The sequence below is a fragment of the Duganella dendranthematis genome (assembly GCF_012849375.1).
In the GTDB taxonomy this organism is placed as follows: Bacteria; Pseudomonadota; Gammaproteobacteria; order Burkholderiales; family Burkholderiaceae_D; genus Rugamonas; species Rugamonas dendranthematis.
This window is the reverse complement of the sequence record NZ_CP051684.1, coordinates 6,056,269-6,112,654: the sequence shown is the minus strand read 5'-3', so window position 1 is coordinate 6,112,654 and position 56,386 is coordinate 6,056,269. Positions and strand designations below refer to the sequence as shown.

Below are 56,386 nucleotides of genomic sequence, written 5' to 3'. Positions count from 1 at the left end.
GAAACCCTCGCGGCCGCCCAGCGTGCCCAGCTCGACTGGGCGCTTGTCGTACAGGATGGCGCGCTGGTGGCCGTCTTCGTCTTCGAGGATGCCGGCCATCTGGCCGCGCGCGTTGATGTCGACGGCGATACTGGCTTCCTTGCCGCGGGCACCCAAGGTCAGGTCGTGCATGGTGTCTCCTTATGGTTGATCATTGAGAGAACTGCAAGTCTTGTGCCACGGCGTGTTGCGCCTTGGGGCAGGCTGGAGTGTGCGGAAATGAACGTCGGCGCTGTTCGTTTCCGGACATTCCGTCGCGTGGCGGTGCTACAGCGATGACGACAGCGTTAAATAAAGCAGTAGCCCACGGCTACCAGCGCAAACCAACCCGCTTACCGCCTTCCCGGTCTTTTTCAAGGAGGTTTCGTATTGGCGGCAATTGGGCTGGCTGGTCAGATCCACGCTGGTGTTGCGATTGGCCGCTAACCAGCTACGGAACTGGTCGTTGAGCCAGGGACGCGCTGCTTCGGGGACGATGTGAACTTTTCCGCTCATGTGTTTGTCTCGCTCAATCCAGGCCCGGTCCGCTGGTTCCAGTTCAGCAATCAATGTCGTGAAATCGGTCGGGGCGGGAACGCCGCCTTTGTACTCCGGGGTGCCGAAGATTTCCCAGTGACCGGACTTGACCGGTATTGATATCGTCACGATGTCACGCAATGCAGCCAGGTCATCTGAGGCGCCCGGCGTCGTGTCTTCCATGGAGCAGCCCGCGAAAGCCAGCATTGCGGTAGTGGCAGCAAAAAGCCGGTGGCATGTCGGTCGCATATCGCGTCGTCCTCTTCCGTTCAGTCGCAGGCGGCGCCCATGGCGGCAATTCGCCATTTCCCTTTGACGAGTGCCAGCGTGCGGGTTTGGATGCACGCCTCGTCAGGAGCGTAATGCAATGCGATTTCATCGCCGTTGATGCTGAGGGCAGCGTCCCAGGTTTCGCCTGCCGCCAGCAGCTCGTCGACCAGTGCGGCTGAGGCGGCAACAATGCGCAAGTCTTCATTTTCGTCGCCGCTGCTGAAAGAGGTGTAGCGGACCTTGCGGTTGAGGCGACTGGCAATAAAAGCTTTGCTGGCTGTCGACTTTGGCGCGCACAGCATTGTCTCGATCAGCTTCCAGCCGTCGGCAGCGGCGGGCCCAGCCAGTTGGGCGCGCAGCATAGCCTTGGCGGAGGCAGTGCAGCTCGCACCATTGCGTGGGTCCGGTGACTGGCGATCGACATCGAACGCCGATGCCGACGCGTGGGATAGCAACAATGCCGTCATCAGGCGGATCATCTTAGCGCTGCCAATAGTGCTGTGCTTCGGAAGAATCGATATCAGGCTGCTCAGAAATGAACGGCAACGGTTGATCGTGTTCGCCCACCGTCGCGGCCCAGCCTCCCTGGCACGCCATTTCCGAAATTGTCTTGCCCTGTTGCTTGACCTCCAGACCAGGCCCGCCTTTCATTGGGAAATGCAGCAGGTAGTCCGTATCGGCATTCCTGAACCAAAGAACGGTTTCCGCGTTACTCGCATAATTGACCGCGACGCGGCTGAATTTCGGCTGCCGGGCGTCGCTGCGATATTTCAGCTCGATGTTTTTGGCGGTGCCGAAGCGGTACTCCATGTACGGGACTGCAGCCTTGTCCGGCGTCATGCACACGGAAACGATTTTTTTACCGAGGCTGCAAGAAAAAAACACCTGCTCCTGCGGACGGCACAAAGTTTGTGGCGCCGCGCTGGCGGCTCCGGCCCAGATCGTCAACATCATGAGCAAAGAGGTTTTCATAGAATTATTTGAGCTCTTTTGAGAAGGCAAACTTGGCGGCGACCGCTGCTGCGGGATCATTTGCAAACCGCTTCAGTTCATCGGCCCGTTGCCGGGTGAGCGAGACGATGCAATCGTCATGCGCGACGCCGGCGCAAATGCCGTTGTCGCAATGGGCTTGCTCGTCGGCATCGTCACATTTTTCCAGACGCCAATCCAGCCATTGAAGCTGCGCGCTTTTCAGCGTGGCCTTGTCCACTTTGCCAAGCCCTTTCATCAAAGCCTTGTAGTTGGCGTTGAGGATGCGGTCTTCTTTCACGTACTCGGCAAATTCGCCGCAGCGGGTGAGCGGCGTGCGCTCCAGCGCGCAGGCCTGGTCATCAGAGCGATTCGGCAAAGCCAGTGCGACCACCGGCCACGCCAGGCACAGCATCAGTAATTGCTTGTTCATTCAAATGCGAACGGCCCGCTTATCTTGCCCTTGGCGTCATAAATATAGGTACCACCGCTGCTCAGCGTGATCTCCGACTCTTTTTTGCCCCATTTCGCCTTCTTGAAGGTTAAACAAGCGCGGTCCTGTGGATCATTGCCGAACTTTTCGGAGACGAAGGGCTTGGCACCGGTGAAGTCCATCACGACCAGTTTTTTGGTGCACGTGCCTTGCCCAACCAGCACCACCATACGGGTGGTTTCGGTCTTACCGGCCTGGCCGGCACGGCGTGGCAGCTTTTCGCGCGAACTAGTGGTTTGAGATTCGGACATCAGGAACAGAAGCTCACCTTGCTTGTCGATCTGACCCTTGGTCGACAGCAGCGGCTCGCCGCTCAACGTGATGTTTTCAGCCGGCTCGCCGGGAGTGCCATCAGCACGCATGAATTTCAAATCGCCGAACTTGGTGGGATAAGTGTATTCAGCGGGATCGCGCACATTCAGCACGCGGTTGATGTCGTCGGCATTGCCTTGTGCCGTGGTCGGCGCCGCGAAGCATAGCGAGCAGGCAAGGGGAGCGGTAATCAGGAGATAGTTAAGCAGTTTCATATCAGTGAGTGAATTATTTGATCGCTACCGTCACATCCAGCAACGAGCGCACGGCGGCAGCCTTGCTGGAGTCACACATTTTTTCAGTAATATTGATTTTCTTGTCAACGAAATTTAACAGCCAGCTCCGATGGCCTTTGACGTAATCGTTGCCATTATCCGCAGCATACTCGGCGGCGCGGTCCGCGCCAACCTGCGCCGTCAGCAGAACTTTTGCCGTATCGGACGTAATGGTATTACGGATGAATTTTTTGGCGTCCGACAGGCCCAGATGGTGGGTCAGGTAAATCAACTTGGCCTTGTCGCCGTCAGACAGTCCATCCAGCTTGAAATCGTCATCTTTCAGGCCCTTCAGGTTCTGCAAGCCGTAGTCGACCGCGGTGTTGATGGCGTATTCGGCGACGTAGCGCAGGTCGAGCAATTTCTGCAAGTTGGCGTCACTGGCCGTTGCGCGGCCGGTGATATACGGCTTGGACGACAAAATCCGCACCAGGGCGGTATCTTTGGTCTTGGTAACCAGTTTGCCATCCGCGCGTTTGAATGCCGGGGTCTCGACCTCGACCGGCTGCTTTTTCTTGATGACGGTCGACTTCTGCGTCGTTATCCAGCCTTCCTTCTTGGCACGTTCATTCAAGAAAGTGCCGTCATTCAGCGCCATATCGACCCAGCTGGCGTCCAGGAACTGCGTCATTCCGCGTGCCGACGACTTGGACGAGGCAGATCGCGGATCCCATTCGCCGGTGTTTTCCGTGAGTTTTTTGGTTTTCGGCTTACCGTCCTTGCCTAGCGCAGGTTTTTTGGTCTTCCTGTCGATCACCGGGATGTAGGTCACATTCGTGATGGTTGCGGCTTCCGCATTCATGATGGCCGCGATGGATTGCGGCGTAAAGCCGCTGCGCTTGCCCGCCGCAATAATCACGTCGCGGTATTTCGCATTCGGGCCGAGCCGGAGATTTTCCGTGTTGGGACATTCCAGCGCCACCTTTTGCACCGGGTTGCCGTTCTCGCTGCGCACCTCGGTCACCGTACCGACAGGCTGTGGGGCGGGCTTGTCGGTCTTGGTGGTCTGCATTGGTCCCTCATGGACTTTCATCTCGGCCGGCAGCGCGACTTTTGGACTGGTGATGCGCGCATGGGTTGCCGGCTCCGCCAGCTTGACTTCAGACACCTTCTTCCAGTCGCCGGTGGGTTTCTTCACCTCGACTTTGACTACGTCGTCCCGTTTGGCCGTGATGACCGGCACCTTGCCGGTGGTGTCGGTCTTGTGCTTTTCCACTTCGCCTGCCACGCACACGGACACTTCCATGCCTTCGATGGGTTTGTTGGCGGCGTCCAGAAACTGCAGCGACAGCAGGCTCGACAAGTCGATCTGCAGCGGCTCAAGCGGCGCCAGTTCCACCACTTTCGGCGGGATCTGCAGGACTTGGCCTTCCCGGATCATGTTCTGGTTTTGAATCTTGTTCAGTTTCGCCAGGTCGTGCTTGCTGACGCCGAATGCTGCCGCAATGCGCGTCAGCGTATCGCCCTTCCTGACGGTGTATTCTTCGTTCATTCTTCTGCTTCCCAATCCATCCATGCATCGTCGTCCAGCATTTGTGGTTCTTCACCGGTGGTCAGGTCGGTCGCCCAGTCGCCGCTGCCGACCAGCACGGAATATTCCTGTGGCATTTTCTCGTCCCGCTGACGCGGGCTTCGGCCGTCTCCGGCAGTGACGCCGCTGAAGGCGAGCTTGCCGGTTTTCTTGACCACCGAAATCACATCCACGTCGGCTGCCATGGCGCCGGTAAAGGCGGACACGGCCGCCCAACGGATGCTGTACGGTTCCAGTTTGGGCGTGACCAATTGATGAGGCAGCTCAGTCAATCCGGCGTTGCCGCTGGCGCCGCTTTCAAACGCATGCTGCCCACCCTTGACGGTGAAATTGCCAGGGCAGGCAAAGGTAATGTCGCCGCCGTCCAGCGTGATCGACGACTGACCCGATTGCAGCACAATCTTCTGGTTGGCCTTGACCTCGATGCTGTCGTTGACAGAAATCACTTTGATCGACCTGTCCGCCAGGATCTCCAGCTGGTCGGTATGTGCCTGCAGCGACACCGGGCCGTTGGCGGCAATGGCCTGGATGCCGCCGTTCTGGCTGAAGTAGCCGGCCGCATTGGCCGCCACCGACGACAGCGTGTATGCCGCCGTCATGTGCATATCACCCAGCGAGGTCCAGTGCAGCTGTTCGCCGGCGAACAGCACGGTCGAGGCGGGCGTAGCCCAGTTAATGCTGGCCGGCGCATCCATCAGCACCAGCGGCTCGGCAAATTTTTCCACCGGCTTGTCCGCGTCCAGGGTCCGCGCGCCGCTTTGCGCCTTGCTCGCTTCCTGGCCGTTGACCGCGCCGTCGTGCTTGCCCTTGTCTTTGGGATCGATGCGTGACAGCAGTTCCTGTTGCGCCTTGGCCCCATCCGCACTGATCAACGCGGTCTGTTTGACGGCTGCGTCGCCCAGCACTTTGCCCAGTTCCTGCGCCGCCTGCAAAGATCGCACCGCCTCGGCCGCATCCATCTGCGTCGAGCTGACACCGGCACCTTGGGCGGCGCGCGCGCTGGTACTCAGCAGCACGCCTTCGCCGCCGCGCACCACTGCCCAGGCGTCGGTGCGCAGTTCGAAGCCGGCGCCGCGATACGATCCGCGCTGTGCCGAGGAGGGCGCTTGGGCGATCAGATAACCCAGGTTGAGCTGGGTGGCGGCGCTGCTGGTGGCCAGTCGCGTGCGTACCTGACCGGGCGTATCGTCCAGCTGCCACTGGTTGTAGCCGCCGCCGTCAAAGTTGTGGCTATGGATGCCGGACAGCGTGCCGGCATGGTTGGCGCCGGAGTCTTCGCCGGCGGCATACGGCGGCGTGTCCGAGCCAGTGTACAGCTGCGCCACCACCAGCGGCCTGTCCATATCATTATCGATGAAGTCGACCAACACTTCGGTGCCGATGCGGGGCGTGAATTGCGATCCCCAGTTGGGGCCGGCCAGCGCTTCCGCCACGCGCACCCAGGTGCCGCTGCTGTCGTCGCCGGGGGCGCTGCCGCGTTCATCGGTGTCATGGGCGATGCCGCCCGGATTGGCGCCCTGGCCGCGCTGCCAGGCAAACTGGATGCGTACCTGATGGTCGCGCGTGGTAGTGGCGACCGCATCGGCCACGCCGACCACGATGGCTGTCTGCGGTCCCAGCGCGGTAGCGGCCTGCGGCGCGGCGATGGCGCGCGGCACGATGGCCACTGCTTCGCGCACGCAACCGAAAGTATTGCGATAGGTGCCGGCTTCCAGCGGCGAAGTGATCTGTTTTACCTGGGACGGGAAGTTGTTGCGCGCCTCATGCCGCACCCATAGAACGACGAAGCGGTTGTCGCCGGCGTAGCGTTCGTGCTGCGTCAGCGCGAAGGCGTGGCCCGGCGCCAGTTGGCGGACGGAACCCTCGCCTTCGAAAGTCTTGTTGTCCAGTTCCAGCGCTTGCAGCATCAACTGGCTGTGCAGGTCGGCCTCGCTGCTGGCGATGCGTTCGCCGGCGCCGTCGTACACGGCCAGAGCAGGCAAGGTGCCGGCGTCCAGGGACGATTGCTGCTCGGCGCCTGGCGCCAGCAATTGCGCCGGGTCCCAGCTGCTGATGCTGACCGCGTTCGGTTGCACCTGACGGCGCGCGGCAAACTGGTCGATGGCGTCTTCGCTGTCGGTGGCGCGCACGCCGTGGAAGCGGATGTCGGCATTGCCCGGCATGTCCGGCGCACCGGCTTTGCTGTCGAAGATCACCAGCTTGTGCTTGGCCTGGCCATCGGTGGCTTCGTCGGCAGGCTGGTCGTGCTCAAAGCGCCAGCTCAGGCCTTCCGATGCCAGCAGGCGCTGGAAGAATTCGAGGTCGCTTTCACGGTATTGGGTGCAGATGGCGCGCGTGGACAGCGACTGCGTGACGTCGAATTCAAACCGCAACTGCGGGTAGTCGGCCAGCAGTTCGGTGATGATGTCCTGCGCGTTCTGGTCCTGGAAGATGTAGCTGTCGCGGCGCAGCCGCAGCACCGCCAGTGCCGGCTCCAGCAGCAGGCGATAGCGCGCCGTGCCGCCGTCCGCGCCCAGCCAGGCGGCTTCGGTGCAGATGCCGTGCCAGGCGCGGCGCGTGCCGTCGGCTTGCAGCAGCGTGACGGTCAGTTCCTCGCCGATGAACAGGTTCAGGTCGAGGTCGGTCGAGGTGCTGAGCGCGTCCACTTCAAACGCATACAGTTCGTTGACGCCTTCGCGGCCGGCAAAGCGCTCGGCCATCAGCGATTCCGGCAGCGCCGAGTCCTGCGCGCTGGCCAGCGTGATCAGGCGCGCGAACTGGCTCAAGCCGGTGCCGAACAGCCCCAGTGCCGAGGGAATCAGCGATGCGATATCCATTTACGGCAGCGTGATGGTCAGGTTGGCCTGGCGTGGCGCCAGTTTGACGATATCGTTATAGGCCGCCACCTGCTGCTCGGTGCCGCGGTTGAGCGAGGTGCGCAGGCCGATGTAGCCGAGCACGCAGATCAGGCCGAATACCGAGCACAGCACCCACAGTGGCAGGTCGCTGCGCAGCTTGTGGACGATCTGGTCCGGACGTTCCGCATGCGGCGCAAAGCCGCCGCGCTTGCCTTTCATGTGGGCGATTTCGTCGCCCAGGCGCGCGGTCAGGTAGTTCAGCTTCTCCGAGCCTTCGAGAATGTAGCGACCCTGGAAGCCCAGCAGCAGGCACATGTGGAACACCTCCAGCGCCTGCAGGTGCGCGCTACCGCGTGCGCGCAGCGATTCCAGCCGGTGGAAGAAGTTTTCGCCGGCCAGCTGTTCGCCGAACAGCACCAGTTGCAGCGGGCGGCGTTCCCAGGCGTCGCGGATGGCGAACGGCGAACGCAAAATGATTTCATCAACCGCCGCGCAGAAGGCGTACTTGGCGGCGTCGATGTCGTCCGGTGAGGCGTTGTGCTTGCGGGCGGCGCGGCCGAAGTCGTCCAGGAACTGCGTCATCTTGTTGGCGAATTCGGCGTTTTCGGCCGGGCCGCTGCCGTTCTTCAGCATGAACAGCGCGTAGAAGCCGTCATACATCAGGTCGAGCAGGGTTTGCGGCGCGCTGCTGGCGGCTGGCGCCGGGGCGGCGCCCATCAGGGAAGGTGCGGTTACGGTATTCATGGTTCCTCGGTTCACGAAGTGACGGCGACCAGTTCCAGCTTCAGGTCGTGCATGCCGCCAGGGACATAGATGGAAATCGATTGGGCTTGCAGCATGCGCTCATACATCTGGCCTTTCGGTTCGATGGAGAAGTACATGGCGTCCGGCCGCACCGGCACGGCGGCCGGCACTTGCGGCGCGTGTTGCAGGCGCACGCCCGGCATGGCCGACAGCACGAATTTATCGACGTCGTCCGGCGCGCCGACCTTGAAGCGCAGCGGCACCACCTCCACCAGCTCGGCGGCCGGCATGGCGGCCGAGACGGCGATGTAGAAGGTGGTTTTGTCGTCGATCTTGCCGGAGTCCAGCATGCCGTGGTGGTAGGACGGCTTGACCTCGCGCAGCGCAATGGCGAAGTAGCGCGACGAAATCACGGTGTCCAGCAGCTCGCGGATGATCTGGTGCAGCGTGGCGAAGCCCGGCCCCGGATCGTTGTGCACGTACGGCGGCAGGTCGGCCAGGGTCCAGCTCTTGGAGAAGGTCATCAGTGCACCGGCCAGGCTCAGCAGCTGTTCGTACAGCCGTTCCGGGTGCAGCGCCGGATGCTGGAAGTAATGCGTCAGCGAGGCGAAGGCGGAACTGGCCGTGTGCAGCAGCCAGAACGACGACATGTCGCCCGAGCGGAATTCGATCACGTGTTTGCTCGGTTCGCGGTGATGGCCGTACAACGCGCTGACCTTGGCTTGCAGCGCGTCCAGCAGGCGGCGCAGTTGCAGGAACAGCAGCGGCGCGCTGCGCACCGATAGGCTCGGCGCGACGAAGGACGCATCCAGCTCAAAGCCGCCGGTGGCCGCGCGGCGCAAACGCAGCAGCGGGAAGTGGGTGTAGGAATCGCGCGGTTCAAATTCCGGCACCATCCGCAGCGTCTTCTTCAGGTAACTCAGTTGCGCCGAGGCGGCGTGCGTGTACAGGTCCGGCGTGTCCTGGTTGTTTTGCAGGTAGCGCACGGCGTTGTTGCTGCCGCTATTGCCATCGCTGAAATTGCCGCCGAACGCTTTGAAGGCGGGCAGGGCGGCGTAGTAGGTGATCGTCTGCTGCGACTGCGGTAGCTGGCTCAGGTCAACCGGATCGGGCAGGTCGTCGGCGCCGGGGGCGTCGTAGAACTCGCCGTCCTGGAAGCGCAGCGACAGCTCCAGCAAACGCAGGCCGTTGTTGGCCAGAGCGTCGCGGTCGATCTGAATCTGATTGACGCCCCAGGCGTACGGGTGCAGCGCCTGCACGCTTTGATGCAACCGCTGCTCGTGGTAGCGGTCCTGCTGTTGAAAGTGTTGCGGCCGTAAGAACAGGCCTTCGCCCCAGAGTATTTTGCTGCTCATACCGTTATCCGTTTTGAAAGTAGCAGAACAGTAACATTGCTTTCAAAAAAGGGTCGCACGGCTGAGTTTTAACGGTGCGCAGCGTCTGGGCAATCGCCCTGCAAGCCGCCTGCGCACGGTTGAGTTCAATTGAACGTCGTCAACAATAGATTTCTGATAACGTGGCGCCGAGTTGCAGAATTGTTTTTTAAATATTGGTTTATTTATATTGAATCTGAGGTAAGCATGACAACCGTACTCTCCCTTGGCCGCGCCTCGCAACTGGCTGCCGCCCTCGTTTCCGTCGTGGCGCTGAGCGCTTGTAACACCGCCCCTGTGGCGCCGCCAGTGGCGGCCAAGCCCAGTCTCCAATCCATGCTGGCGCAGGCCGGCACCGCGTCCAGCACCGGCCAGAAGGAACAGGCCGTCAAGCTGTGGAAGCAGGCGGCGGAAGTGTATCCCGCCGACAAGTCGCCGTGGCTGAGCATCGCCCAGACCCGCTATGAAGCCGGACAGTACGGTGACGCCATCATCAACGCCCAGGAAGTGCTGGTGCGTGACCCCAACGACACGCTGGCCAACAGCATCATCGCCATCAGCGGCCTGCGTTTGTCGACCCGTTCGCTGGCCGACCTGAGCCGTCAGAACAACCTGTCCGGCTCGATCCGTACCGAGTCGCAGGATCTGGCCAAGCTGCTGCGCGAAAGCCTGGGCGAAACGGTGCTGGTGCCGCCTGCCGCCACGGTCCAACCGCCACCGCCGCCGGCGCGCGGCAAGGTCGCCGCCAAGAAGGGCGGCAAGGCCAAGCAGGAAGACAGCAGCGCCAATCCATTTGACGCCTTGAAATAACCAAAGAAGGGAACAAGCCATGTCCAAGAGCACCAGCGTGCAGAAAAAACTGCAAAAAATCCGCCCTCCACGGGTGCAAATGACCTATGACGTTGAAATTGGCGACGCCATCGAGAACAAGGAACTGCCGTTCGTGATGGGCGTCGTGGGCGACTTCGGCGGCAATTCGGAAGTCGAGCAAAAGCGTTTGAAAGAACGCAAATTCGTCAACGTCGACCGCGACAATTTTGACGAAGTGCTGAAGGGCGTGGAGCCGCGCGCCAACTTCCGCGTCAAGAACGAACTGGGCGAGGACGGCGGCGAGTTCGCGGTCGACCTGAAATTCAAGTCGATGGAAGACTTCCGTCCGGAATCGGTGGTGCAGCAGGTCGATCCGCTGCGCAAGCTGCTGGAAGCCCGCACCAAGCTGGCCGACCTGCGCAACAAGCTGGCCGGCAACGACAAGCTGGAAGACATCCTCAACGACGTCCTGCACAGCACTGAAAAACTGGTCGAAATCAGCCAGCAAAACGCCGACAAGAAGGAGGGCTGATCATGTCCGCACAACTGACTCCCGGCGGCGCCCCAGCAGCCACCGAAGTGGCGCTGCTGGACCAGATCGTCGAGCAAAGCAAGGTCGCCAAATCCAGCGTGGAACATGCGCGCGCCAAGGATTTGATCGCGGAACTGGTCAGCCAGGTGATGGAAGGCACGGTGGTCGTCTCCGATAACCTGGCCGCCACCATCGACGCCCGCGTGGCGGAACTGGACCGTCTGATTTCGGCGCAGCTGTCGGCCGTGATGCACGCGCCGGAATTCCAGAAACTGGAAAGCAGCTGGACCGGCCTGCACTACCTGGTGAAGAACAGCAGCACCGGCCAGAATCTGAAGATCAAGATGCTCAACGCCACCAAGAAAGAACTGGTGAAGGACTTCCAGTCGGCGCTGGAATTTGACCAAAGCACCATGTTCCGCAAGGTCTACGAAGAAGAATTCGGTACCTTCGGCGGCGCCCCGTTCGGCGCGCTGATCGGCGATTACGAAATCACCCGCCAGCCGGAAGACATGTACTTCATCGAGCAGATGTCGCACGTGGCCGCCGCCGCGCACGCGCCGTTTATCTCGGCCGCGTCGCCGGAGCTGTTTGGCCTGGAGACCTACAGTGAACTGGGCAAGCCGCGCGACCTGTCGAAAGTCTTCGACACCGTCGAATACGCGAAGTGGAAGTCGTTCCGCGAATCGGAAGACTCGCGCTACGTCGGCCTTACGCTGCCGCGCTTCCTGGGCCGCCTGCCATTCAATCCGGCCGATGGCGCCACCGTCGAAGGCTTCAACTTCGTCGAAGACGTGGACGGCACCGATCACCACAAATACCTGTGGTGTAACGCCGCTTACGCCTTCGGCACCAAGCTGACCGCAGCCTTCGAGGACTACGGCTGGTGCGCGGCGATCCGCGGCGTGGAAGGCGGTGGCCTGGTGGAAGACCTGCCGACCCACACCTTCAAGACCGACGAAGGCGAAGTGGCGCTCAAGTGCCCGACCGAAATCGCCATCACCGACCGCCGCGAGAAAGAGCTAAGCGACCTCGGTTTCATTTCGCTGGTTCACTGCAAGAACACCGACTACGCCGCCTTCTTCGGCGCGCAGTCGACCCAGAAGGCCAAGAAGTACAACACCGACGCCGCCAACGCCAATGCGGTGCTGTCGGCGCAGTTGCAGTACATCTTCGCCGTCTCGCGCATTGCCCATTACATGAAGGCCATGATGCGCGACAAGATCGGCAGCTTCGCCGCCGCTTCCAACGTCGAAGACTTCCTGAACCGCTGGCTGACGCAATACGTGCTGTTGGACGATAACGCCAGCCAGGAACAGAAAGCGCAGTTCCCGCTGCGTGAAGCGTCGGTGCAGGTGTCGGAAGTGCCAGGCCGTCCGGGCGTGTATCGCGCGGTGTCGTTCCTGCGTCCGCACTTCCAGCTCGACGAGCTGTCCGTTTCACTCCGTCTGGTCGCGGAGCTCCCCGCTTCGACCAAATCCTAAGTAGTCGCACTAACTTTTTTTAAACCTGAAAGGAATACCATGGCAATCGACGTCTACCTGCAAATCGACGGTATCAAAGGCGAATCGGCAGACACCACCCATAAAGACTGGATCGAAGTCAAGTCGGTCAATTGGGAAGTGCTGCAACCGAAATCGGCCACCGCGTCGACTGGTGGTGGTCACACCGCCGAACGTACCGAGCACAAAGATATTGTGGTGAGCAAGCTGGCCGACCTGGCCACGCCGCTGCTGCTGCAAAACTGCTCTTCGGGCAAAACCCTGCCAAAAGCAAAGCTGGAATTCCTGCGCGCTGACGGCAATGGCGACCGCGTGAAGTACTTCGAAATCGAACTGGAAAACGTGCTGATCTCCAGCGTGGCGCCAGCGGTCGAACCAGGCAACATCCTGACCGAAGACGTGTCGCTGAAGTATTCGAAAGTGAAGTGGAAGTACACCCAGCAAAAAGTGGGTGGCGGTTCGGGTGGTAACACCTCGGGCGGTTGGGACCTGTCGGCCAACAAGACGGCTTAAGTTGTCATGAAGGGATTTACTCCGGGTTTGTTCGACCGTCTGATGGACGTGCCGGTACACGGCTCGTCCAGCGGCACGGTGTCGCGCTTGTCGATCGAGGACCTGAAGGACTCGGTCGCGCGCGATCTTGAAGCGCTGCTGAACACGCGCACCGTCATCCCGGAGGAACTCCTGAAACGGTTTCCGGAATGCGGCCGGTCGATTGCGACGTATGGCCTGAATGATTTCGCTGGCTTGTCGCTGTCGAGCACAGACGATCGTGCTTTCATCTGCCGCAGTCTGGAACGGGCCATCGCCCGTCACGAGCCGCGCCTGCGCAATGTGCAGGCGTCGCTGGAGTTGCGGGCCGATTCGGTCAACCGTTTGAATTTTGCGATTACCGCGCTGTTGGTGGTCAACAGCGCACACGAACCTGTCAATTTTGACGCAGTCCTGCAGCCCTCAAGCCTGCATTACACCATCAGCAAGGCGCGCCGCGTGAGCCCGACGCCGCTGGGAGCCTGAGATCTTGGAACAATTACTGCCGTATTACGAGAGGGAGCTGGGATTCCTGCGCCGCTATTCGCGCGAGTTCTCCGAACGCTACCCGAAAATCGCCGGCCGCCTGTTGATCGGCGGCGAGGTGTGCGAAGACCCGCACATCGAGCGCATGATCGAATCCTTTGCGCTGCTCAATTCGCGCATCGCCAAGCGCCTCGACGACGACTATCCCGAATTTACCGAAGCGCTGTTTGAAGTGCTGTATCCGCACTACCTGCGGCCTTTTCCATCATGCTCGATCGCGCGCATGGACTTCAGCGGCGCCGCCGCGCAGCTGACCACCGCCAGCGACATCCCGCGCGGCACGCAGCTGACTACGCGTCCGGTGCGCGGCGCCACCTGCACCTTCCGCACTGCGTATCCGGTGACGGTGGCGCCGCTGGCGCTGAGTGCGGCCAGCTTCGCGCCCATCATCGCCGCGCCGGAAGCCGTGCGGCCGCCGGCGCAGGCCACCTCCAGCATCAGCCTGACCTTATCGTGCACGGCGGAGCAGGTGACGCTGGCGCAACTGGGCCTGGGCCAGCTGCGCGTGTTCATCGACGGCGAACCGTCGTTCTGCGCCGCGCTGCGCGATGCGCTGTTCACCCGCGCCGTCGCCGCCTATGTGGAAGCGGACGACAACGGCCGCTGGACGCCGCTGCACAAGGTGCCGGTGTCGCCGGCCGGCTTTGCGGAAGAAGAAGCGCTGATCGATTTTTCGGCGCGCTCGCACACCGCCTACCGGCTGCTGACCGAATATTTCTGCTTCCCTGAAAAATTCAACTTCTTCGACATCGACCTGCACGCCATCAGCGGCGTAATGCCGGCCGGCTGCAAGACGGTGACGCTGCATCTGGCGCTGTCCGGCATGCGCACCGACTCCAACCTGGCGCGCATGCTGGCCACGCTGTCGACCAATAACGTGCTGCTGGGCTGCACCCCGGTGGTCAACCTGTTCCGCCAACGCGGCGAGCCGATACGCTTGACGCACGCCACCGCCAGTTATCCGGTACTGGCCGACGCCCGCCGCGCCTTCGCCTACGAGGTGCAGGCGATTGAATCGGTCAAGCTGGTGCGGCAAACGCCGCAGGGCGAATCGGTGCAGGAATTCCGTCCGTTCTACTCGCTGCGCCACGGCCAGACGCCGGAAAAAAATGGTCACTACTGGGTCGCGCGCCGCAACGAAGACCTGGCCGAGAAAAGTCCCGGTTACGAAACACAGATTTCCATCGTCGATATCGACTTCGATCCGGCCGAGGTGGAAACCGACACCCTGAGCCTGGAGCTGAGCTGCACCAACCGCGACCTGCCTTCGTTACTGAGCTACGGCATGCGCGGCGGCGACTTGTTCCTGGAAGGCGGTTCGAGCGTGCGCGCCATCAGTTTCCTGCGCAAGCCAACGCCGTCGTATCGCTTCGCCCGTGGCCGTGGCGCGCACTGGCGTTTGATTTCGCACCTGTCGCTGAACCACCTATCGCTGGCCGGTGGCGGCATCGACGCCTTTCGCGAAATGCTCACGCTGTACGACCTGCCACGTTCGCCGTCGTCGCAGCGGCAGATCGGCGGCATCGTCGCCGTGGCGCACAAGGCGGCTAACACCTGGCTGCCGGGGAATCCGTTTGCCTGCCTGGTGCGCGGCATTGAAGTCACCTTGACGGTGGATGAAGAAGCCTTCGTCGGCAGCGGCATCCACGCGTTTGCACAGATTGTCGAACGCTTCCTCGGTCTGTACGTCCACGCCAACAGCTTTACGCAGCTGGTGATCAAGTCGAACAAAAATGGAGAGGAACTGCTGCGATGCTTGCCACGAAGCGGCGATTTGAGCCTGCTGTAATCGAGCGGCTGTTCGCGCAGCCGTACCGTTTCGAATACTTCCAGGCGGTGCGCATGCTGGAGCTGTGGCTCAAGAAGCATGGCGCGCCGCAGGATGGCGCGGTCGCCAATTTCCTGCGCTTCCAGAATTCGACCTCGCTTGCTTTTCCGGCCAGCCAGCTGGAATCGCTGCAGCCGGAGCCGCGCGACACGGCGACCGACGCCCGCAGCCTGGGCGAAGCGCTGAAAAGTGCGCAGCTGCGCTACATCCGCATCACGCCCGCGTTTATGGGCTTTCTGGGTAATAGCGGCACGCTGCCGGCACATTACACCGAGCGTATCGCAGCCCATGCGCTGTACCAGAAGGACGAGGGGCCGCGCGCGTTTCTGGATACATTTTCCAACCGCGCGCTGGCGCTGTTCTATGAAGCGTGGCGCAAGTATCGGCTGGAGCTGAAATACCAGATTCATGGCAAGGATGAATTCCTGCCGCTGCTGCTGTCGCTGGCTGGCATGCATAGTCCGTCATTGCGGCGTCGCCTGTCGGACGGCGGCGATGGCGTGCTGGATGAATCGATGGCGTATTTTTCCACCGCCATCCGCCAGCGGCCTGCATCTGCGGTGCAGATTGCGCGTGTGCTGTCGGAGTATTTTTGTCAATCGATACGCATCGAGCAGTTTATCGGCGCATGGTACGACGTGCCGGCCGGCCAGCAGACCATGCTGGGCATGGCCAACGCCGTCCTGGGTGGCGGTGCAATGGCGGGGGAGCGCGTGTGGCAGCGCGACCTGCGCATGCGGCTGGTGGTAGGGCCGCTGGACCTGGAAGGCTACGAATCCTTCCTGCCCGGCGGGAAAGCGGCGCGCGCGCTGGAGAGCATGGTCACCATGTTCACCGGCCTGGCGCTGGAATATGAAGTGCAGCTGGTGCTGCGCGCCGAAGATGTTCAGGGCGCGCGGCTGGACGATGAACGCAGCGGCGGGCGCCTGGGCTGGGACAGTTTCCTGGTCACCGAGGCGCAGCAGCACGACCGCAGCGATGTCCGCTACGAGATACACACATCATAAAAAGGACAACAACATGAGCATCAACCTGAAAACGCTGATCAGCAAATTGAATGACACCAGCCGCGCCGCCGCCACGCGCGCGGCCAGCCTGTGCGTGTCGCTGGGCCAGTATGAAGTGGACGTTGAACACCTGTTCCTTGCCTTGCTGGAGCAGCCCAAGAGCGACCTGGCGCTAATTGCGCGCCAGAGCGATATCAGCATCACGCAGCTGGAAGCCGACCTGCGCGCGGAAGTGGGGCGCTTCAAGAACGGCAATACGCGCACCCCGGTGTTTTCGGCGCGCCTGCCTAAATTGTTTGAAAACGCCTGGCTGATCGCGTCGCTCGATTTGCAGGACGATGCGCATGCGCAGATCCGCAGCGGCCATCTGCTACAGGCGCTGTTGACCGACACCGAACTGTCGCAACTGGCGGCGCGCAGCTCCAAGCTGTTCGCGCGCTTCGACCTGGAGCAGATCAAGCACAATCTGGACAAAATCACCGCCGGCTCGGAAGAGACGCCGGTGGCGCGTCCGGCCGCCGCAGCCGATGAAGGCGGCGATCCAGTCGGCGACCTGCAAGCACGCGCCGCCAGCAAGACGCCGGCGCTGGACCAGTTCACCACCAACCTGACGCAGCGCGCACGCGATGGCAAGGTCGATCCGGTGATTGGCCGCGATCTGGAAATCCGCCAGGCCATCGATATCCTGATGCGCCGCCGCCAGAACAATCCCATCCTGACCGGCGAGGCCGGCGTCGGCAAGACCGCCGTGGTGGAAGGGTTGGCGCTGCGCATCGCGCAAAACGACGTGCCGGATGTGCTGAAGGGCGTGGAGATTCACACGCTGGACATGGGCCTGCTGCAGGCCGGCGCCAGCGTCAAGGGCGAGTTTGAGAACCGTCTGAAGAACGTCATCGACGAGGTGAAGAAAAGCCCGCACGCCATCATCCTGTTCATCGACGAGGCGCACACCATGATCGGCGCCGGCGGCACGGCCGGCCAGAACGACGCCGCCAACCTGCTGAAGCCAGCGCTGGCACGCGGCGAGTTGCGCACCATCGCCGCAACCACGTGGGGCGAGTACAAGAAGTATTTTGAAAAAGATGCCGCGCTGGCTCGGCGCTTCCAGGTGGTCAAGGTGGAAGAGCCGAGCGAGGAACTGGCTTGCGCCATGTTGCGCGGCATGGCGCCATTGATGGAGAAGCACTTTGGCGTGCGCGTGTACGACGAGGCGATTACCGAAGCAGTGCGCCTGTCGCATCGCTACATAATGGGCCGTCAGCTGCCGGACAAGGCGATCAGCGTGCTGGATACCGCCTGCGCCAAGGTGGCGTTGGGGCAGAATGCGACGCCGGCGCTGATTGAAAACCTGGCGCGCAAGATCGAGCGCATCGATGCCGAGGCGACCGCGCTGGAACGTGAGCAGGGCGAAGGCGGCGCCGATGCGGCTGCGCGCCTGAAAGAATTGCGCGAATCGCGCGCGGCGGCGGACGAACAGCACAAATCCCTGTCCGAGCGCTGGGAGAAGGAAAAAACGTTGACGGCCAAGATCATCGAGGCGCGCGCCGCAACTGCGGCACCTGCGGCGGCCGGCGATCAGGCTGCGGCGGGCGAGGGCGGGCAGGCGCGCGACATCCAGGCCATGGTGGCCGAACTGCGCGCGCTGCAGGGCGAAACGCCAATGGTGCCGGTGCAGGTGGACGGCCACGTGGTGGCGGAAATCGTAGCCGGCTGGACTGGCATCCCGCTGGGCAAAATGGTCAAGGACGAGATCAAGACCGTGCTGCGTCTGAAGGAAAATCTGGAACAGCGCGTGCTGGGCCAGCCGCACGCCATCGAAGCGGTGGCGCAACGCGTGCGCACCTCGCGCGCCAACCTGGATGATCCAAACAAACCAAAAGGCGTGTTCCTGTTCGTCGGCCCGTCGGGCATCGGCAAGACCGAAACCGCGCTGGCGCTGGCTGATGCGCTGTATGGCGGCGAGCGCAAACTCATTACCATCAACATGAGCGAGTACCAGGAAGCGCATAGCGTCTCCGGTCTGAAAGGCTCGCCGCCGGGCTATGTCGGCTATGGCGAAGGCGGCGTGCTGACCGAAGCCGTGCGCCGCAATCCATACAGCGTGGTCCTGCTGGATGAAGTGGAAAAGGCGCACCCGGACGTGATGGAGCTGTTCTTCCAGGTTTTCGACAAGGGCGTGATGGATGACGCGGAAGGCCGCGAGATCGACTTCCGCAACACCATCATCATCCTGACTTCCAACGTGGCGTCGGGCGCGATGATGCAGGCTTGCCTGAACAAGTCGCCGGAAGAGCTACCGTCGGTGGAGGAATTGGAGCAGATGATTCGTCCGGCGTTGATGAAGCAGTTCAAGCCTGCATTCCTGGGCCGCTTGAAGGTGATTCCGTTCTATCCGATTCCGGACGATGTGCTGGTCGATATCATCAAGCTCAAACTGGGCAAGATCGAGCGCCGCATCGCCGCCAACCACAAGGCGGAGTTCACCTACGACGAGGCATTGGTGGAAGCGGTGCTGGCGCGCTGCACGGAAGTCGATTCCGGCGCGCGCAATGTGGACAATATCCTGAATGGCACGCTGCTGCCGGAGATTGCGGAATCGGTGCTGGCCCGCATGGCGGAAGGCGCGGCGATCGCCAAGATCAAGGTCAGCGCCAACAAGCAGGGGCAGTTCAAGTACACCGTGAAGTAAGCACGTCATTCCCGCGAAAGCGGGAACCCATGCTGAGTATGGATTCCCGCTTTCGCGGGAATGACGTTATTCTGCGGGCGGCACGCCGAGCAGTTCTTCGATATGGGCCAGCGAGGCTTCGTCTTTTACGACGCTGCGCAGCCAGGTATGCAGGTCTTGCAACGCGGCTTGTGCCGCTTTCTCAGCGAAGTACGAGGCCGGGCTGTGGGGTTCGGTGCGGCGGAAGAATTCCGCCACAGCGCGCAGTTGCGCCACGGCCTGCGCGCGGTTGCTGATCACGCCCGGCCGGGTAGGCGCCACGTCCGCTGCCACGGCGCCAGTGGCTTCTTCCATCACTTCTTCCTCTTGCGCCGGCGACGCGAGCTCCGGCGCTTCTGCCGAAGCGCCGGCCGGCGCCGGCATCGCATGCAGCATCGCTTTCACCGCATCGCGCGCTGATGAGAATCCCGGGCTGTCGTTGCCGAGACGCGCATCGGCGACGCGTTCCAGCTGCTCCAGCGCCTCGATGCAAAACTGCGCATCCGCGCGGAACGCCGTCGCAAACCGTGCCGAGTTATTGCGCTTGGCCGTTTCCATGTCCGCCAGCTTTGGTGCGCGGTTCTGCTGTTCCTCATTACCACTGCCCGCACGCTTGCGCGCCGATTCAAAATCGACAGTCGAATAATCGCCGTTCTCGGTCAAGCCGATCTCGCGCACCAGCGCTGGCGTGCGGGACAAAATCCAGCTCAAATTGCCAGTACGCTGATCGTTATCGCCGTCTTCCGCCGACGGATACAGGCCTGTATCCCAATACTGGTCACACAAGCCGGCCAGCAACAGATAGCCTTCGCCCAGGCCGCGCAGATGGTGCACGCGCGCGCCGGCCTCGGTCAGCCATACGGCCAGCCGCAGATCCTTGCTGGCGGTCTTGAGCAGATGCGCGCAGCGCTCCACCACGAACGGCCAGTCGGCTTCCTTCAATTCAGTCACCCATTCGCCCTGATCGAGCGAAGGGTCGTCAAACTTGCGCGCCTGCGCAATCGCGTCCAGTTCAGGGGAAAACGACAGATCGCCACCAGCAGGCTGGCTAACGGAGATTGGTTCTAAAAGCTCTTGTGCAGAATACATGGTGTCCTCTTTACTGCGCCATACGGAATTCGATACGGCGGTTGCGCTGGCGGCCTTCGGCCGTGTCGTTGCTGGCGATTGGGCGGTCCGGGCCCTGGCCGCTGGCCGTCAGCAGTTCCCCGTTGATGCCATGGCTGGCCAGGTAAGCCTTGACCGCTTCTGCGCGCGCCTGGCTCAGACCTTGATTGGTGGCGCGCAGACCGGCGCTGTCGGTGTGGCCGATGATGTCCACCTTGCGCTTATCCAGCTTGCGCAGGGCTACTACCATCTCGTCCAGAATCGCCTTGCCGGCCGGCGTCAGTTCGGCCTTGCCGCTTTCGAACTCGATGATGCGGTTGGCCAGCGCGCTATCCAGCACGCCCTGGTCGGCCGCCGATACGCGCAGGCCATTGTTGACGGTGTAGGTCGGATTGAGGTTGGTGGCGATATTGCTGGCGATGCGCTGTCGTACCGCCTCGTTGCCGACTTCCCCGCGCAGGCTGACGGTGCTGCCGTCGATCTTCAACTGGCCGCGGCTGATCTGCTTCAGGTCCGGCGTCAGCAGCTTTTGCACATACTGGTTCCAGTTGGCCGGCGTGGCCACCTTGTCGATGGAGATCTGATCGACCACCTTGTCGGCGCCATAAACCTCGCGCAGCTTGGCCAGCACGGCGGCCTTGCTAGCTTCATCGGGCAGGGTGCCGGCGGCCAGCACCTGGCCCGGTTGCACCACGTTGGCCTGCGCGAAGGTGGCGCCGGCGGCCAGCATCAGGCTTGTGAATAAAAGAGTACGCATGATTCTAGGTTCCGATAAACGCCGTGCTGACCGACTCCAGCGCGGACTTGAGTGACAGGGAGGGCTGCGACAGATAGGTGGACAGTTTTTTGACGGCGTAGTCGCTGTCAGCCTGTTCCTCCACCCAGTCCAGTTGTTCAAACGCGATCTGCTGTTCCTGCGCGGCCTGCGGGTCCATGATGCCGTGCAGCGTAGCCGGCGAGGCACCGCTAAAGCCGACCAGCAGCACCGGCTGTTCGCGCTGGCGCGTGAGGAACAGCGCTAGTTCGAAGTCCGCGCGCGCCAGGAAGGGCGTGATCAGGTGCAGCCAGAAGGCGGCGACCAGGTTGCGGTACATCGGGTCTTGCGGCAGCGGCAGCAGCAGCGTTTTATCCAGCCGGCTGGAACTGCTGGCCATCACCGGTTGCAGCAGCATGCCAAGCGCCAGCAGCACCTGGCGCGACGAGCCACGGAATCCTGCCTGCGACAACAGCGTATCGAGGCCGCCGATGGTTTGCAGTTCCAGAAAGTCCTCGAAGGTGGCCTGGTAAGCGGCGCTGCGCAGATCGAGTTCGATCGCTTCGGCGGCCGCCATTTGCAGTGGCGTGGCGGGATCGCTGGCGGCGACTACGCCGCTGCTCAGCGTCGCCAGCCGGGTCCAAAGGCGGTTGAACACCAGCGGCGCGGTCTGCACAAAGGTGGCCGGGTCGGCGACTTCCACACTGCTGGTCATCAGGAACGGGAAGCGGCGCGACGACTGGTCGCTACTGGCGACGATATGGCCGGCGATCGCGTGACGGCGGCGCGGGCCGACGAAGGCGAAGTGCAGCGGCGCGACGGCGTCGTAGTTCAGCTTCCAGCGGGCGTCGGTGCTCATCAGGTCCATCGCCTGGGCGAGCCAGTCATCTAGCACCTTGATCAGGGCCGGGCTGTCGCCGCCTTTGACGAAGTCGCCGCGTCCGGGCACCTTGCCGAAGTAGCCGATGTGGGCGATGGTGGCGCCGCGACTCATGGCTGGGCTCCAGCGGTGCGAATGACGGTGCCGGGTTGCGGCGCCGGCATGGTGGCTGGCACCGGTGCAGGTGCGCGGCCCGGTGCTGGCGCTGATGCCGGTGCACCCGGAGCGCCAGGCATGACAGGAGCGCCCGGCGCGGCAGGCGTGGCAGGAGCCGCTGCTCCGGCTGGAAGGCCGGGCTTGGCGGCTGCGGCAGCTGCGGCAGGTGCATCAGCGGCGGCTGGCGTTGGCGCCGGTGCAGGCGCGGTCACGGTATCCGGCAGACGCAGGCGCTTGAAGCCTGCCGTCGAAGGCGCGGCAGCTTGCGCCTGCACTGGTGGTGGCGGCGTGCTTGCGCCGATTTTCAGGTTGGCGGTAACCGACACGCCCGAGTTATCCCAGGTCAGTTCAAAGGCGCCGTTGTCCTTGCGTTTGCGCTTGGCGGCATCGATCATTTTCTTCAGGCCGAAGTGGCCCGGTTCGTTGAACACCACAATGCTACGGCCTTCGGGCGTGATGGCGGTGATCTTCGCACCCGGCACGCCGGCTGGATTTGGCCACGTCATATGCACCCAAGGCTGCGGCTGGCCGCGCCAGCGCAAGGCCTGGCCATCGATCTCGATGGTGAACTCGGTGGCGCTGACGGCGCCCAGCGCTTGCAGGTCGAAGTTGGTCTGGCCTTCGCCACCGCTGGATGCGGCCGCGTTTGCGACACCATTGGCCGCCAGCGGCGCTACCCAGCCAGGGAAGCTGGCCACCACCGGCGGCGCCAGATTGATGCCCATATTGGCCCAGGTGCGGGCGCTGACCGTGTCGCCACGGCGCACCACCAGTGGACCAAGCGTGGAGTCGAAGAACTTGGCGATCGCGCCTTCCGGACCGAACACCGCGCCGATTTCGGCGTTGCTGGCCTCCGCCTTGGATTCGGTGGCGAACGGATACTTAGTGGCCAGCGACTGGCGGAACGGTTGCAGCACCTGCGCCGCCCATACCTTATTAACTTCCGTTTCGGTCGGCTGCACGATCACCGCGAAGGTCTGGATCAGCGGACGGACCAGTAGCGGACGAATGGCGGCTTTCTGCGCATCGGTCATCCCGGTCAGCATTTGCTCGTCCACGTACTTCAGCGCTTCCGCCAGTTCAGAGCCATTTCCATCCAGCGTTTGCTGCATCAGCTGCTTGGCGCCGGGGCCTGGGTCGCCCTGATTCTTGATCTGGTTGAAGCGGCCGCGCAGCTTGGACAACTGCTCCATATAGCCGCGCATCAGCGACGCGCCCTGGTCCTTGGCGACCACCAGCCGCGCCACGCCGGAGAACTCCCGGCCGACAGGGCCGAGCGGGAGGGCGGCGTTCTGCACGCCACCGCTGCTGACGTTGATATTCAGCTGCGATGGTTTCTGGCGCAGGATGGTTTCCTTGAACCAGCCGCTGACGCCACGCTGCGCGCGTTGCAGGCCGGCGTCGATCAGCGACGGGTTGTCCCACGAGGTTTGTTCGTAGACGCTGTTCATCAGCTTATTCAACGGCGAATTTTGCGGGTCGCCCAGACGGTTCATCGCACCTGCGGCCTGGTCGAAGTTGGACAGGTCACGGATCGTCACGCCCTGCACAAATTTCTGCCATTCGCGGGCATAGTCGTTCTTGTAAAGGTCCACCAGCGATTTCTGGATCTGTTCCGGGCTGCCTTCCAGCGTCAGGTCATCCTTGGACGAAGTTTTGAGCACCCAGTCGGCGCTTTGCAGTTCGCGGTTGGCGGCTTCGCGGAAGGCGTCCTGCACGAAGCCCTGCCATGCGGCGCGGGTAAAGCTGCCCGGGACGGCATAGCTGCCCAGCACCAGTTCCTTGTCCTGATCGCCGACGATGGCGGCCACCGTCACGGCGGGGAAGCGGGTGGCGGCGCGGGCTTTGACGTCGGCGTAGACCCGTTCACGGGCCGGCATGCCGCGTACCACGCGGCGCAGATTGTCGCGGGTCTGGTCGACCAGCGCCAGACGGGTGTCGATCTGCGGCCACGAGGTGTCGTTGATCTGCGCCAAGTAGAAGGAGATCATGCGCTCGGCGCTGCGGATCATCTGCTCGCGCGACATGGTGCCGCGGTTGGTGTCCAGCCACACGCGCCAGAAGCGGGTCAGCTGGTCGTTCAGGTGGCCGGCTTCGGCGCGCGATTTATCGCCCAGCATCAGGTAGGTCTTGAGCGCGTTGTACGCGTCTTCGGCATCGGTTGGTGAAGCGTCCTTGAACTGCTGCGCGCTGTTGTTGATGGCGGCTGCGGCTTCGGCCTGCGTGGCGTTCGGCGGCGCCGAGTTGCCGCCGCTGCTGCTGGCGGTCAATGGGCGCGCCATCGGCTGCAGATTCGCCGCGCCGCTATTAACTTCGGCGAGGAAGGCTTCCAGCGTCTGGCCGACTGGCTTGAGCATCACTTCGCGCACGCCGTTGAAGTATTCCTCGCGCAGCTTGCGGTCCAGCAGCGTGCCCTGATACAGGCCGAAGCTGAGAGACATCGGGCGACTCTCTTCATACTTGTCCAGCTGTTCGATGCGGTCTTGCAGGATCTCCAGCGCGGCAAAACGCGATTGCAGATCCATCGATTTTTCCTGCACCTTGATGGCCTGGTCCAGGTCCGCCTGCACATTAGCCACCAGCTGTCGGTTGTTCATGTACGACCAGCTCCAGCCGGCCAGCGCCAGGCCGGCCAACGCGGTGGCGGCGAAGAAGGCGACGTAGCGCATGCGGGTCTTGGCCGGGCTGGCGTATTGTGATACCAGATCCTTGTCGGCGAAGATCACCTTGCGGAACAGGTTAAGCAGGAAGTAGCCCTGCTGCTGGTGGGCTGCTTCATGTTCGGCAGGTTTCAGTTGCAGGTCGAAGCGTTGCGCCACCCGTTGCGACGAAGCCGATACGGTTTCGCCTTCCTGCAGCGCGCTGGTGAAGTAGAAGCCGCGGAAAACGGGTTTGAACTGGAATGGATTTTCTTCAAACAGCGTGGCGATGAAGGTGCGCAGCGCCGGCTTGATCGAGCTGAATTCGAGCGGGAAGGTGAACACGCCAGGCGGCATGCGTTCGCGCCATTGCAGCGCCATGTTGGCTGCGCTCTGGTCTTTCAGGCCTTCGTACAATTCGTCGAAGCGGGCGTCGAACTGGTTCAACACTTCTTCGCTGCCGGTGCTGCGGCTGTAGGGCAGGGTGGCACCCCATACCTTGTCACGTTCACCGCGTTCGGCGTCCTGGAAAAATTCGTTGAAACCGGTGATCAGGTCGGCCTTGGTGAACAGAACGTAGACCGGGGCATGCACTTCCAGCCGCTCGGTCAGTTCCTGCACGCGCTGGCGGAGGTTCTTGGCCAGGTTGATGGCGAATTCGGGACGGTTGCGGGTCAACTCGGCGACGCTGACGGCGATGATGATGCCGTTGATCGGCGCCTTCTTGCGGTATTTCTTCAGCAGGTCCAGGAAGCCGAACCACTCGCCACGGTCTTCGTCCACGACCGAATAGCGGCCAGCCGTATCGAGCAGGATGCCGTCGGTGGTGAAGAACCAGTCGCAGTTACGCGTGCCGCCCACGCCTTGCACGATTTTGCTGTCGGCGAAAGGGAACTGCAAGCCGGAGCTGGCCACCGCCGTGCTTTTGCCGGCGGCCGGATTACCGATGATCATATACCACGGCAGTTCATACAGCGCGGCGTTGCCGGAGGTCTGTCCCAGTTTGGAGTTCTTGATGGTGCCAATGGCGTCCAGCATGCGGGTGCGCAGCGCTTCGGTTTCCTGGCGCTGGGCCGGATCGACCTTGACCGGCTTGGATGCCTGCTGTTCCAGCATGTCGCCCAACTTGCCGGCGGCGCGCTGCGTCTTTCGATAGCGCCAGTACCAGACGATGGCGCCGAAGGCCAACGCGATCGCCAGCACGATCCACGGCACTGACGACGGCCATTGCAGCAGTGCGCCGGCAAGGAACAGCAGTGCCGCAAAGGCCAACCAGCCGATAACAATCAGCGTACGGCGTTGGGTCAGGAACAGCCAGAATTTTTGCATCATAATAGGGCTCGGTTACTTGGGAATGTCATGCTGTTTGTGCCGCTGGTGCCGGGCGAACAAGCGCGGCGCAGCGGCGGTAAGGATCTTCATTGCTGATGCTGAGTGCAGGGCCGCCGCGCTGCTGCGCCTCGGCGTCTGCGATGGCCAGCGCGGTCAGCCAGCTGACGGCGCCGCAACTGCCGCTGCTGGCGCCGACGCTGATCACATCCGCGCCGGGATCGAGCTGCGGCGCGGCGGCGGTGACCACGTGCATCAGCTCTGTCACGCGGCTGGTGCGGTGGCCGGTGTCGGCGGTCACTAATTCGATGGCGGCGCCGTCCAGCTGGGCCGCTTTCAATACGTCGGCGATGGCGCTGGACAGGCAGGTGTCGGTGTCGCGTTTGACGGTGTCGGCGGAGGCGCTACGGCGGCCGATGTGCACCGCTTGCAGGACGCTTCCGGTGGCACCGATTTGCTGCGCCACGTTGGCGTCTGCCAGCAGCAAGCCGGCCGCCCCTTCGCCGGGAATGTGGCCTTGCGGATGCGCTGTGGTGTACAGCGTGTTTTGATTCAGCAGGCGGTTGATGGCGGCGTCGCTCAGGTGCGAGTCGGCGGCGATCACCAGCGCCAGGGAGGGCTGCTGCGAATTGCCGGCGCGTTGCAGCAGTTGCGCCAGCAGCGCGCCAGCATCGTCGTCCTGTTGCTGTTGCAGCGGCGCGGCCGGTGCGATCAGCGTTTGCGGCCAGCCTGCTTGCGTGGCCAGATGGCGCAGCCATTGCCAGGCCAGGTCGCGCTGGGCCGGCTGCCATGCTTGCGGCCACAGGGCCAGCAGTTGCAGCGTTGGCGGCGTGCGCGCGGCAGGCGCGTCGGGCGGCAGGCTGTTCTGCTGGCGCGCTTGCTGTTGCTCCAGCCATGGCTCCAGGTCTTCATGCAGCGTGGCTTCTGCTGTCAGATCGGCGACCACCGCGCTGGCGGCGGCCAGTGCGCGCCACTGGGCCTGGTCGAAGCGCGGATCGTCCAGTTGCTGGCGATGGCGCCATTGTTCCAGTTCTTCGCGCAGCGCGCCGTCGCCGGCTTCCGTCAGGCGGGCGGACAGGATCGGGTAGCCGTCGTCGTCATACAGTTCGCTGTCGAGCTGCGGGCGGGCGCGATGTTCGGACAGCGCGGCACGCAGCTCCGCCACCGACTCGCCATGCGGTGCGCGCAGGGCGGTGGCGGCGATGGTCAATGCGGCCGGCAGCGGCGGCGCGGCCGGAATCTCTGCCGCTGCATGCGCGGCGCCAGCGGCGGCTGGCGCGGCGGGCAGGGTGGCGCGCGTCCACACCTTTCGGCCCAGCCACAACGCGGCCAGCAGCGCCACCGGCAGCACCAGCAGGTACAGCACCAGCTCACCGCTGGCCGGCATGCGATTGGTCTCGCGCCAGAACCAGATGGCGCCACCCCAGCTGGCGCCGAATGCGGCGGCGGCCAGGGCAACGTTACGTAACCAGACCATTGATCATGTTCTCCTATTGTTTCATCACGCCGGGCCGGCGCAGTTCTGTGTGCCCGAAATCCATCATCTTCCAGCGCCCGCCCCAGGTCATGCCCATGGACTCGGCGACCTCGCCATACAGCTGGTAACCGCGCATCGCCCATGGATCGCGCTCGGAAATCACCAGCTTGCCGTCGCGCAGGAAGGCGCAATCGGCAGCCAGACCGTATTGGTGCCAGCTCTGGAACGCGGCGGCGTTGGTCACGCCGGAACCCAGTGCGGCCAGTTTGTTCTGACGCTCGGGACTGCGGTAACCTTCCAGCAGCGCCATGTCATACCCGTATTTTTCTTTCATGATGCGGAACACCATCAACAGCCGCTGCGCATAGACGGCGTCGAGCTGCGCCCAGTCGCGGCTCGCCGAGATCAGCATCGGCCGCTCCAGCTGCACTTCGGCGGTGGTGAACACCAGCGGCGGCAACGCCGGTGGCGGCACCAGCTGTTCGCCTTCCAGCAGGCCCGCCACTTGCGTGTTGACCTCGCGGGTAGAGCTGTCAAAGCCATTCAGCGTCGGCCGCGCCAGCAGCAACGCTAGCATCGGCGGGATGGTCAGCAGCGCCAGGCCGCCCAGGCACAGCACATAATGCTCGGCCAGAAAATCGCGCAGGCCACCCATCGATTGACGCCCCGAACGGCCAAGCGCACCCAGCTCGGCGCGGCGGCGACTGGCGGCGCGGCCCAGCGTTTGCTGGAGGCGCGCGTTAGCCCCGGCCAAAGCCGACACGACGAATTCGCGCCCGGACGGAAATAGCACCATCCAGCTAATGAAGCACGCCAATAAAAAATAAAGTGTTACCGCCAGTAGAAACACGTTGCCCTCGAAGCTCGTTACCAATGTCTAAAAAGCATTGCTCTGAGTATATATTAGGCATCTGACAAGCACGCGCACGATTGAATTGTCGATTCGTGCGGCACATTTTTCTTGAATGTCGTAAAGTCGTGCGAAATTAACAAGGGAGCAGATTTTGCAACGTGAAGATGACCGCCCTCCGTCGAGTGGCCGTCCCAGCCTATTGTCCCAGGCGCCCCAGGCAGAACCGGGTCGCGCCAGTGTTTTCGACGGGTTGGATCGCCGGCCGGCTACTGCTGCGCCGGCCGCAAGTCGTGCCCGCAAGCCGTTGCTGCTGGCGGGCATAGGCGCGGGCGTGCTGGTGTTGGCCGCAGGCGTAGCCGTTTGGATGGCTGCCGAGCCGGAACCGCAATTGACGCTGGCCGCCGCGCCGGCTGTCAAGCTGTCGCCTGCGCCTGCTGCTCCTACGGCCGCCGCTGCGGCACCGGCACCGGAAGTTCCGGCTGCCACCATCGTCGAAGAGACGGCTGCCGTCAGCCCGCCGGCCGACAGCCGGTCGCTGAAAGAGGTGCTGAACGATATCCCGCCGAAAGCGCCGCGTGCGGAACTGACCGCCGCGCTGGAAAAACCACACGCCAACGCGGCCAAGCCCGAGCATAAAAAGGCCGACAAGCCGGCCAGCAAGCAAGTGCAGGTGGCCAAGAAAGCCGAGCCTCCCAAAGCCAAGGCCAAGCCGCAGGACAGCGACGTCACCCTGCTGGCGGCGCTGATGACGCATGTGCAGGCGGCCAAAGGGCCGTCCAAGGAACCATCGACGCCGGCCTATCAGCTCAAGCAATGTGGTCGCCTGAACGAAGCCGGTGCGTCGCAATGCCGCGCGCACCTGTGCGCGACCACCGCCAGCAAGGAGCCAGAGTGCAAGCAGCCGGTTGCGGTGAAAACTGCCGCTGAATCATGAGTATCGCTTTGATCGAAACGGTGGTTGCCGCCCTGGCCCAGTTTTCAAGCGCGACCCGGCTGTATGAACTCACGCTGAACGAGGACGACGGCGCCGACATGGGCGCCGGCGGGCTGCTGGTTGAAGCGTTTGCTTCGGACGACAGCGTGCAGGGCGTTGGACCACGTGACGTCATCGTGCTGTCCACCAGCGCCTTGGTGCAGCTGGCGCCCTTGATGGGCAAGCAGGCGGCGCTGGTCGTCAGCCTGGCCGATGGCAGCCGTACCGAATTCCGTGGCGAGATTACCCAGGCGGCGATGCTCGGCAGCGAAGGCGGCCTGGCGCGCTATCGCCTGCGCCTCACGCCGTGGTTGTGGCGCTTAAGCCAGGTGCGCAACAGCCGTGTATGGCAAGACCGCACCGTCATATATATCATCGACGAGGTGTTCGAGGCGTACGCGCCGCTGTCGCAATGGCGCTGGAGCGAAGAGACCGAACCGTTCATGGCCGATGCGGTGGCGCGCAGCTATTGCTGCCAGTACCGCGAATCGGACCTGGATTTCGTGAAGCGCCTGCTGACCGAAGAGGGCCTGGCCTGGCGTTACGAACAACTGCAAGACGGCGTCGGTGTGGTGCTGTTTGCCGACAGCAGCCAACTCAGCGCCACGCCGGAAGACGTAAGCAGCGAGGCCGGCGGCGGCATCCGCTTCCACGGCGTGCGCGTCGGCGAGGCGTCGGACACCATTCAGGCCATGCAGGCGCGCCGCAGCGTAACGGCATCGCTGACCACCTTGCTTAGCTATGACTACAAGGCCAAGCAGGCCGTCAACGCCAGCACGCCATCGCGGCTGTCGGCCGGCAAGCTGCCGCCGCTGGAAAGCTACGACGTGCCAGGCCAGTACGCCTATGCCAATGCCGCGCAGGCGCAGCGCTATGCGGACATCCAGATGCAGGGCAGGGAAGCCGTCGCCCAGCAGTGGCGCGGCCGCTCGACCGTGCGCACCATGGCGGCCGGTACCCGCTTTACGCTGACGCAAGGCCCGCTGAGTACGGACAGCGCGCCGACCTACGTGCTGCTGCGCGTGCGCAGCGTCGGCGTCAACAACCTCCCGTCCCCAGCCCAGCAGGCGCTGGCCGAGTTGTTCGGTCCGATTCCCGAGTTACTGCAAGAAGTAGCCGCCGACGCCTCGGACGACTTTGCCCTGACCATCGCGCAGGCGCGCCAAAGCGGCTACGCCAACAGCTTTGAGGCAGTGGCCGCAGACGTCATCTGGCGTCCACAACTGCCAGGCAGCGACGGCCGCAGCCATCCGAAACCCACCGCACGCGGCGCCCAGAGCGCCATTGTCATCGGCGCCGATGGCCTGGCGCAAGCATCCGGCGCGGACGAACTGTATTGCGACAAGCTGGGCCGCGTGCGCATCCGCTACCACTGGCAGGACAACGGCGACGCCACCTGCTGGGTGCGCGTCGCGCAGCGCTCGGCCGGCGGCGGCATGGGCAGCCAGTTCCTGCCGCGTATCGGCCAGGAAGTGCTGGTGCAGTTCATCGAAAACGACATCGACCGGCCGATCATCATCGGCGCGCTGTACAACGGCCAGGGCGAGGGCGGCGTAACGGCGACGCCGGGCGGTGGCGGCAGCGCCGACGACACGGCCTCGCGCTTCCAGCCGGCCGCAGACCACGCGGTCTCGGCGCAAGGCAATGTCGCCGGCGGCAACAGCCCGCTGTGGCATGGCGCCTCCAGCGACAGCGCCGGCCACCGCAACGCCGCCGCGCAGTGGGGCGTGCGCAGCAAGGAATTTGGCGGCAGCGGCTACAACCAGTTGCTGTTCGACGACACCGACGCGCAAGGCCGCGTGCAGCTGCGCTCCACCCATGCCGCCAGCGAACTGAGCCTGGGGCACCTGATCCACAGCGCCGACAACTATCGCGGCAGCCTGCGCGGGCAGGGCGCCGAGCTGCGCACCGATGCTTACGGCGCGGTGCGTGGCGGTGCGGGTCTGCTGATCACCAGCTACAAACTCAAACACAGCGCCATGGAGCGCGACCCGGTGGGCGACAACGCGGCCGGTATCGCACTGCTCAAGCAGGCCGTCAAGTTGGGCGAAACGTTTAACGACGCGGCCAAAACGCATGAGACGGTAACGCTGGCCGGCCACCTTGGCGCAGCCAAGGCCAACGCCAGCGTGCTGGACGACAAAACAGCGCCGTTGCAGGCGATGCTGACGGCGGTCTCCGGCATGGTCGGCAACGGCAGTCTGGACGCTGCGCGCGCTGATGCCGACGAAAAGAAAACCGAACCGGGCGACAAGCAAGTACCGCATGTCAGCTCGCCGATCATCGCCGTCAGCGGTAAGAGCGGCATTGGCGTCACCGCCGGCGCAGCGATGCAGCTGGCCAACGGCGAGACCATCTCGCTGATGAGCGGGCAGGACAGCCAGTTCATCACCGGCGGCCAACTGCGCGCGCATAGCGGCCAGGCCATTGGCGTGCTGGGCGGCGCCGTGAAGCCAGGCGAGGGCGGCTTGGGCATGCAGCTGATCGCCGCCAAAGACGCCATCGACATCCAGGCGCAGGCCGACGAATTGAAGGTGCAAGCGCGCGACGACATCAACATCGTCAGTACGAATGCCGAGGTGGACTGGGCCGCCGCCAAGCGCATCAGCCTGTCCACGGCGGGCGGCGCGAACATCACGATTGAGGGCGGTAATATTACGGTGCAATGTCCGGGCAAGCTGACGATTCATGCCGGAAAGAAGAGTTTTGTCGGACCCGAAAAGTTGGATTATGCGTTGCCCGCTTTGCCGCAGAGTGTGTGCAAGGCGTGCTTGCTGGCTGCGATGCGTGCCGGTAGTCCATTTGTCGCACCAAGCGCAGGTTGAGGGAGTTTATGTATTTCGCCACCAATCCACCACGCCTCACGCTGCCTTCTGAAATTGCTGAGGAATTCGAACAACTGAATGAGGCGTCTCCGTTACACCTCTTCGCACTGGTCGACTGCGCCTTTGATGAAGCATTTTTCAACGAGCGTTATCAGCGCGGATTGCCGCGACAATCGCTTTATGCAGACACGGGCCTGTCTGCGCTCGGTGCCGCCGCACCGCATCTGTTAAGCGCGCCCGAAGGCGAAGAGGCGCGTGAAGAATGGTTGCGTCAGCTGTTTGCCGCCTGCGAGGGCAAACCGATGATAAGCATCATCGCCAGCGTATTAAATGCCGCCGAACTGGTGCGTCATTTGCGGCCGTATCTAATCGCGAGGACTCCGGATACAGTTGAATGGCCCGTTCGATGGGGAGACACGCGAGTGTTACCAGCGCTACTCGATACCCTGGATGAGGCCCAATGTAGCCATTTGCTTTCTCCACTGAGCCGATGGTGGGCGCCAGCGCGCGACGGGGGCTTAGTCAAATGGGATGGCGGAGTCACGTCGCCACTGCCCGGGGACTTCGATAAACTCCCTGTAAGCGACGAGATCTTTGCTAATTTAGTTGATACGTCGGAAGCTGATGCTGTACTCACAAGAATAAACGATAGTCAACCTGATTTGCTAGCGATGGCTTCTCCTGCAGAATGTCATGCACGTGTAGCGCGACATCTTCGCATAGCCAACGTTAATCACATACACGCAGCTCCAGACCGGGAGCATTTCAGTGTGTTGGCGTTGACGTTAGCGGATGATTTCACTGAGCTACCAACGATGTCGGGTTTGTTGAGACGAATTCAGCAAGGGACTGATTACGGTAGTGAAATTTCTGCTTTGCCGGATGAATTTTGGCAGGAGGCTGAGCGATAAACTCGTCTTCGATATAGGATCATAAAAATGAAACCCAATTTTCACCTGTTTTTTACCATATTTCTCTCGTTGATGGTTGGCTGCCAATCACCTAACATTCAGGCCCAGACTGACGATCAGGCCATGGCACGAATAGGAATTTTGAACCATACCGGAAATTATATATATTCTGCTTCGATAGACGGTGCTGGGGGGGCGGGCATGGCTCGGTGGGGAGCGGGCGGTCCCGATGTTTGTTGCGCCTACATTCCGCGTGCTTGGCATCCGGGAATTAAGGTGCTGGTGCGATGGGATATGCCGGAAGGAATTGAGCATATTGTCAAAGAAAAAGTTGTTGAAATTGAAAAATATGATCGCCCCGGTGATATCTATTTAAACTTTTTTCCTAATGATGAGGTTAGAGTGGTTGTTAGTGTAAATGGCCCCCGTAACCCAGGCTTTCCGATTCGCCACGTTGGTAAGCCTAAGGACAGCATCTCTTCGAAATAAAAAATTATGATTAATGCTACTCCCGTTAGGGCACCTTATCCTGTGAGCGTTTTTTTGAGGCCCTTAGCGAAAGAACGCTCAATAACCGCATTAGCGTCCAGTATCACGGCGCAGGATACGCCGTGCAGAATTCCTGTGCGAATTGGGCTATTTTTCGATGGTACGAACAATAATCTCTACCGGGATAAAAATGGCCAACGTATCGAAATAATTGCTTCCAAAAAAGAAAAAGCCGAGGTAAATATAGTAAAAATTAAACCAGAAGAGTTTAGTCACAGTAACGTGGCAAGATTGTTCGAAGCCTTCCCGAATGATAAACAGCAAAGCGGTTATTTTTCTAGTTATGTGCCGGGAGTCGGTACTCCATTTCCTCAGGTTGGCGAGCGGACAGAAACTGACGATGGTAAGGCGTTTGCTAAAGGAGGTCATGCGCGTATTATTTGGGGATTGTTTCAGGTGCTTGATGCGCTTCATCGCACTGTGTTTGAAGACGCTTCATTTTTCTCCCCGGACGAAATGGGGGAATTGGCGTTGAACCACCAGAGTGAAGTCGGGCGTGTGGTACGTGATGCCGAAAATAGACAGAATCATCGGATAACACACCGGGAATGGTTTGAGCCACATCTTAAGAAATTAAAGGAAAAACTGGGAAGTCGTCCTAAACCAACTATTCCATCAGTTACCGTGTCGGTTTTTGGTTTTTCACGCGGCGCTGCGGAAGCAACAGCTTTTTGTCATTTTTTTGCAGAATTACTAGACTGTAATGAGTTGATCGGCATTCCTGCCAGTATCGATTTTCTTGGAGTATTCGATATTGTGGCTACGGTTGGTATGTCTGATTCTGCTGGTCGTACTACCATTGTCCCGCGTGCTTTCTTTGATGGGCATTGGGCCTGGGCCAATAAGCTACTAAGACCATTGCCCGGATGTGTGATCGCTGGAAGGCATTATGTCGCTGCTCACGAGCAGCGGATGAACTTCCCACTTACACAGATTCATAGTGACGGTGGCGATTTTGTTGAGATTTTTTTTCCTGGCGTGCACTCGGATGTAGGTGGTGGCTATGCCCCCGGCGAATATGGCAAAGGAAGGGGCGCGCAATCAGCAATGCTGTCTCAAATACCATTGGCATACATGTACAAAGCCGCTCGTGAGGCAGGTGTGCCGTTATTGCCATTTAGTGAACTTGAGGCTTCCGTTCAAGAGGATTTCCGAGTCGGTGCAGAACTTGCATCGGCTTGGACTGCCTATACAGAGGAGCTGGGGCGTCATGGATCCTTTCTCACCAAACACATGGAATTGTATTATCGCTGGCGTGCGGCCCGCTTAACCTCGCTTGAAAATACGGACAGCTTCAAGGGATCTAGTCCGCAAGCCCAAGAGGATATGCGAAGCAGTAACAACATGCTGCGCGGTGATCTGGAAGCGCTGACGGTGAGAAAACCGATGACCGGTCGCAGGGACGATGGACAGGATCAGCCGTTCCGTCCAAGTGATCTGTCGCGAATCAATCATTGGCAGTATTACCGTGCGCAGAACTTTCAGCCATTAGATAAGTGGGAAAAGTGGGCACTTAATATTTTTGAGAAGCATGAACCCTTACCTGCCGAGGTGAACCGTTTTTTTGACGACTACGTGCACGACTCACTGGCGGGCTTTTATCTGGCCGGTGCCGTGACGGAGTTTGACAAGCGGGTCGCAGTGGCGAAGGCGCGGGCCAAACGCGCGGATCGTAGGAGTGGTTTCGAGAAGAAAGTTGTTGCCCTTAGCGATAAAGTGTTGGCGGTGCAGCAGAAGCAGAAGGACAATCTGCCGTTGACCAAAGAAGAGCAAGCGCTGTTTGACGAGGCAAAGACGGGCACACCATTCCCGATCATGACGGACAGCGACACCGCAGACATGCGCAGCGTCCTGATCAAGACCCAGACCGATACGCGCCGCGAAGGAGGTGGTTACCTACTGCGCCGCAGTTTCTATCCACAGGAAGGCTTCTTCATCCGTGAGAGTATCAACGAGGACGAACTGGAGAGAGCTCCGACCGAGCCGGCCTTACCAGAGAAGACCGCTGCCAATTCGGTTACTTACGAATACATCTGGAGCGATAACCTAATCGGCGATCTAGCAATAAATACTGGGGAGCCGATCTTGGGTGCCGAGGAGAGGATGTTGGCATGACCACGTCTGTCAGTCTATCCTATTCAGCCAGCTCAGCGCCACGCCGGAAGACGCCAGCAGCGAAGCCGGCGGCGGCATCCGCTTCCACGGCGTGCGCGTCGGCGAAGCATCGGACACCATGTAGGCCATGCAAGCGCGCCGCAGCGTGGCGGCGTCGCTGACCACTTTGCTCAGCTATGACTACAAGGCCAAGCAGGCGGTCAGCACCAGTACGCCGTCGCGGCTGTCGGCCGGCAAGCTGCCGCCGCTGGAAAGCTAAGAAGTGCCGGGCCAGTACGCCTATGCCAACGCCGCGCAGGCGCAGCGCTACGCGGACATCCAGATGCAGGGCAGGGAAGCCGTCGCCCAGCAGTGGCGCGGCCGCTCGACCGTGCGCACCATGGCGGCCGGTACTCGCTTTACGCTGACGCAAGGCCCCTGAGCGCGGGCGCCGCGCCGGTGTACGTGCTGTTACGCGTGCGCAGCGTCGGCGTCAACTTGAATCGCCACGACCATTGTAGACACTCCTGAGCCATAATTTACGCGAAGGAGTAAGTATCCATGGAATGAATACAGCGCCGAGGATTCATATATGTAATTGAAGCTCCGAAATCCAGATAATTAGGACCGAATCGAATTCATGACTGCAGCTATCCCAATAGACGTACCATATCCTGAAGATGTTTTCCTCAAGTCGTCCCCCAGACAATCGAATATTGTAAGGGGTTTCGGCGCAAGCGCTGCCATTTTGCTGGCAGTTAGTATGATAATTCTGCTCGCGTCCTGCGCATCAGTTCAGACGGCCAAACCGAAGTCCCTGGGGGCTTCAGTGAGGTCGATCAATTATTCTGGGAAGGAAGTGGCGCTGAGTGTAGTGGATCCGCTGAACCGGTCCAATCATGGAGGTGGTGATTCGCTCAATCCCTACAGCATGGGCGGCACCATTTGTTGCTTTGGCATTCCTCCAGAATGGCATCCTGGTTACCAAGTGATTGTGGAATACAACTTTTATCCAGATCAGACGTGGCATAAGCAATTACTTGATGTTCCTCCATATCCGGAAGGTATTGCGGGTGATATCGGGCTAACTATGCATGAAGACGGCCGGGCAGAAGCTGTTGTATCCAACTTCGGTCCCACCCGCCCGGAATGGCCTGGCCGTGTAAAAGCCCTACCAGTGCAGTCAGGTGAATACACAGAAATAATAAAAAATAAATGGTTGGCTAACCAAAAAGGCATTCTAAAGAAGATGGAAGACGGTTTGTTAGATGGGACTGAGCGCTCCCAGGAGCAAGTCGCCAGACTGAAATCATCTATTGAACATACAAAAGAGCAAATTCGTCAAATGGAAGAGGCGATGCCCTTTCCTGAAAAGCCAGGAAACTAGGGGCGGCAAACGGAGTTCATCATGATTGCAGCCACCCAAACAGACGCACCACATCTTGTAGATATTTTTCTCAAACCGTCCTCCAACAGGCAATCGAATATCGGCATGGCTTCCCGTGTAATTGCTGCCATTTTTCGCTACAATTTGCTGGCAGTGTGTATAACGATTCTGCTCGCGTCCTGCGCATCAGTTCAGACGGCCAAGCCGAAGTCCTTGGGGGCATCAGTGAGGTCGATCAACTATTCCGGTAAAGAAGTGGCGCTGAGTGTGGTCGATCCGCTGAACCGGCTCAACCACGGCGGTGGCGATTCGCTCAATCCCTACAGTATGGGCGGCACCATTTGTTGCTTTGGCATTCCTCCGGAATGGCATCCTGGTTACCAAGTGATTGTGGAATACAACCTTTATCCCGATCAGACGTGGCATAAGCAATTGGTTGATGTTCCCCCATATCCGGAGGGTATTGCAGGTGACATCTGGCTAACGATGCATGAAGACGGCCGTGCCGAAGCTGTCGTATCCAACTTCGGCCCCACCCGCCCAGAATGGCCTGGGCGAGTTAAAGGCTCTCCAGTGCCATCTGAAAGTTACATCGCGAAGGTCCGGGCTGATCGATTGAATACCCAAAAGGGCATGCTGGCAGCTATGGAACAAGCGCTCAAAAATGAGGCCGCTAAAGCGGACCCCGAGGAAGTGGAGGAGCTGAAAAAGGCAATCGAGGACACAAAAAAACGGATACGCTTGATGCAGGAAAATACGCCATGAGTGCAATGTTTTACAAACCATTTTCGCTCTTAATTCCCACAATTTTAACCGTAGCTTTCGTTGGATGCACGTCAACTAGCACACAGACACAAGCGACAGATAGCGCGCCGGCGCAAATTGGTATTGTCAATCACACAGGAAATTTTATTTACTCTGCTTCAGTCGACGGAGCCGGGGGAGGGGGAATGGATCGATGGGGCGCAGGCGTGGCCAACATTTGCTGCGCAAAGATTCCTCGTATTTAGTACGCCGGGATGAAAGTCAGAGTCCGCTGGGACATGCCAGAGGGACACACGCATGTTGTCAAAGAAAAAGTCGTGGACGTTGAAAGGTATGACACGACGGGTAGCATTTACATACATTTTTTTCCAAACGACGAAGTACGCGTAGTCGTCACCTCAGTCGTTCCCTACAATCCCGCACATCCGATTAAACCCACTGAGCAGCCCCAATAAATCTTGGTTAGCGTTCCAAGGCATGCTTGCGCGCCAAGCCGATCCCTTCGGACGCTTTGCGGGTTTTGCCGGTGCTGGCCGCCGTGCCGACTTGTTCATTGAGCCGTTCGTCCGCTACGTACTCGCCTGCACTGGTTTTGTAGACGTAGAAGAATTGCTCGTAGGTTTCGTTGCGGTTGTCCTGGTCGGTGTATTCAAACACAAGATAGTCCTTGCCGGCCAGCTTGAAGGCGGCGGCGTCGTTGATGCTGGGGCAGTGCGGATATTGTTCGCCCGGCTCTGACGCCAGGATGTCGATGAATTTCGGTGCGCTGGCTGGGCCGCTCAGCAGACCGCAGCTGGGGACCTTGCTGCCTTTGCTGTAGTACATGACCGGGGCGATGTCCTGCGCCGGCATGGTGAATTTGGCTTTGCTGTCGTAGGCAGACCAGCCGCGCACGGCAAGGTAGTTGGCCACGTCCGGCGCGGCGCAGCTTGGCTGTGCGGCGGTCAGCGTCACCAGGCAGAGGATCACGGCTTTCATCAGCGATCCAGTCCGGACGACTTGGCGAGTTCGAGGTCATTGCTGCCGTAGAACAGCGAGTCGATTTTCCAGCCAGTCTTTTTATCGTAGACGAAGTTGTAGTCTTCGATCCGCGTCGAGGCAATATAGGCGCATTTGCTGTCGTCGAACCGCATTTGCCGAATGTATTCTTTGCCGGTGCTTTTTTTCATATCGGTCAGCATGCTGACTTCTTCACCGGCCGGATTTTGCTGGAACAGTTCACCGTAATTCTTGAGGAAGGCCGCTCTGCTGATTTTCAGCGGCGCGGTGCCGTCCATCGGCGGCAGCAGTGTGACGGGAAATTTGTAGTAGCGCGCCACCTGCTCGGGCTGGCCTTGCAGCATGGCGGTGCGGAATCCTTGCCAGGTAGCTTGCAGCATGGCCGGATCGGGCGGCGTGCATGGTTGCGCTGAGAAGGCGGGCAGGCTGGCGGCCAGCGTTACCGTGCACAACACCAATATCGATGACTGTTTCATGACTGTTTCCTTTTCGTCGCGCATTACACCTGATTCGGCCGGAGCGGGCAAGCGTGATTCAATTGAAAGCCTGTGCCAAAGAAAAACGCCCCGCGCGGCGTGGGCCGGGCGGGGCGTCAGGCGCGAACGGGAACGCTTAGGCGCGTACCGGCTCCAGCGGTTCCAGGTCGGACACCGGTACGGTCGAGCCTGGATTGGCCAGTTCGGCCTTCATGGTGTCGTGGTTCAGCTCTTTTTCCCAGTGCGAGACCACCACGGCGGCAACGCCGTTACCGATGAAGTTGGTCAGCGCGCGGCATTCCGACATGAAGCGGTCGATGCCCAGGATCAGCGCCATGCCGGCCACCGGAATGTCCGGTACCACATGCAGGGTAGCCGCCAGGGTGATGAAGCCGGCGCCGGTGATGCCCGATGCGCCTTTCGAGGTCAGCATCGCGACGCCCAGGATGGTCAGCTCTTGCAGCAGGGTCAGCTCGGTGTTGGTGGCTTGCGCAACGAACAGGGCGGCCATGGTCATGTAGATGTTGGTGCCGTCCAGGTTGAACGAGTAGCCGGTTGGGACCACCAGGCCGACCACCGATTTGGAGCAGCCCAGGCGTTCCAGTTTGCGCATCAGCGACGGCAGGGCCGATTCCGACGAGCTGGTGCCCAGCACGATCAGCAGTTCTTCCTTGATGTACAGGATGAAGCGGCCGATCGAGAAGCCGGTCAGGCGTGCCACGGTGCCCAGCACCAAGACCACGAAGATGATGCAGGTGGCGTAGAAGCAGCCCATCAGGGTGGCCAGCGGCAGCAGCGATTTGATGCCGTATTTGCCGATGGTGAAGGCCATGGCGCCAAACGCACCGATCGGTGCCACCTTCATGACGATGTTGACCACGCCAAATACAGCGTGCGCAGCGTCGTCGATCAGCTTGACCAGCGGCTTGCCGCGCTCACCCAGCAGGGAGATGGCGAAACCGAACAGGATGGCGATCAGCAGCACTTGCAGGATGTCGCCCTTGGCGAAAGCGTCGACTACCGTATTCGGGATGATATTCATCAGGAAGTCGGTGGTGGTCAGCGGGTGCGCCTTGGTGGTGTACTGCTCGATGGCCTTGGTGTCCAGCGTGGCCGCGGTGGCATTGAAGCCGGCGCCTGGCTTGACCAGGTTGGCGACGAACAGGCCGATCACCAGTGCGAAGGTGGAGATCACTTCGAAGTACAGCAGGGCCTTGCCGCCGACGCGGCCGATTTTCTTCACGTCCTGCATGCCGGCGATGCCGGAGACCACGGTACAGAAGATCACCGGGGCGATAATCATTTTGATCAGCTTGATGAAGCCGTCGCCCAGGGGTTTCATAGCAACGCCGCTGTCCGGGTAGAACAAGCCCAGCAGGATACCGCAGGCGATGGCGAACAGCACCTGGACGTATAAGACTTTATAGAATGGTTTTTTCACGGGGTCTCCTCGTGTGTTTCTGTGAGGAGTGCATCATCTCTCAGCGCGAGAGATATCACTATTGTGGAAAGCCGCAAATTCGCGCTGGTGATATCTCTCCGGAATACGGGTTTCTACGTAACCTTGGGCCGTGTGCGCTAGGAGAATGACACTGCCCTGCGCTACACTTCGCCAAGGGATTAACGCCAACACGGTAAAATGGTATTTTTACACATAAGATCAAAGAACCATTAAGGGAAGCCGCATGCTCGAACCAAAAATAAAGTCTGTCCAATGCCTGTCGCTGGCCGGCCTGCATCGCATGTCCTACAAGGAATGGGGCGACGAGAGCAATCCCAACGTGCTGCTGTGCGTCCATGGCGTAACCCGCGTTGGCGACGACTTTGACAATATGGCCCGGGCGCTGGCCGGCGATTACCGCGTGATCTGTCCCGACATCGTTGGCCGTGGCCGCTCGGACTGGCTGCGCAACCCGCAGTTGTACGTGCTGCCCCAATATGTCAGCGATATCGTGACCTTGCTGGCGCGCGTGCTGCCCGATCAAAATCAGCAGGTCGACTGGTTCGGCACCTCGATGGGCGGCCTGATCGGCATGGGCCTGGCTTCGCTGCCGGGCAACCCGATCCGCAAACTGGTGCTCAACGACATTGGCCCGGTGCTGGCCCCGCAGGCCATGCAGCGCATCGGCGACTACATCGGCCAGGACCTGCGCTTTGACAGCTTTGAAGCCGGCGCCAAGTTTGTCCGCGACGTGTCCGTCTCGTTTGGCGAGCATACCGACGCCGAGTGGCACAAACTGGCGACCGATGTCTTGCGTAAAGACAAGGACGGCAAATGGGTGCGCCATTACGATATGGGGCTGGCCTTGCCGTTCCGCTCTGCCACGCCGGAATCGGCCGAAGCCGACCAGGCCATGCTGTGGGCCGCGTACGACGCCATCACTTGCCCAACGCTGCTGGTGCGCGGCGCTGACTCCGACCTGCTGTCGCCGGAGACGGCCAAGCTGATGACGGAGCGCGGACCGAAGGCGCAACTGGTGGAAATTCCGACCGTCGGCCATGCGCCGACCTTTATCCACGACGATCAGATTCATATAGCAAAGCAATTCCTGTTAGGTTAAAAAGTATTATGGAAATCAAACGACTGTACCCAGGCAAACGCCTGTCGGAAGTAGCAATACATAACAGCACCGTCTACCTGGCTGGGCAGATCGCCGAAGACACCACGGCCGATATCCACGGCCAGACGCGCGAAGTGCTGGCCCACATCGACCGCCTGCTGGCCGAGGCCGGCAGCGATAAGACCTGCATCCTCAGCTGCCAGATCTACATCAAGGATCTGGCCGACTTTGCCGGCATGAACGAGGAGTGGGATGCCTGGGTACCGCAAGGCCACACCCCGCCGCGTGCCACGGTCGAAGCCAAGCTGGCCGATCCTAACTGGCTGGTCGAAATCGTCGTCGTCGCCGCGCAGCGCTAGGAGTCCCATGGTTTCCACCACTGCGGTCAGCAGCGTCACGTCGGAACAACTGGTCCAGGGCCTGACGCCCGACGAAAGCGCGCGCATGCTGGCGGCGCTGGACTTTGCCAGCGCCGCGTATGCCGACAAACAATGCAGCAGCGGCCAGGCCGCGCTCGACTTCGCGGTCGGCGTGGCCTGCACGCTGTCGTCGTTGAGCACCGACCTCGAAACCCGTCTGGCCGGCCTGATGTTCGAGCTGACGCTGCTCGACACCGAGCAGGCCGCCGTGATCGAGCCGCGCTTCGGTCCGGAAGTCAATGAGCTGGTGTCCGGCGTGCGGCAGCTGATCCGCCTGCGCGAGCTGACCCAGAATCAAAATCCCGGCGCCGCCCTGGGCCGCGGCCGCAACGCCGCGCAGATGGCGGTGGCGCAGGTTGAAACGCTGCGCAAGATGTTGCTGGCCATGGCCTCCGACATGCGGGTGGTGCTGGTGCGGCTCGCGTCGTGCGTGACCACGCTGCGCTACTTTGCCGACATCAAGCTGTTCAACGACATGACCGCCGCTTATGGCCGCGAGACGCTGGACCTGTACGCGCCGCTGGCCAACCGCCTGGGGATCTGGCAGTTGAAGTGGGAGCTGGAAGATTTGTCGTTCCGCTTCATCGAGCCGGAGACGTACAAGCGCATCGCCAAGATGCTGGAAGAAAAGCGCATGATGCGCGAAGGCTTCGTCACCAATGCGATTGCGCGCCTGCAGTCGGAAATGGCGGCGGCCGGCATCCAGGCCGAGGTGTTTGGGCGGCCGAAGCACATCTACTCCATCTGGAGCAAGATGAAGGGCAAGGAGCTGGACTTTACCGATCTCTACGATGTGCGCGCCTTCCGCGTGATCGTGGCCGACGTTAAGACCTGCTACACGGTGCTGGGCGTGGTGCACAACATCTGGACGCCGATCCCGAAAGAATTCGACGACTACATATCGCGGCCCAAGCCGAATGGCTACCAGTCGCTGCACACGGTAGTCATGGCGGAAGACGGCCGGCCGCTGGAAGTGCAGATCCGCACCCAGGAAATGCACAGCTTCGCCGAATACGGCGTGGCCGCGCACTGGCGCTACAAGGAAGAGGGCGGCTCCAACTTCCAGGGCCAGAAGTACGACGAAAAAATCGCATGGCTGCGTCAGCTGCTCGCGTGGAAAACCGACGTCGCCGATGCCGTGGTCGGGCAGGAAGAGCAGCAGCGCGAGTGGGTGGAAAAGCTCAAGGCTGCGGCCTTGGATGACCGCATCTTCGTGCTGACGCCGCAAGCGCGCGTGATCGAACTGCCGGTTGGCGCCACGCCGGTCGACTTTGCCTATCACCTGCACAGCGACGTCGGCCACCGCTGCCGTGGCGCGCGCGTGGACGGCATCATGGTGCCGCTGAACACGCCGCTGAAAAACGGTCAGACCTGCGAAATCATCACCGCCAAAGGCGCCCCCGGCACGGCCGGCCCGTCGCGCGACTGGCTCAGCGATGAATATACGGTGGCGACCCGCACGCGCTCCAAGATCCGCGCCTGGTTCCACGCAATCGACATGCAGGAAACGCTGTCGCACGGCCGCGCCATGGTGGAGAAAACCTTGCAGCGCGAAGGCAAGACTGCCGTCAACCTGGAAGCGCTGGCCAACAAGCTGGGCTTTGCCAAGGTGGACGACCTGTTCCTGTCGGTCGGCAAGGATGAATTCAGCCTGCGCCACATCGAGCAAGCCTTGCACGACAGCGGCGAACCAGTGGAGCCGGTGGACGAAGTTTTCCTCGGCAAGAGCAAGGCGTCCAGCGTGGAGCAGGGCGCCAAGTCGGGCGTGCTGGTGGTCGGGACCGACGGCCTGATGACGCAGCTGGCCAAATGCTGCAAGCCGGCGCCGCCGGATGGCATCGTTGGCTTCGTCACGCGCGGCAAAGGCGTGTCGATTCACCGCGCAACCTGCAAGAACTTCGCCGAAATGCGCGCCAAGGCGCCGGAGCGGGTCATCGTCACCGAATGGGGACGTGCGGTGTCGGACACGGTTTACCCGGTCGACATCTTCATTCTTGCGAATGACCGCCAAGGGCTGCTGCGTGATATTTCCGAGGTCTTCTCGCGCGAGAAGATCAACGTTATCGGCGTCAACACGCAAAGCGCCAAAGGCTTTGCGCGCATGACCTTTACGGCCGAAATCGGCGCCACCGCGCAGCTGCATAAGGCATTGAACTCTATTGCCGAAGTGACCGGCGTCCAGGAAGCTCGCCGCGCTTAAGCGTGGGCTTGCTGGGCGGCTTGGATGGATGGACGGCTGGCGAGGCCGGCATGGTGGCTTGCCACCGCTGGCCATTCGTTAAGGTCGATGGCGAAGAACTGGAGCCAGCCGAGCACGGTGTACAGGTAGGCATCGGCAACGGTGAAGGTTGCTCCCATCAGATAGGCGCGTTGCTGGAGCGTGGTTTCCAGCACGCTCATGCGACGGAACAGGCGGTCGCGGAAGATGGTTCGGGCCGCTTCCGGCAAATCGCTGTTAAATAACGGTGCAATGCCGGCGTGGATCTCGCTGGTGATGAAGTTCAACATCTCCTGTAATCGCACGCGTTCCCAGCTGCCGGCTGGCGGCGCCAGTGCTGCCTCCGGCTTCAGGTCGGCCAGGTATTGAATAATGGCCGGTCCCTCGGTCAGGATTTCCCCATTGTCTAATTCAAGTGCCGCCACGTAGCCTTTCGGGTTGATGGCGCGGAAGTCGCGGCCGTCAGCGGTGCGCTTGCTCTGGTTGTCGACTTTGATTAGTTCATGCGGCAGTCCCAATTCCTTCAATACGATCAGCGGCGAGAGCGAACAGGTATGCGGTGCGTAGTACAGCTTCATTGCAAACTCCTTCAAATGGTGAGCCGTCACTGTATGCGCCGCATCGATGCGCTGTAAAATGAATGCTTCAGAAACGCACTATCAGTTTTTCTAATGATGAATTTGTCCCATTGGCGTCTGCTGGTTGCCGTCGCCGAATTGCGTAATATTTCACAGGCTGCGCAGCAGGTTGGCTTGTCGCAGTCCGGCGCCAGCCAGGCGATTGCGCAGATTGAAGCCTCGCTCGGCGCACCGCTATTCGTGCGCGAGCGGCGCGAGGTGCTGCTTACCGCGCTTGGCGAGCAGGTGTTGCAGCACGCGCGCGGCATGCTGGTGGAGCTGGATGCGATCCGCGCGCTGGGCGATGCGGCGCTCGGCTTGCATGCCGGCCGCATCCGGCTGGCGACGTTCCCCTCGGTGCTGGCCACGGTGCTGCCTGGACTGGTATCGGCGTTCCGGCGCCGCCATCCTGGTATTGATGTGGTGGCGCTGGAGGGATCGGATGCGGAAGTCGAAGCCTGGCTGGCTGAAGATACGATCGAACTTGGCGTGGTGCTGAATCCGGCGCCGCAGCGGCAGGCGGTGATCATCGGCCGCGATGCGTGGGTAGCCCTTCTGCCGGCGCAGCATCCTCTAGGACGGCGCTCCAGCGAGCAGGGCGTCAGCTGGCGCGAGCTGGCCGATCAGCCATTCGTGCTGGCCACCGGCGGTTGCAATGTCCACGCGCACAGCCTGGCGACGCAGACCGGCGTGACGCTGAGCGATATCCGCGTCACAGTACGCGATTTGGCCAGCGCGGCGGTGCTGGTGCGTGAAGGACTGGGCGTATCGGTGGTCCCGGAATCGGCGCTGCCGACCGACCAGCGCGGCCTGCGCGTGATGCAATTGCAGCCGCACACTTACCGCGAATTCGGCCTGGTGTGCTCACAGGCCGGACGCGATTCGCCGGCGGTGCAAGCCTTCCTGCGCGAGTTATGACGCCAGCGTCTGCGCAATGCGCTGGCCGATGGCTTCGGCCAGCAAATGCACGTGGTAGCCGTCGATAAACCCGTGGTGCGCCTGCACGGCCATGGTCATACTCAGTTTGCCGTCGGCGCGCGGCGCGCTATAGCGGCCCCAGGCCAGTGACGGAATATCGTAGCTCTTGTGCTCGTAGATCGGGTGCTCGATTGCGGACAGCTTCAGCCACGGCATGCAGGTGATGAAGATGTTACGGCGCTGATCGTATTCGCTGAGGCTTTCGGCAGTGTTGATCAGTTTGGTGCTGGCTTCCGCTTCCTTGGCCGAGGCGACGCTGCGGGCGACGAATTCGTTCAGGTCATCGGTCATGACGAAGCGCGCAAAATTCAGATTGTCGTCCCGGTTGAGCACGGTGTACGAGGCCCAGAAATCCTCGATCTTGATCACTTCGCCTTTGTAGATGCGGTACAAATAATTGTCGATTCCTTTGACCGCATGCAGCACGTGGTACAGGAAGAAGTGGAAGCTCGGCAGGCCGCGCTGTTTGCAGTAAGGCCGGAAATCCGGCACTTCCAGTTCAAAGCTCAGGTTGACCAAAGGGTTTTCGAACGACGCAAAAGCATTGTATCGGTCGCGGCGTTTTTCAAAATTCTGCATAAGATCTTTTAATTCACTTGAAAGGCGACAGCATTATAGTCCTCCGGTGATTTTCGCTATGCATAAGCGCTGCTCTTCCGTTCCGTGCGCCGCCAGCTTGCGCAAAGCGCCGACTGGCGGCGGCGTGTTGGGCGTGCTGTGTGGTTTTGCGTAGGGGATAAAGATGCCGTCATATGGCTGCTCATAAGGAAGCTGGCAGACCAGATTCAACGCCTGCTGCGCATCGCCCCGCGCCAGCGCCTCCTTCACCATCCCCATGCCGTAACACGCTTTGCCTGCGGCTTTGCGCAAGTCGATATGGAGTGGCTCTGTGGTTTGCAGGCTGTCTTCCAGTTCGAGGAAGCCGACTTGCCCGCGAATCGTCCTGGTCGCGCCGGGTTTTTTGCAATCGACCTGCACGAGATCCCGCTCTTCTTCATACGCTGTTGCGCCAAACAGCGGAGGCGTACAGATATTCTGAGTGAAGGTCATCGGCTCAAATTTTCTTGCTGAGCGCATCTCGGAAAAGTGAGTCACGGCTTGCTGGTAAGGCTGCAATGCAGCTGGCAGAACGTAATGAAAATCTTGGACGATAGCCGGCTGCTGGCTCGCGCAGGCGCCGCAGCGGTAGCGCAGGATAGGACAGTGCCACCTGGAGCGGGTCAGCTTGCTTGTTTGATGTGATGACGAAATCCTGCTCCGTCACAACAGGTGGCGGGTCGACTTGAGGTGTCATGAACAGCATGCCTCGTGCATTGGCGGGGAAATGTTTAAGGCTTGCATGCACGAAACCGGCAGGCTCTACAAATGGGCAGGAGCAGGCGGTTGCGAGACTGGGCAACAGCAGCGCGCTGATGATGAGGACATATGCCGATCGCAGGAACCAGAATGTCATCATGGCCGCGTTTCTAGAATGGCCTGCAATATGCTGGCAGAACGCCGTTGTCCGTAGCCTTTTCCGTAAGCGCTGGAGGTGACGACCACCACCGACTGCAGCGACGGGATGACGTAGATCTTGTTGCCGCCATTGCCAGAGGCGAAGTGGACGACGATCTCGCGGCCGCCAATGCGTTCGGTTTTGCGATACCAGAAATAGCCGTAGTGGTCGGCATAGCGGTCTACGTCGCTGATGGCGACACGCGGCGCCAGTGCGGCCTGTATCCACTCGGCGCTGAGGACGCGGCGGCCTTGATACATGCCGTTATCCAGCACCATCTGGCCGATCTTCGCCAGGTCGCGCGTGCGCAGAAACAGGTTGCCCTGGCCTTTGGGATGATTGGCCGTATCGCGCAGCCATTGCCAGTGCTGGATACCGAGCGGCTCGAACAGCGTGCTGCGAGCGAATGTCTCCAGGTCAATGCCGGTGGCTTGTTCGATTGTGACGCCGGCGATGTAGGCAGTCATGGAGTTATAGCGGTAGCGCGTGCCGGGCACGGTCTCAGCCGGCGTGGCCAGTGTGAAGGCGACTGGATCGGCGGCGTCGTCCATCTTGTCTTCGTTGCCGGGGGAGGCGGGATCTTCGTCGAAGGCGGCCAGGCCGGAGCGCATGGTTAGCACCTGGTCCAGCGTGACGCCATCCAGCGCCGTGCCTTTGGCGGCCGGCCAGTACTGCTCGATGCGGCCGTCCGCGCTCAGCTTGCCGCTATCGACGGCCGCACCGGCCAGCAGGGCGGTAATGCTTTTGCCGGCGGAGCGAATGTCGTGCAGCGTGTCGGCGGTTTCGCCGTTGTAGTAGCGCTCGGCCACGATGGCGCCGTCGCGCATCACCAGCACGCTGCGCAGATCGGGATGTTCGTCGTGGTCCCAGCGGGCCAGCACTTCATCTAGCGGCTGGGCCAGCGCTTGTGCGGCGGCCATCAAGAGTGCAAGCAGAAGAGCTTTCATCGCATTCCCTATTTGATTGGCCGCTGCGCGGTTATTTTGTCGCCACTTCTGCTTGCAGCGTGATGTGGTCGATCTTGTGTTTTTCCAGCAGCATGGCCTTGATGGCGTGCAGGATATCCGGCCAACGTTCCAGGTCGGTGATTTCGACGTGGCCGATCAGCGCCGGTTCGCCGGGCGACATTTCCCACACATGCAGGTCGTGCACCGAGCACACGCCGTCTACTTGCTCCAGGTCGGCGCCGACTTTGAGGTAGTCGATTTGCTCCGGCACGCCGCCCATCAGGAAGTGATACGACTCGCGCAGCACGCCGACGGTGGAGCGCAAAATGAGCAGCGCGACGAACAGCGACAGCAGCGGGTCGATTTGCATCCAGCCGAAGTAATAGATGACCGCGCCGGACACGAGCGCGGCCACCGAACCCAGCAAGTCGCCCAGCACATTCACCAGCGCCGCGCGCGTGTTCATATTGCTGTCGCCGCGCGACAGCATCCACGCCAGCAGCAGATTGATCACCAGGCCGAGGCCGGCCACGATGAACACCGTGGCGCCGTGCACTTGTTCCGGATGCGAGAAGCGGCTGATGGCTTCGTAGCCGATCCAGCCGACCAGGATCAGCAGCACCAGGCTATTCACAAACGCCGCCAGCGCCTCGGCGCGGCCGAAGCCGAACGAGTGGCGCGCCGACGGCGGCCGCTTGGCGATGATCTGCGCCAGCAGCGCCAGACCCAGCGCGGCGGCGTCGGTCACCATGTGGCCGGCGTCGGAGATCAGCGCCAGCGAGTTGGACATGAAGCCGGTCACCACTTCCACCACTGCGAAGCCCAACGTCAATACCAGCGACCACGCCAGCATCGACTGGCTGCGCTGCACGGTGTAGTGTTGATAGTGGGCGTCGCCGTCGCGGTGTTCGTGCAGGTGGGCGGAGGGCGAGGACGTGGCGGTGTCTGCTTGCATGGGCGTGTTGTTAGATATCAATGGCCACAGTTTAATGTATGACGGCAGTGCGTGCTTTTTTGCTGTCATAGGAGAATTAGAAATGTTTCATATCATTACCCTTGTTTTTCTTTCGATCGCTCTCTATAATGCTGGTCTTCGGGCGGTTAGTTCAGCTGGTTAGAATACTTGGTCGACATCCAAGGGGTCGGGGATTCGAATTCCTCACCGCCCACCAGAATTCGTAGTAAAGCGGTACAATTTAAAGCAGTAAAAACGGGCGGTTAGTTCAGCTGGTTAGAATACTTGGTCGACATCCAAGGGGTCGGGGATTCGAATTCCTCACCGCCCACCAGAACATATGTAAGAGCGAGAAAGGCATCACGGTTATGACACCGCGAACTACTACCAAGCTTTGGGAGTGACGCTAGTCAACGGGATTCTTTTGCTTGAAAAAAGAGAAAACGCGGCTAGCCCGCGTTTTTTTTCGTCTGCATCTTTTAATACCTTTTAAATTACCGGAGATCACAATGATTTCAGTCCGCCTTCCTGATGGTTCCGCCCGTGAATTCGACGGCCCGGTCACCGTAGCCCAAGTGGCGTCCAGCATCGCTACCAGCCTCGGCAAAGCCGCGCTGGCCGGCAAGGTCGACGGCAAAGTGGTCGACACCTCGTATCTGATCGAGAAAAACGTCGATCTGGCCATCGTGACCGACAAAGACCCTGAAGGTCTGGACGTGATCCGTCACTCGACCGCTCACTTGCTGGCGTATGCCGTCAAAGAGCTGTTCCCGGATGCGCAAGTCACCATCGGCCCGGTCATCGACAATGGCTTCTACTACGACTTCTCGTACAAGCGCCCGTTCACCCCGGACGATCTGATCGCCATCGAAAAGAAAATGGGCGAACTGGCCAAGAAAGACGAGCCGGTCACCCGCAAAGTGTTGCCGCGCGATGAAGCCGTGGCGTATTTCAAATCGATCGGCGAAAACTACAAGGCCGAAATCATCTCGTCGATTCCGGCCGGCGAAGACGTCTCGTTGTACAGCGAAGGCGGTTTCACCGACTTGTGCCGCGGCCCGCACGTGCCGTCGACCGGCAAGCTGAAAGTGTTCAAGTTGATGAAGCTGGCCGGCGCGTACTGGCGCGGCGACAGCAAGAACGAAATGCTGCAGCGTGTCTACGGCACAGCCTGGACGAAAAAAGAAGATCAGGAACAGTACCTGTTCCAGCTGGAAGAGGCGGAAAAGCGCGACCACCGCAAGCTGGGCAAGCAGCTGGACTTCTTCCACTTCCAGGATGAGGCGCCGGGCCTGGTGTTCTGGCATCCGAAAGGCTGGACCATCTGGCAACAGGTGGAGCAGTACATGCGCAACAAATACCAGGTCAACGGCTATCAGGAAGTGAAAGCGCCGCAGATTCTGGACGCCAGCCTGTGGGCCAAGACCGGCCACTGGGACAACTACCGCGAAAACATGTTCGTCACCGAGTCGGAAAACCGCTCGTACGCGCTGAAGCCGATGAACTGCCCGGGCCACGTGCAGATCTTCAACAGCAATATGCGTTCGTACCGCGACCTGCCGCTGCGTTACGGCGAGTTCGGCCAGTGCCACCGCAACGAGCCGTCCGGCGCGCTGCACGGCATCATGCGCGTGCGCGGCTTTACCCAGGACGACGGCCACATCTTCTGCACCAACGAGCAGATCGAGCCGGAAGTAGTGGCTTTCCACACGCAAGCGATGGAAGTGTATTCGGATTTCCACTTCCATAATATCGACGTCAAGCTGGCGCTGCGTCCGGACAACCGCATCGGTACCGACGAAGTCTGGGATGAGGCGGAAGAGGCGCTGCGCTCGGGTCTGCGCGCCTGCGGCGTGACCTGGACTGAACTGCCGGGCGAGGGCGCGTTCTACGGTCCGAAGATCGAGTACCACCTGAAGGATTCGCTGGGCCGCCCATGGCAGGTCGGCACCATGCAGGTCGACTTCTTCATGCCGGAGCGTCTGGGCGCCGAATATGTGGCGGCTGACAACACCCGTCAGGTGCCGGTCATGCTGCACCGTGCGATCGTCGGTTCGATGGAGCGTTTCATCGGCATCCTGATCGAAAACTATGCCGGCGCACTGCCGGCCTGGCTGGCGCCGGTGCAGGTTTCGGTACTGAATATCTCGGACGCGCAGGCCGAATATGTGCAGCAAGTGGCTGAAAAGCTGCGCCGCAGCGGGTTCCGCGTGCAGACGGATTTGCGCAATGAGAAAATAAACTATAAAATACGTGAACATTCCGTCCAAAAACTGCCGTACATCCTTGTGGTGGGCGACAAAGAGCGGGATGCCAACACCGTCGCCGTGCGGGCACGGGGCAATGTCGATCTGGGCGTCATGTCCGTCGATGCCCTGATAGAGCGACTGCAACAAGACGTCGCCACCAAGGCCTGATCGCACTGGCAATTCATTAGATTTTAAAAGGAATCACCATAGCTACTGACAAGTCGCATCGCATCAATGGCGAAATCACTGCCCCTGAAATGCGTTTATCCGGGGTCGATAACGAGCCGCTCGGTATCGTGAGTTTGGCCGAAGCCTTCCGCCTGGCGGAAGAGGCAAATGTCGACCTGGTCGAGATCGCTCCTACCGCGGTCCCGCCGGTATGCCGTTTGATGGACTACGGCAAATTCAAGTATTCGGAGCAGAAGAAGGCTCACGAAGCGAAATTGAAGCAGAAAATCATCGCCGTGAAGGAAGTCAAGTTCCGTCCGGGTACCGATGATGGCGACTACAATATCAAGCTGCGTAACCTGACCAAGTTCCTGGAAGACGGTGACAAGACCAAAATCACCCTGCGCTTCCGGGGCCGCGAGATGGCGCACCAGGATATTGGTTTCCGTATGCTGGAACGCCTGAAAGCCGACCTGGAGCCGTATGGCCAGGTGGAGCAGTTCCCGAAAATGGAAGGCCGTCAGATGATCATGATCCTGTCGCCGAAGAAAAAGAAGTAATCTGGCTGGTATAGCAGGCAAAAAAAGGGCGCAAGTAGTGCCCTTTTTCATTTTATGGGCTATAATTGTCGGCTGTAGTAAATGTAGTGGACTCGCATCCGCTGCACAAACAAGTGAGAGCAGGCATCTAAGAGCGACGTAGTGTTGCCACCTGTAATCCTGTTAATAGGAGCTGTCCGAGAGGGCAGAATATCTATGCCAAAAATGAAAACCAAGAGCTCGGCGAAAAAACGTTTTCGCGTGCGTCCAGGTGGTACCGTTAAATCGGGTATGGCTTTCAAACGCCACATCCTGACCAAGAAGACGACGAAGAACAAGCGTCAACTGCGCGGCACCCGTAACATCAATGCGTCCGACGTCCAGCGCGTCTACGCTATGATGCCATCCGCTTAATCTCACCACTCATTTAAGGAGCTAATATGCCTCGAGTAAAACGTGGGGTTACTGCGCGTGCCCGTCATAAAAAAGTACTGAATCTTGCCAAAGGCTACCGCGGTCGTCGTAGCAAGGTATACCGTATTGCCAAGCAAGCAGTGATGCGCGCTGGTCAGTACGCATACCGTGACCGTCGTAACAAGAAGCGCGTCTTCCGCCGCCTGTGGATCGCTCGTATCAACGCCGCTTCCCGTGAGCATGGCGTTACCTACAGCGTATTCATGAACGGTCTGAAGAAAGCTGCAATCGAACTGGACCGTAAAGTCCTGGCCGATATGGCAGTGATGGACAAGCCAGCGTTCGCTGCGATTGTCAACGTCGTTAAAGCTAAAATCGCTGCTTAATTTTTAAGCGCGGATTTACGCAAGAGAACGGGGCAAGGGTCATACCTGTGCCCCGTTTTTTGATTCAAGGATAAGAAAAACGCATGGACTCCCTGGAACAACTCGTCGCCTCAGCAGTGCAGGATTTCGACGTCGCCAAAGATGACGCCGCCGCACTGGAAAACGCCAAAGCCAAATACCTGGGCAAGACCGGCCAGATTACCGAATTGATGAAGGGCCTGGGCAAGCTCGACCCGGACGCCAAAAAGGCGCAGGGCGCGCTGATCAACGCCGCCAAGCAGCAGATCGAAGCCGCGCTGACCGCGCGCCGTGATGCGCTGGCCGAAGCCCAGATGCAAGCCCGCCTGAACGCCGAGGCGATCGACGTCTCGCTGCCAGGCCGCGGCCGCGCCGGCGGCGGCATCCACCCGGTGATGCGTACCTGGGAACGGGTGGAAGAGATCTTCCGCTCGATCGGTTTCGACGTGGCCGACGGCCCGGAAATCGAAAACGACTGGACCAATTTCACGGCGCTCAACAGCCCGGAAAACCATCCTGCGCGCTCCATGCAAGACACCTTCTACATCGAAGGCAACGACAGCGAAGGCAAGCCGCTGCTGCTGCGCACCCACACCTCGCCGATGCAGGTGCGCTACGCCCGTAGCCACACGCCGCCGATCAAGGTGATCGCGCCCGGCCGTACCTACCGCGTCGACAGCGACGCCACCCACTCGCCGATGTTCCATCAAGTGGAAGGCCTGTGGATTGCCGAAAACATCAGCTTTGCCGACCTCAAGGGCGTGTACCTGAACTTCGTCAAGGCCTTCTTCGAGACCGACGATTTGCAGGTGCGCTTCCGTCCGTCGTACTTCCCGTTCACCGAACCGTCGGCCGAGATCGACATTGCGTTCGGTAGCGGTCCGCTGAAAGGCCGCTGGCTGGAAGTGTCCGGCTCGGGCCAAGTGCACCCATCGGTGGTGCGCAATTTTGGCCTGGACCCTGAGAAGTACATTGGTTTCGCGTTCGGCTCCGGCCTGGAGCGCCTGACCATGCTGCGCTACGGGATCAACGACCTACGCCTGTTCTACGAAGGCGACCTGCGTTTCCTGAAGCAGTTCAACTAACGATGATCGTCGTTCCCGCGCACGCGGGAATCCATGCTGAGCTCGCGTTCTATGGGCTCCTGCTGTCGCAGGAGCGACGCGATAACTAGAAAGAACGAATATGCAATTCTCTGAAAATTGGCTGCGTACCATGGTCGATCCGAAGATGACGTCGGACGAACTGGCCCATCTGCTGACGATGTCCGGCCTGGAAGTGGAAGAAGTCGAACCGGTCGCGCCGCCGTTCTCGAATGTGGTCGTGGGCCACGTGCGCGAAATGGCCAAGCACCCGAACGCCGACCGCCTCAACGTCTGCGAAGTGGACGTCGGCACCGGCACCTTGCTGACCATCGTCTGCGGCGCGCCGAACGTGCGTCCGGGCCTGAAAGTGGTGTGCGCAATGGCCGGCGCCGTGCTGCCGCCTGGCGCCGATGGCAAGCCGTTTGAAATCAAGGTAGGCCAGCTGCGCGGTGTCGAATCGCAAGGCATGCTGTGCTCGGCCAAGGAACTGAAACTGTCGGAAGAGGGCAGCGGCCTGCTGGAATTGCCGGACGATGCGCCGGTCGGCCAGAATTTCCGCGATTACTATGCGCTGAACGACCTCAAGTTCACCATCAAGCTGACCCCCAACAAGGCGGACTGCCTGTCGGTGCTGGGCGTGGCGCGTGAAGTGTCGGCGCTGACCGGCGTCGAACTGATGGTGCCGACCTTCCGTGCGGCCACCGTCAACCTCGACGAAAAACTGCCGGTGAAAATTTCGGCGCCGGACCTGTGCGGCCGCTTCTCGGGTCGCGTGATCCGTGGCCTGAACGCCAAGGCGGTCACGCCGGACTGGATGAAGCAGCGCCTGGAGCGCAGCGGCCAGCGTCCGGTGTCGGCACTGGTGGACATCTCCAACTACGTGATGCTGGAACTGGGCCGTCCGAGCCATGTGTTCGACCTGGACAAGATCCACGGCGGCTTGGACGTGCGCTGGGGCCGCAAGGGCGAATCGCTCAAGCTGCTCAACGGTAACACCATCCAGGTCGACGAATGGGTGGGCGTGATCGCCGACGACCAGGCACTCGAATCGCTGGCCGGCATCATGGGCGGCGACGCCACGGCCGTCTCGCTGGACACCCAAAACATCTATCTGGAAGCAGCATTCTGGTGGCCGAACGCCATCCAGGGCCGCGCCCGCAAGTACAACTTCTCGACCGATGCGGCGCACCGCTTCGAGCGTGGCGTCGATTATGCGACCACTGTTGAGCACATCGAGCGCATTACCGCGCTGCTGGTGGAAATCTGCGGCACCAGCCACACGCAGGTGGGCCCGGTGGACGACCAGATCGTCAACCTGCCGAAGCGTGAGCCGGTGCAACTGCGCACCGCGCGCGCGCAGAAAGTCATTGGCGTGGCGCTGGACGACAAGGTTATCGCGGATATCTTCACCCGCCTGGCGCTGCCGTTCACGCTGGCCGATGGCGTGTTCTCGGTAACGTCGCCGTCGTACCGCTTCGACATTGAAATCGAGGAAGACCTGATCGAGGAAGTGGCGCGCGTCTACGGCTTCGAGAACATCCCGACCGTGGCGCCGGTGGCTGCCAACACCATGATCATTGCGCCGGAAAACACCCGTTCGCTGTTTGCGGTGCGCCACCAGCTGGCCGACCTGGGTTACCAGGAAGTGGTCAACATGAGCTTCGTGGAAGCCCAGTGGGAGCAGGACTTCGGCGGCAACAGCAATCCGATCAAGCTGCAGAACCCGATCGCCAGCCAGCTGAGCGTGATGCGTTCGACCCTGGTCGGCAGCCTGGTGGCCAATGTGCGCTACAACCTGAACCGCAAGGCCAGCCGGGTGCGCGCGTTTGAAATCGGCGCCATCTACCAGCGTGACGACAGTGTGCCGGACGGCCCGCTGACCGTGGCCGGCTATCACCAGCCGAAACGCGTGGCCGGCATTGCCTACGGCCCAGCTTCGGACGAGCAATGGGGCCAGGACACCCGCGCCATCGACTTCTTCGACGTCAAGGCCGACCTGGAGCACCTGTTCGCGCCGCTGGCACTGCGTTTCGTCAAGGCCGAACACCCGGCGCTGCACCCAGGCCGCTCGGCTCATGTGTTGCTGAATGGTAACGTCATTGGCTTCCTCGGCGAACTGCATCCACGCTGGTTGCAGAAATACGAGCTGCCCAATGCACCGATTGTGTTCGAACTTGATGCGCTTGCCTTGCAGCAACGTCCAGTGCCAAAGTATGATGAGATCTCCAAGTTCCCGGGTGCGACCCGTGACCTGGCGGTGGTCGTCAGGCAAACGATTCCAGCGCAGGATTTGCTGGACGCATTCAATGATGCTTTGCAAACAATTCCTCAGGGAAAAATT

52 protein-coding genes, 2 tRNA genes and 1 pseudogene (2 of these 55 running past the window's edge) are annotated in these 56,386 nt (G+C 60.9%); 30 read left to right on the top strand and 25 right to left on the bottom strand.

The genetic code is table 11. The features are described from left to right. The 10 genes from HH213_RS27980 to tssK form a co-directional block, all read right to left on the bottom strand. On the bottom strand, window positions 1-171 hold the start of the coding sequence (locus HH213_RS27980; RefSeq protein ID WP_169114454.1) for an HAF repeat-containing protein. It extends 861 nt beyond the left edge of the window; only the first 171 of its 1,032 coding nucleotides appear in the window; it begins with the start codon at window positions 169-171; its stop codon lies beyond the left edge, outside the window. Between the two features lie 135 nt (window positions 172-306). Then, window positions 307-738 (bottom strand): hypothetical protein, encoded by a 432-nt coding sequence (locus HH213_RS27975; RefSeq protein WP_169114453.1) that lies wholly within the window; start codon window positions 736-738, stop codon window positions 307-309. Between the two features lie 86 nt (window positions 739-824). Then, complete coding sequence (locus tag HH213_RS27970) at window positions 825-1,304, bottom strand: hypothetical protein (protein ID WP_169114452.1); 480 nt, start codon at window positions 1,302-1,304, stop codon at window positions 825-827. 1 nt (window position 1,305) lies between these two features. Then, window positions 1,306-1,797: a hypothetical protein gene (locus HH213_RS27965; RefSeq protein ID WP_169114451.1), complete on the bottom strand. Its 492-nt coding sequence runs from the start codon at window positions 1,795-1,797 to the stop codon at window positions 1,306-1,308. Window positions 1,798-1,801: 4 nt separating this feature from the next. Further along, on the bottom strand, window positions 1,802-2,227 hold the full coding sequence (locus tag HH213_RS27960; RefSeq protein WP_169114450.1) for a lysozyme inhibitor LprI family protein: 426 nt from the start codon (window positions 2,225-2,227) through the stop codon (window positions 1,802-1,804). After that, a complete protein-coding gene (locus tag HH213_RS27955; protein ID WP_110849585.1) occupies window positions 2,224-2,814 on the bottom strand; it encodes a hypothetical protein in 591 nt (196 codons plus the stop codon). Before HH213_RS27955 ends, HH213_RS27960 begins: the two co-directional genes overlap by 4 nt. A gap of 13 nt (window positions 2,815-2,827) precedes the next feature. Beyond that, window positions 2,828-4,366, bottom strand: coding sequence for a LysM peptidoglycan-binding domain-containing protein (locus HH213_RS27950; RefSeq protein ID WP_158288114.1), 1,539 nt, complete (start codon window positions 4,364-4,366; stop codon window positions 2,828-2,830). Then, on the bottom strand, window positions 4,363-7,221 hold the full coding sequence (locus tag HH213_RS27945) for a type VI secretion system Vgr family protein (RefSeq protein ID WP_229263201.1): 2,859 nt from the start codon (window positions 7,219-7,221) through the stop codon (window positions 4,363-4,365). Before HH213_RS27945 ends, HH213_RS27950 begins: the two co-directional genes overlap by 4 nt. Continuing rightward, entirely contained in the window at window positions 7,222-7,986 is a 765-nt protein-coding gene (gene icmH / locus HH213_RS27940; RefSeq protein ID WP_110849587.1) for a type IVB secretion system protein IcmH/DotU, read from the bottom strand. It lies immediately after the preceding gene. 11 nt (window positions 7,987-7,997) lie between these two features. Beyond that, entirely contained in the window at window positions 7,998-9,341 is a 1,344-nt protein-coding gene (gene tssK / locus HH213_RS27935) for a type VI secretion system baseplate subunit TssK (RefSeq protein ID WP_169114449.1), read from the bottom strand. 225 nt (window positions 9,342-9,566) lie between these two features. Here tssK and HH213_RS27930 point away from each other — a divergent pair, with 225 nt between their 5' ends. The 8 genes from HH213_RS27930 to tssH are packed head-to-tail and all read left to right on the top strand — an operon-like array spanning window position 9,567 to window position 18,804. Beyond that, window positions 9,567-10,169 (top strand): tetratricopeptide repeat protein, encoded by a 603-nt coding sequence (locus HH213_RS27930; protein ID WP_229263200.1) that lies wholly within the window; start codon window positions 9,567-9,569, stop codon window positions 10,167-10,169. A 19-nt stretch (window positions 10,170-10,188) separates the two neighbouring features. Next, window positions 10,189-10,701 (top strand): type VI secretion system contractile sheath small subunit, encoded by a 513-nt coding sequence (tssB, locus tag HH213_RS27925; protein ID WP_169114448.1) that lies wholly within the window; start codon window positions 10,189-10,191, stop codon window positions 10,699-10,701. A 2-nt stretch (window positions 10,702-10,703) separates the two neighbouring features. Then, a complete protein-coding gene (gene tssC / locus HH213_RS27920) occupies window positions 10,704-12,185 on the top strand; it encodes a type VI secretion system contractile sheath large subunit (protein WP_110849591.1) in 1,482 nt (493 codons plus the stop codon). Window positions 12,186-12,224: 39 nt separating this feature from the next. After that, window positions 12,225-12,716 (top strand): Hcp family type VI secretion system effector, encoded by a 492-nt coding sequence (locus HH213_RS27915; RefSeq protein ID WP_110849592.1) that lies wholly within the window; start codon window positions 12,225-12,227, stop codon window positions 12,714-12,716. A 6-nt stretch (window positions 12,717-12,722) separates the two neighbouring features. After that, window positions 12,723-13,220, top strand: a complete 498-nt coding sequence (gene tssE, locus HH213_RS27910; protein ID WP_110849593.1) for a type VI secretion system baseplate subunit TssE — start codon at window positions 12,723-12,725, stop codon at window positions 13,218-13,220. Window positions 13,221-13,224: 4 nt separating this feature from the next. Further along, complete coding sequence (tssF, locus tag HH213_RS27905) at window positions 13,225-15,069, top strand: type VI secretion system baseplate subunit TssF (RefSeq protein WP_169114447.1); 1,845 nt, start codon at window positions 13,225-13,227, stop codon at window positions 15,067-15,069. Further along, window positions 15,033-16,115 (top strand): type VI secretion system baseplate subunit TssG, encoded by a 1,083-nt coding sequence (gene tssG, locus HH213_RS27900; protein ID WP_169114446.1) that lies wholly within the window; start codon window positions 15,033-15,035, stop codon window positions 16,113-16,115. The genes tssF and tssG overlap by 37 nt, the downstream gene beginning before the upstream one ends. Before the next feature lie 13 nt (window positions 16,116-16,128). Then, window positions 16,129-18,804, top strand: a complete 2,676-nt coding sequence (tssH, locus tag HH213_RS27895) for a type VI secretion system ATPase TssH (protein ID WP_169114445.1) — start codon at window positions 16,129-16,131, stop codon at window positions 18,802-18,804. A gap of 66 nt (window positions 18,805-18,870) precedes the next feature. On the opposite strand, the gene tssA is transcribed toward tssH, so the two are convergent. From tssA to HH213_RS27865, 6 genes are read right to left on the bottom strand one after another with little or no spacing between them, the layout of a single operon-like run. Beyond that, entirely contained in the window at window positions 18,871-19,911 is a 1,041-nt protein-coding gene (tssA, locus tag HH213_RS27890; RefSeq protein ID WP_169114444.1) for a type VI secretion system protein TssA, read from the bottom strand. A gap of 10 nt (window positions 19,912-19,921) precedes the next feature. After that, window positions 19,922-20,686, bottom strand: coding sequence for an OmpA family protein (locus HH213_RS27885; RefSeq protein WP_110849598.1), 765 nt, complete (start codon window positions 20,684-20,686; stop codon window positions 19,922-19,924). Window positions 20,687-20,690: 4 nt separating this feature from the next. Then, window positions 20,691-21,677, bottom strand: a complete 987-nt coding sequence (gene tagF, locus HH213_RS27880) for a type VI secretion system-associated protein TagF (RefSeq protein ID WP_169114443.1) — start codon at window positions 21,675-21,677, stop codon at window positions 20,691-20,693. Further along, window positions 21,674-25,687, bottom strand: a complete 4,014-nt coding sequence (gene tssM, locus HH213_RS27875; protein ID WP_169115478.1) for a type VI secretion system membrane subunit TssM — start codon at window positions 25,685-25,687, stop codon at window positions 21,674-21,676. Before tssM ends, tagF begins: the two co-directional genes overlap by 4 nt. A gap of 28 nt (window positions 25,688-25,715) precedes the next feature. Next, window positions 25,716-27,164, bottom strand: a complete 1,449-nt coding sequence (locus tag HH213_RS27870) for a hypothetical protein (RefSeq protein ID WP_169114442.1) — start codon at window positions 27,162-27,164, stop codon at window positions 25,716-25,718. 13 nt (window positions 27,165-27,177) lie between these two features. Next, entirely contained in the window at window positions 27,178-27,960 is a 783-nt protein-coding gene (locus HH213_RS27865) for a M15 family metallopeptidase (RefSeq protein WP_169114441.1), read from the bottom strand. Between the two features lie 208 nt (window positions 27,961-28,168). Here HH213_RS27865 and HH213_RS27860 point away from each other — a divergent pair, with 208 nt between their 5' ends. From HH213_RS27860 to HH213_RS30735, 10 genes and pseudogenes are all read left to right on the top strand, one after another. After that, a complete protein-coding gene (locus HH213_RS27860; RefSeq protein ID WP_169114440.1) occupies window positions 28,169-28,951 on the top strand; it encodes a hypothetical protein in 783 nt (260 codons plus the stop codon). Next, complete coding sequence (locus tag HH213_RS27855) at window positions 28,948-31,815, top strand: type VI secretion system Vgr family protein (protein WP_169114439.1); 2,868 nt, start codon at window positions 28,948-28,950, stop codon at window positions 31,813-31,815. The genes HH213_RS27860 and HH213_RS27855 overlap by 4 nt, the downstream gene beginning before the upstream one ends. An 8-nt stretch (window positions 31,816-31,823) precedes the next feature. Beyond that, window positions 31,824-32,726: a DUF4123 domain-containing protein gene (locus HH213_RS27850; RefSeq protein WP_169114438.1), complete on the top strand. Its 903-nt coding sequence runs from the start codon at window positions 31,824-31,826 to the stop codon at window positions 32,724-32,726. Window positions 32,727-32,753: 27 nt separating this feature from the next. Next, window positions 32,754-33,215, top strand: coding sequence for a DUF3304 domain-containing protein (locus HH213_RS27845; protein ID WP_169114437.1), 462 nt, complete (start codon window positions 32,754-32,756; stop codon window positions 33,213-33,215). Window positions 33,216-33,221: 6 nt separating this feature from the next. Next, complete coding sequence (locus HH213_RS27840; RefSeq protein WP_169114436.1) at window positions 33,222-35,390, top strand: phospholipase effector Tle1 domain-containing protein; 2,169 nt, start codon at window positions 33,222-33,224, stop codon at window positions 35,388-35,390. Window positions 35,391-35,517: 127 nt separating this feature from the next. Continuing rightward, window positions 35,518-35,649: a hypothetical protein gene (locus tag HH213_RS30485; protein ID WP_255458132.1), complete on the top strand. Its 132-nt coding sequence runs from the start codon at window positions 35,518-35,520 to the stop codon at window positions 35,647-35,649. A gap of 3 nt (window positions 35,650-35,652) precedes the next feature. Beyond that, complete coding sequence (locus HH213_RS30380; RefSeq protein ID WP_229263199.1) at window positions 35,653-35,811, top strand: contractile injection system protein, VgrG/Pvc8 family; 159 nt, start codon at window positions 35,653-35,655, stop codon at window positions 35,809-35,811. A gap of 198 nt (window positions 35,812-36,009) precedes the next feature. Further along, the gene (locus tag HH213_RS27830; protein ID WP_169114435.1) at window positions 36,010-36,756 is read left to right on the top strand and encodes a DUF3304 domain-containing protein; all 747 of its coding nucleotides are present in this window, start codon (window positions 36,010-36,012) and stop codon (window positions 36,754-36,756) included. 21 nt (window positions 36,757-36,777) lie between these two features. Continuing rightward, on the top strand, window positions 36,778-37,521 hold the full coding sequence (locus tag HH213_RS27825) for a DUF3304 domain-containing protein (protein WP_169114434.1): 744 nt from the start codon (window positions 36,778-36,780) through the stop codon (window positions 37,519-37,521). Next, window positions 37,518-37,976, top strand: a pseudogene (locus tag HH213_RS30735) (DUF3304 domain-containing protein). The gene HH213_RS27825 and the pseudogene HH213_RS30735 overlap by 4 nt, the downstream one beginning before the upstream one ends. Window positions 37,977-37,983: 7 nt before the next feature. Here the strand turns inward: HH213_RS30735 and HH213_RS27810 are convergent. The 3 genes from HH213_RS27810 to HH213_RS27800 all read right to left on the bottom strand — a co-directional run bounded on the left by HH213_RS27810 (window position 37,984) and on the right by HH213_RS27800 (window position 40,437). Continuing rightward, window positions 37,984-38,499 (bottom strand): hypothetical protein, encoded by a 516-nt coding sequence (locus tag HH213_RS27810; protein ID WP_169114431.1) that lies wholly within the window; start codon window positions 38,497-38,499, stop codon window positions 37,984-37,986. Further along, window positions 38,499-38,996, bottom strand: a complete 498-nt coding sequence (locus HH213_RS27805; RefSeq protein WP_146235994.1) for a hypothetical protein — start codon at window positions 38,994-38,996, stop codon at window positions 38,499-38,501. Before HH213_RS27805 ends, HH213_RS27810 begins: the two co-directional genes overlap by 1 nt. A gap of 136 nt (window positions 38,997-39,132) precedes the next feature. After that, window positions 39,133-40,437 (bottom strand): dicarboxylate/amino acid:cation symporter, encoded by a 1,305-nt coding sequence (locus HH213_RS27800; RefSeq protein WP_110849651.1) that lies wholly within the window; start codon window positions 40,435-40,437, stop codon window positions 39,133-39,135. A gap of 244 nt (window positions 40,438-40,681) precedes the next feature. On the opposite strand from HH213_RS27800, the gene HH213_RS27795 reads away from it, so the two are divergent. Genes HH213_RS27795 through HH213_RS27785 form a run of 3 tightly spaced genes read left to right on the top strand, consistent with a single transcriptional unit; the run spans window position 40,682 to window position 44,176 of the window. Next, on the top strand, window positions 40,682-41,557 hold the full coding sequence (locus tag HH213_RS27795; protein WP_169114430.1) for an alpha/beta fold hydrolase: 876 nt from the start codon (window positions 40,682-40,684) through the stop codon (window positions 41,555-41,557). A gap of 8 nt (window positions 41,558-41,565) precedes the next feature. Further along, complete coding sequence (locus tag HH213_RS27790; RefSeq protein ID WP_110849653.1) at window positions 41,566-41,916, top strand: RidA family protein; 351 nt, start codon at window positions 41,566-41,568, stop codon at window positions 41,914-41,916. A gap of 7 nt (window positions 41,917-41,923) precedes the next feature. Next, window positions 41,924-44,176, top strand: coding sequence for a RelA/SpoT family protein (locus HH213_RS27785; protein WP_169114429.1), 2,253 nt, complete (start codon window positions 41,924-41,926; stop codon window positions 44,174-44,176). Here the strand turns inward: HH213_RS27785 and gstA are convergent. Beyond that, window positions 44,173-44,772 carry a glutathione transferase GstA gene (gstA, locus tag HH213_RS27780; protein ID WP_169114428.1) on the bottom strand — a complete coding sequence of 200 codons (600 nt, stop codon included), beginning with the start codon at window positions 44,770-44,772 and terminating at the stop codon, window positions 44,173-44,175. The two genes, HH213_RS27785 and gstA, sit on opposite strands and share 4 nt — an antisense overlap. Before the next feature lie 93 nt (window positions 44,773-44,865). Between gstA and HH213_RS27775 the strand changes: the two genes are divergently transcribed. Further along, window positions 44,866-45,729, top strand: coding sequence for a LysR family transcriptional regulator (locus HH213_RS27775; RefSeq protein ID WP_174864440.1), 864 nt, complete (start codon window positions 44,866-44,868; stop codon window positions 45,727-45,729). Here HH213_RS27775 and HH213_RS27770 read toward each other — a convergent pair. From HH213_RS27770 to HH213_RS27750, 5 genes are read right to left on the bottom strand one after another with little or no spacing between them, the layout of a single operon-like run. Then, on the bottom strand, window positions 45,724-46,368 hold the full coding sequence (locus HH213_RS27770; protein ID WP_169114427.1) for a CatA-like O-acetyltransferase: 645 nt from the start codon (window positions 46,366-46,368) through the stop codon (window positions 45,724-45,726). The genes HH213_RS27775 and HH213_RS27770 overlap by 6 nt on opposite strands. Before the next feature lie 33 nt (window positions 46,369-46,401). Then, on the bottom strand, window positions 46,402-46,839 hold the full coding sequence (locus HH213_RS27765) for a hypothetical protein (protein ID WP_169114426.1): 438 nt from the start codon (window positions 46,837-46,839) through the stop codon (window positions 46,402-46,404). Between the two features lie 4 nt (window positions 46,840-46,843). Beyond that, window positions 46,844-47,245 (bottom strand): hypothetical protein, encoded by a 402-nt coding sequence (locus HH213_RS27760; protein WP_146235995.1) that lies wholly within the window; start codon window positions 47,243-47,245, stop codon window positions 46,844-46,846. Continuing rightward, entirely contained in the window at window positions 47,242-48,231 is a 990-nt protein-coding gene (locus HH213_RS27755) for a serine hydrolase domain-containing protein (RefSeq protein WP_169114425.1), read from the bottom strand. Before HH213_RS27755 ends, HH213_RS27760 begins: the two co-directional genes overlap by 4 nt. Before the next feature lie 31 nt (window positions 48,232-48,262). Further along, window positions 48,263-49,186, bottom strand: a complete 924-nt coding sequence (locus tag HH213_RS27750; RefSeq protein WP_169114424.1) for a cation diffusion facilitator family transporter — start codon at window positions 49,184-49,186, stop codon at window positions 48,263-48,265. Window positions 49,187-49,326: 140 nt separating this feature from the next. On the opposite strand from HH213_RS27750, the gene HH213_RS27745 reads away from it, so the two are divergent. The 8 genes from HH213_RS27745 to pheT form a co-directional block, all read left to right on the top strand. After that, window positions 49,327-49,403 (top strand) — tRNA-Val (locus HH213_RS27745). A gap of 40 nt (window positions 49,404-49,443) precedes the next feature. Continuing rightward, window positions 49,444-49,520 (top strand) — tRNA-Val (locus HH213_RS27740). Window positions 49,521-49,695: 175 nt separating this feature from the next. Further along, a complete protein-coding gene (thrS, locus tag HH213_RS27735) occupies window positions 49,696-51,603 on the top strand; it encodes a threonine--tRNA ligase (RefSeq protein ID WP_169114423.1) in 1,908 nt (635 codons plus the stop codon). Window positions 51,604-51,692: 89 nt separating this feature from the next. Further along, window positions 51,693-52,163, top strand: a complete 471-nt coding sequence (gene infC, locus HH213_RS27730) for a translation initiation factor IF-3 (RefSeq protein WP_229263198.1) — start codon at window positions 51,693-51,695, stop codon at window positions 52,161-52,163. Between the two features lie 195 nt (window positions 52,164-52,358). After that, the gene (gene rpmI / locus HH213_RS27725) at window positions 52,359-52,556 is read left to right on the top strand and encodes a 50S ribosomal protein L35 (RefSeq protein WP_110849662.1); all 198 of its coding nucleotides are present in this window, start codon (window positions 52,359-52,361) and stop codon (window positions 52,554-52,556) included. A gap of 26 nt (window positions 52,557-52,582) precedes the next feature. Further along, window positions 52,583-52,942: a 50S ribosomal protein L20 gene (gene rplT / locus HH213_RS27720; protein ID WP_056156032.1), complete on the top strand. Its 360-nt coding sequence runs from the start codon at window positions 52,583-52,585 to the stop codon at window positions 52,940-52,942. A gap of 83 nt (window positions 52,943-53,025) precedes the next feature. Next, window positions 53,026-54,045 carry a phenylalanine--tRNA ligase subunit alpha gene (gene pheS / locus HH213_RS27715; protein WP_169114422.1) on the top strand — a complete coding sequence of 340 codons (1,020 nt, stop codon included), beginning with the start codon at window positions 53,026-53,028 and terminating at the stop codon, window positions 54,043-54,045. A 100-nt stretch (window positions 54,046-54,145) separates the two neighbouring features. Next, window positions 54,146-56,386, top strand: the 5' portion of a protein-coding gene (gene pheT / locus HH213_RS27710) for a phenylalanine--tRNA ligase subunit beta (RefSeq protein ID WP_169114421.1). Its footprint extends 183 nt past the window's final position; the window shows 2,241 of its 2,424 coding nt (coding positions 1-2,241); it begins with the start codon at window positions 54,146-54,148; its stop codon lies beyond the right edge, outside the window.

What these genes read in the sequence shown, in the direction of transcription:
- HH213_RS27850 (WP_169114438.1), top strand. Translation starts at nt 31,824, where the DNA reads ATGTATTTCGCCACCAATCCACCACGCCTCACGCTGCCTTCTGAAATT.
- gstA (WP_169114428.1), bottom strand. Translation starts at nt 44,772, where the DNA reads ATGAAGCTGTACTACGCACCGCATACCTGTTCGCTCTCGCCGCTGATC.
- HH213_RS27785 (WP_169114429.1), top strand. Translation starts at nt 41,924, where the DNA reads ATGGTTTCCACCACTGCGGTCAGCAGCGTCACGTCGGAACAACTGGTC.
- HH213_RS27805 (WP_146235994.1), bottom strand. Translation starts at nt 38,996, where the DNA reads ATGAAACAGTCATCGATATTGGTGTTGTGCACGGTAACGCTGGCCGCC.
- HH213_RS27845 (WP_169114437.1), top strand. Translation starts at nt 32,754, where the DNA reads ATGAAACCCAATTTTCACCTGTTTTTTACCATATTTCTCTCGTTGATG.
- HH213_RS27775 (WP_174864440.1), top strand. Translation starts at nt 44,866, where the DNA reads ATGATGAATTTGTCCCATTGGCGTCTGCTGGTTGCCGTCGCCGAATTG.
- tagF (WP_169114443.1), bottom strand. Translation starts at nt 21,677, where the DNA reads ATGAGTCGCGGCGCCACCATCGCCCACATCGGCTACTTCGGCAAGGTG.
- tssB (WP_169114448.1), top strand. Translation starts at nt 10,189, where the DNA reads ATGTCCAAGAGCACCAGCGTGCAGAAAAAACTGCAAAAAATCCGCCCT.
- HH213_RS27825 (WP_169114434.1), top strand. Translation starts at nt 36,778, where the DNA reads ATGATTGCAGCCACCCAAACAGACGCACCACATCTTGTAGATATTTTT.
- tssG (WP_169114446.1), top strand. Translation starts at nt 15,033, where the DNA reads ATGCTTGCCACGAAGCGGCGATTTGAGCCTGCTGTAATCGAGCGGCTG.
- HH213_RS27950 (WP_158288114.1), bottom strand. Translation starts at nt 4,366, where the DNA reads ATGAACGAAGAATACACCGTCAGGAAGGGCGATACGCTGACGCGCATT.
- HH213_RS27960 (WP_169114450.1), bottom strand. Translation starts at nt 2,227, where the DNA reads ATGAACAAGCAATTACTGATGCTGTGCCTGGCGTGGCCGGTGGTCGCA.
- tssH (WP_169114445.1), top strand. Translation starts at nt 16,129, where the DNA reads ATGAGCATCAACCTGAAAACGCTGATCAGCAAATTGAATGACACCAGC.
- HH213_RS27810 (WP_169114431.1), bottom strand. Translation starts at nt 38,499, where the DNA reads ATGAAAGCCGTGATCCTCTGCCTGGTGACGCTGACCGCCGCACAGCCA.
- HH213_RS27770 (WP_169114427.1), bottom strand. Translation starts at nt 46,368, where the DNA reads ATGCAGAATTTTGAAAAACGCCGCGACCGATACAATGCTTTTGCGTCG.
- pheS (WP_169114422.1), top strand. Translation starts at nt 53,026, where the DNA reads ATGGACTCCCTGGAACAACTCGTCGCCTCAGCAGTGCAGGATTTCGAC.
- HH213_RS27945 (WP_229263201.1), bottom strand. Translation starts at nt 7,221, where the DNA reads ATGGATATCGCATCGCTGATTCCCTCGGCACTGGGGCTGTTCGGCACC.
- HH213_RS27870 (WP_169114442.1), bottom strand. Translation starts at nt 27,164, where the DNA reads ATGGTCTGGTTACGTAACGTTGCCCTGGCCGCCGCCGCATTCGGCGCC.
- HH213_RS27970 (WP_169114452.1), bottom strand. Translation starts at nt 1,304, where the DNA reads ATGATCCGCCTGATGACGGCATTGTTGCTATCCCACGCGTCGGCATCG.
- HH213_RS27830 (WP_169114435.1), top strand. Translation starts at nt 36,010, where the DNA reads ATGACTGCAGCTATCCCAATAGACGTACCATATCCTGAAGATGTTTTC.
- HH213_RS27795 (WP_169114430.1), top strand. Translation starts at nt 40,682, where the DNA reads ATGCTCGAACCAAAAATAAAGTCTGTCCAATGCCTGTCGCTGGCCGGC.
- HH213_RS30485 (WP_255458132.1), top strand. Translation starts at nt 35,518, where the DNA reads ATGCAAGCGCGCCGCAGCGTGGCGGCGTCGCTGACCACTTTGCTCAGC.
- tssM (WP_169115478.1), bottom strand. Translation starts at nt 25,687, where the DNA reads ATGCAAAAATTCTGGCTGTTCCTGACCCAACGCCGTACGCTGATTGTT.
- HH213_RS27750 (WP_169114424.1), bottom strand. Translation starts at nt 49,186, where the DNA reads ATGCAAGCAGACACCGCCACGTCCTCGCCCTCCGCCCACCTGCACGAA.
- tssK (WP_169114449.1), bottom strand. Translation starts at nt 9,341, where the DNA reads ATGAGCAGCAAAATACTCTGGGGCGAAGGCCTGTTCTTACGGCCGCAA.
- thrS (WP_169114423.1), top strand. Translation starts at nt 49,696, where the DNA reads ATGATTTCAGTCCGCCTTCCTGATGGTTCCGCCCGTGAATTCGACGGC.
- infC (WP_229263198.1), top strand. Translation starts at nt 51,693, where the DNA reads ATGCGTTTATCCGGGGTCGATAACGAGCCGCTCGGTATCGTGAGTTTG.
- tssE (WP_110849593.1), top strand. Translation starts at nt 12,723, where the DNA reads ATGAAGGGATTTACTCCGGGTTTGTTCGACCGTCTGATGGACGTGCCG.
- HH213_RS27955 (WP_110849585.1), bottom strand. Translation starts at nt 2,814, where the DNA reads ATGAAACTGCTTAACTATCTCCTGATTACCGCTCCCCTTGCCTGCTCG.
- HH213_RS27865 (WP_169114441.1), bottom strand. Translation starts at nt 27,960, where the DNA reads ATGGTGCTATTTCCGTCCGGGCGCGAATTCGTCGTGTCGGCTTTGGCC.
- HH213_RS27930 (WP_229263200.1), top strand. Translation starts at nt 9,567, where the DNA reads ATGACAACCGTACTCTCCCTTGGCCGCGCCTCGCAACTGGCTGCCGCC.
- HH213_RS27790 (WP_110849653.1), top strand. Translation starts at nt 41,566, where the DNA reads ATGGAAATCAAACGACTGTACCCAGGCAAACGCCTGTCGGAAGTAGCA.
- icmH (WP_110849587.1), bottom strand. Translation starts at nt 7,986, where the DNA reads ATGAATACCGTAACCGCACCTTCCCTGATGGGCGCCGCCCCGGCGCCA.
- rplT (WP_056156032.1), top strand. Translation starts at nt 52,583, where the DNA reads ATGCCTCGAGTAAAACGTGGGGTTACTGCGCGTGCCCGTCATAAAAAA.
- HH213_RS27840 (WP_169114436.1), top strand. Translation starts at nt 33,222, where the DNA reads ATGATTAATGCTACTCCCGTTAGGGCACCTTATCCTGTGAGCGTTTTT.
- HH213_RS27765 (WP_169114426.1), bottom strand. Translation starts at nt 46,839, where the DNA reads ATGACCTTCACTCAGAATATCTGTACGCCTCCGCTGTTTGGCGCAACA.
- HH213_RS27755 (WP_169114425.1), bottom strand. Translation starts at nt 48,231, where the DNA reads ATGAAAGCTCTTCTGCTTGCACTCTTGATGGCCGCCGCACAAGCGCTG.
- HH213_RS27760 (WP_146235995.1), bottom strand. Translation starts at nt 47,245, where the DNA reads ATGATGACATTCTGGTTCCTGCGATCGGCATATGTCCTCATCATCAGC.
- HH213_RS27885 (WP_110849598.1), bottom strand. Translation starts at nt 20,686, where the DNA reads ATGCGTACTCTTTTATTCACAAGCCTGATGCTGGCCGCCGGCGCCACC.
- rpmI (WP_110849662.1), top strand. Translation starts at nt 52,359, where the DNA reads ATGCCAAAAATGAAAACCAAGAGCTCGGCGAAAAAACGTTTTCGCGTG.
- HH213_RS27975 (WP_169114453.1), bottom strand. Translation starts at nt 738, where the DNA reads ATGGAAGACACGACGCCGGGCGCCTCAGATGACCTGGCTGCATTGCGT.
- HH213_RS27915 (WP_110849592.1), top strand. Translation starts at nt 12,225, where the DNA reads ATGGCAATCGACGTCTACCTGCAAATCGACGGTATCAAAGGCGAATCG.
- tssC (WP_110849591.1), top strand. Translation starts at nt 10,704, where the DNA reads ATGTCCGCACAACTGACTCCCGGCGGCGCCCCAGCAGCCACCGAAGTG.
- HH213_RS27965 (WP_169114451.1), bottom strand. Translation starts at nt 1,797, where the DNA reads ATGAAAACCTCTTTGCTCATGATGTTGACGATCTGGGCCGGAGCCGCC.
- HH213_RS27855 (WP_169114439.1), top strand. Translation starts at nt 28,948, where the DNA reads ATGAGTATCGCTTTGATCGAAACGGTGGTTGCCGCCCTGGCCCAGTTT.
- tssA (WP_169114444.1), bottom strand. Translation starts at nt 19,911, where the DNA reads ATGTATTCTGCACAAGAGCTTTTAGAACCAATCTCCGTTAGCCAGCCT.